Source organism: Listeria grandensis (genome assembly GCF_014322885.1).
Lineage (GTDB): Bacteria > Bacillota > Bacilli > Lactobacillales > Listeriaceae > Listeria_A > Listeria_A grandensis.
The window spans coordinates 288,357-346,027 of the sequence record NZ_JAASUG010000002.1; the positions used below are offsets into that span (position 1 = coordinate 288,357).

The following is a 57,671-nucleotide window of genomic DNA, read 5'->3' on the forward strand; positions in this document are numbered from 1 at the left end:
TAAATGCTTGATTGCAATCGAAACAGCTGATTCCCCATCATGCGGAACCTTGCCGACCAACAACTCATAGAGTACGATACCCAATGAATAAATGTCGGATTTTTGCGTTGCCATGCCACCTCGGGCTTGTTCTGGTGATAAATAATGCACAGAACCAAGCAATGAATTCGTTTGTGTAATCGATGTTTCAGAAAGTGCCATCGCGATACCGAAATCGGTAATTTTCACCACGCCGTCATGGTCGATCAAAATATTTTGCGGCTTGAGGTCACGATGAACGATATGTGCACTGTGGGCTACTGCCACTGCTGAGACGATTTGAAGCATAATATCCACAGCTTTTTCGAATGGAATTGGATGGTGTTCGTTGATGTATTGCTTTAAATCCATTCCTTCTACGTATTCCATGACGATGTAGTGGAGATCGTTCTCCTCACCAACGTCATAAATGCTAACAATGTTTGGGTGCACCAAGCTTGTTGCCGATTGTGCCTCACGCTGAAAACGACGAATCAAGTTGCTCTCGTCCGCTAAATCAATGCGCAGCACTTTCACGGCAACGTTGCGATCAAGAATCATGTCGTGTGCAAGAAAAACATTGGCCATTCCGCCGCCACCGATTGCGCTGACAACTTTGTAACGGTCATTAATTCGCTTGCCGATCATCATGATACATCCCTACCTTTCTCCCCTAGATTCCGTTCCAAAAGCAACACCGTGATGTTATCTTCTCCACCGTTCGCGTTTGCTTTCGTTATAAATATATCTGCTTTTTCAGCCAGTGTGCGTTTGCTCGTCAAAATGGCTTCGATTTCTTGTTCTGTCAGCATGTTGGATAAACCATCCGAGCAAAGTAACAATTGATCCTTCGGCTGAAACGGCAAAATGAAGACATCCGTTTCCACATTTCCTTCAATGCCTAGCGCTCGCAATAAAATATTTTTACGCGGATGATTTTCGGCATCTTCTTTTGAAATTTCGCCTTTTCGCAAAAGTTCGTTGACAAGGGAATGATCCTCGGTGAGTTGCTCAAGCATCCCATTTTTCATGAGATACCCGCGACTATCACCGACGTTTGCGACAATAATTTGGCTATTAGAGAAAATAGCGGCAACAAGCGTCGTTCCCATGCCTTGGAGCGTTGGATCTTCTTTGGCATGCGCTACGATTTTCTGATTGACGGCTTGAATTGCTTCTCGAAACCACAGATCGATCTCCACAGCGGACTTCATATCAGCAACATTTTGCCACATCTCACTGAGCAAGCGAACAGCCATTTCACTAGCAACGTCGCCAGCACGGTGACCTCCCATACCATCTGCAACGATGACGAGTGGGTTGCCAAGCTGATTTTCAAAAATACCGCCGTTATCTTCATTATGATTTCTGATTCTACCTCTATCTGTTCTGAATTCTGCATGCATATTGCACTACACCTCACTAAATTGAGTTTGGTTTCTTGTTCCAAGCATTCGTACGTGACTTATTTGTTCGTTACTTTGCGGAATGCAGCGATGAAAAAGCCGTCACTACCAATATCCGTTGGCACGAGTTCTAAATAATTATCTTGCACGTAAGGAAGCATTTTTTCGGGTACTTGCACTTGTTCTAATTGGAATTCTGGATAGCTTTTTAGGAAGTTTTCGACGACGCCACGGTTTTCCGCTTGGTCAATCGTACATGTACTGTATATTAATATACCATTTTCTTTGAGCAATGCGCCAACCTCAGCTAAAATTGCCTGTTGAATACGCGCTAGATTCGCTATGTCAGCCTCCGTTTTACTGTACTTGATATCGGGTTTACGGCGCAACACACCAAATCCTGAACAAGGGGCATCTACTAAAACACGATCAAAGCTTTCCGGAGCAAAAAGTTCACTCGCTTTTCTTGCGTCAGTTACTTCTGTCGTAATATTGGTTAAATCGAGACGTTTCGCAGCTTTATCCACGAGTTTTGTCTTGTGCGGATGAATATCAAGCGCCACAATTTCGCCGGTGTTGTGCATTTTTTCAGCAATATGGGTTGTTTTCCCACCCGGCGCCGAGCAGGCATCTAGCACGCGCAACCCGTCCTCTAACTGCAAAGCGTGGGCGACTAACATAGAGCTCTCATCTTGAATCGTGCAACGCCCGTTATGATAAGCTTGCGTATCAGCGATCGATCCGCGTTCCATCATCAATGCCTCTGGAATATAGGCGTTCTGCTCTGTTTCGATACCTTGCGCCGACAGTTCTGCCTGCAGTTCAGCAACCGTTACCTTATTTTCATTGACGCGAATGCTTTGCGATGGCGCTTCTAAGAAAGAGCGACCGATTTCGCGTGTCCTTTCAGAGCCGAATTGAGCGACCCAGCGTTTGACTAACCATGTCGGTAAGCTGGCTTCGACTGCGATTTGCGTCGTTTCATCGCGGATATCCTCGATTTTCGGAACACCTTTACGGATCACATTTCGCAAGACGCCATTGACAAATTTCGTGACACCATCATGCCCACGTTCCCTCGCAATTTCACCGGCTTCATGTAAAATCGCGTGCTCCGGCACCTTATCCAAAAATTCTAACTGGTAAACCGAGAGGCGCAGCAAGTTCAACACCCAATTTTCGGGCGTTTGGCGTAAAAATGGTTCTAAGTAAAAATCTAATGTAATCCGTCGTTGCGTCGTACCGTATACAAGTTCTGTTAGAAGCGCGCGATCCATTGGGTTTAAGTCGCTATGTTTTAGTGCATCATTGATTAGTAAATGACTAAATGACTGGTTATTTTCGATTTTCTCAATTAAGTCTAACGCGATTTCGCGGACTGTTTCTGGTTTTCTCATATTTCACCGAACCTTGTCTCTGAATTTAGATGTTGCCCAGCTCCCGCCATATAATCAGCAACAGCCATTTTTTGCTTGCCTGCAGGTTGGACGATTTCTGGTATGATTGCCGTCTTATCCCCCGTCGCAATGGCAAAATCATGTTTTGTAGTCCGCACAACGCGTCCTGCTTCCGTCGCCTCATCCGTTTCCTCAATCCGAGCCTGCCAAATTTTAAAAGGGTTTCCCGCAAGCGTCGTATAAGCGACTGGCCATGGTGAGAGTCCGCGGATCTGGTTAAAAATTGCACGCCCATCGCGCGTCCAGTCGATCTTTTCTTGTTCCCGTTTAATGTTTGGTGCAAAGGTAACTTGCGTCACGTCTTGTGGCTCCGGCGTTATTTTCCCAGCCAATAAGTCAGGCAGTGTATCCATCAACAGCGATGCACCAACCTCGCTCAGCTTCTCAAACATCGTTCCGACATTATCCTCATCCGTAATCGGAATACTGCGTCTGGCCAACATATCGCCCGCATCCAGTTTTTCCACCATGTACATAATCGTCACACCCGTTTCCTTTTTGCCATCCAAAATTGCGTAATGCACCGGTGCACCACCACGATACGCGGGCAAAAGCGACGCATGCACATTAATACAGCCATGTTTCGGCGCATCCAAGAGTTCGTTCGGCAAAATTTGACCATATGCCGCCGTCACAATCAAATCCGCGTCTAATCCGATCAATTCCGCAAGCTCCGTCGAACTGCGCAACTTCTCTGGCTGATAGACCGGAATGCCAAGCGTGACTGCCGCTTCTTTCACAGGAGGCGGCGTCAACACTCGCTTGCGTCCCACCGCACGATCCGGTTGCGTCACAACCGCAATCACCTCGTAAGCTTGTGCTACTTCTTTTAAAACAGGCACCGAAAAGGCCGGCGTTCCCATAAAAATTATTTTCACCATTCTCATTTCTCCTTTACATCATCACAAACGGCTGTACATCCATCGTGATCGTCAATCCTTTGACTTGTTCTTTTTGATAATGTAGCAAAATGTTTTTCAATTCGGCCTTTAGTTCAGGCTCCACCTTATATTTAATAATACATTGATAGCGATATTTATTTTTAATCCGCGCAATCGAACTCGGAACCGGCCCTAGAATAATCGCATCTGGCCCCAACTTCCCTTGCAAAAATTGCGTGATTTCCTGAATTGTCCGCACGGCTTTCATCTCATTCTCATCGCTGACATTGATGAGCGTCAAATAATAAAACGGCGGATACGATCCCATTTTGCGAACCCGCATTTCGTGGTTGTAAAAACCGATATAATCATGCGTTTTGGCATATTGAATGCTGTAATGTTCCGGATTATACGTCTGCACGATAACCTCCCCTGTCAACTCATGCCGTCCCGCCCGACCGCTCACTTGCGTCAACAATTGGAACGTTTTCTCAGACGCCCTAAAATCGGGCAAATGTAGCATCGTATCCGCATTGAGCACACCAACAAGCGTAATATCTGGAAAATCGAGCCCTTTCGCAATCATCTGCGTTCCAAGCAAAACATCGGCTTCCTTATCACGGAACTGGTTTAGCAATTTCTCATGCGAGCCCTTTTTCGTCGTCGTATCCACATCCATCCGAATCACACGCGCCTCCGGAATCAGTTTCGCCAAACTTTCCTGCACCTTCTGCGTCCCCGTTCCAAAATAACGAATCTGCTCACTTTCACAACTCGGACAATGATGTAGCACCCCTTCCTGAAACCCACAATAATGACATTTCATCTGATTGTGCGCCTGATGAAAGGTGAGCGAAATACTACAATTCGGGCATTCCACGACGTAGCCACAATCGCGACACATCACAAACGACGAATACCCGCGCCGGTTGAGTAGCAGCACTACCTGCTCCTTTTTCGCCAGCCGATCCTTGATTTTTTCCAACAACACCTGCGAAAACTCCGTCCGGTTCTCGTTGCGCAATTCCTCGCTCATATCGACAACCTCGACCTCAGGAAGCGCCGTATCATTCACACGCATCGGCAATTCGAGTAGCGTATAGCGATTTTTCCCAGCGCGCGCAAATGATTCCAAAGAAGGCGTCGCACTACCAAGCACAACCGGACAACCATACCGTTTCGCCCGCTCAATCGCCACGTCCCGCGCATGGTACCGCGGATTATCCTCCTGCTTATAACTCGTTTCATGTTCCTCATCAATAATAATAATTCCAAGTTTCAAAAACGGTGCAAAAACAGCAGAACGCGCACCAACCACGACTTTTGCCTTCCCTTGCTCGATTCTGCGCCACTCATCATATTTTTCACCAGCCGAAAGCGCACTGTGAAGTACTGCCACTTGGCCTCCAAAACGGCTCTTAAATCGCTCCACCATTTGCGGCGTGAGCGCGATTTCCGGAACGAGTACAATAGCCTCTTTCCCCTCTGCAAGCACCGCCTCAATCGACTGCAAATAAATCTCGGTTTTCCCGCTTCCTGTCACACCATGCAGTAAGAACGTTTCCTGTTTTCCTGCTTTTGCCGACGCCACTATCGCATCTCGTGCCGCTTGTTGATCTGGCAACAACGGTAACGGTATACTTGCCTTGAAATCGTGATTTTCATAAGGATCTCGCGACACATGCTTATCTTCAATAGCAATGAACCCCAATGCCGCAACCTTTTGAACCGTCGCATCCGTCGTCTGTAAACGCGTCCGTAAATCCTTCATCGTTATATATTCGCCATCAAACACCTGGAAAAACTGCAAAACCTTGATTTGCGCTTTTGCCCCTTTCGGCATTCCCGCAATCGCATCCTCCAATTGTTGTACACCGACAAGCGATCTGGCCACACGAACCGTCTTCTTCGTAATCTTCGTCTTCACTTGATAAACAAGCTCCACGAGACCGTTCTTCATCCACTTTTGCAATGTAGGCAAGGCTCCAAGCTGTTCCGCTTTTTTCCAATCCATCGTTTCATAACCTTCAAAAAGCCGCTCCGCCTCGTCATTTTCCGTATCGAGCAAAACGAAATACTTCTCATATTTCGCACGCAAAGCCGCTGGGAGCATCGCCTGGTACGCTGTAATCCGGTAAGCGAGCGTCTCTGTCGCAATCCAATCACCAAGTTCCAACAACTCCGCATTCAAAACCGGCGCCAAATCCATCATTTCCCGAATCTCTTTTAGCTTAGCGAAATCACTCGTTTCCGATATCCCTACAACAAAACCTTGCAACGCCCGATTTCCAAACGGTACCGAAACCCGCATACCAGGGCAAACAACGTCACGCCAAGCTTCAGGGATCAAATAATCAAAAGGGCGATCGACTTGCATCGCTGGTACATCCACAATCACTTGGGCAACTCTACTCATGTTACTTTTCCTCCAAAAAACGCACCGCTTGCTCGATAATTTCGCGCGCTACCTCTTGTTTTGATAACATTGGGAAAACCCGTTCGCTATCTTCCTGTCCATAAAACGTGACCTGATTCGTGTCCACACCAAAACCAGCACCAATTTGGGCTACGTTATTCGCGACGATCATGTCCGCATTTTTGGCATGTAATTTTTTAAGCGCATTTTCCTTCACATTCTGCGTTTCAGCTGCAAAACCAATTACGACCTGCTCCGCGCGTTTGTGCTGTCCAATCTCCGCCAAAATATCCTTCGTACGTACCATCTCAACCGCAAAATCTCCCGGCTGCTTCTTGATTTTATGCTCATGAATCACTTTTGGCGTATAGTCCGCAACCGCGGCACTCATCACAAAAATGTCCGCCGAATCTTGCTGTTTCATAACCTCATGATACATTTCCTGTGCCGTTTCAATGTATACCGCTTGCACACCATGTGGCACTGGAAGTTTGGTCGATGAGGTCACAAGTACCACTTCTGCGCCATACCTCGCCGCTGTTTCCGCAATCGCAAAGCCCATCTTGCCCGTCGAATGATTCGTAAAATAGCGTACCGGATCTAATTTTTCGATCGTTGCCCCTGCTGTTACCACGACTTTCCGCCCAGCAAGCGTCGTATTCTTCTCCGCAAAAAAGCTCGTCAAATGCCCCACAATCCGCTCCGGTTCCTCCAAACGGCCACGCCCAACGTACCCGCATGCCAAATAACCCTCGCTCGGCTCAATAAAACGAACACCGTCCGCGTAAAGCTGATTAATGTTTCTAACCACAGCCGGATGCGCAATCATGTGCACATTCATCGCTGGCGCTACCCAAATCGGCGCTTCCGTCGCAAGCAGCGTCGTCGTCACCATATCATCCGCAATCCCGTTCGCCATCTTGCCAATCACGTTCGCCGTCGCCGGCGCCACAATCACAAGATCCGCCCAGTCCGCGAGGTTAATATGCGCGACCACGCCTGAATCCTTCTCGTCAAACGTATCCGTATACACATCATTGCGCGACAGCACCTGAAACGAAAGCGTCGGCACAAACTCCTGCGCACTTTTCGTCATCATCACCTTCACATTCGCGCCGGCCTGCGTCAATTTACTCGTAAGCGCCACAGCTTTATAAACAGCGATTCCACCAGAAACCGCGAGTAAGATATTTTTTCCATCCAACATCTAGGTCACCTCTTTCACCTTCCCATCAATTATACCGTTTTAGCGGCGGAAAAAACAGTGCTTGGGGCTATAAACGTAAGAAAAATTAGAAAGACGATTCCCTTTTTCACAAATGTCCTCCTCACTTCTCGTCATTCGAACTCGTTACGCCTATTCATAAAAAATAGTAGCCTACCGAAAATGCGTGAACGCCATGTAAAACGTCCGAGTTACGCTCCTATATCTAAGACCCCCTGAGAAAGCGCTCTCTAAATGGCATTTATTTTAAAAAATTACCATTTTATCCACATACAACGACTGTATAAATATGTATACTATGGTATGAGGGATGTAATACCAATTTAAGAAGGGACGGTTTTATTTATGAAAACAAAGAACAAAGCAATCTCGTTATTGGTCATATCAGGAATGGCGATTTCTATAGTCGGAGGGCCACCTGAACTATTTTCAAAAACACCGTTAGCAAACATTGAAGCAACGGCAGCCGTACAGGAAGCACCCAAAATCACGTCTTCTGTAATAGAAGGCATGACATCCGTATCAGGAACCTCAAGCCCTGGGGACCTTGTCATGGTAACTTTATCAAGACCCATCTTGCCATATCTCACAATAAAGGTTATCGCTAATTCTTCCGGCAAGTGGGTATGTGATGTTCCCCCATTAGTTGCTGGCCAAAGTGTACAAGTACATGTACAAACAGCACACGGAAATTTTATAGGCGAAGGGAAAAACATTAATCTGGTCACACCGACAAATCTCAGTAGGGTCACCACAAAATCGACAAAAATTACAGGAAGAGCAACACCTGGCAACGTAGTTAGAACGATGGGAGATGTAGGTTTCAACCGTACTGCAACCGTAGCCGCGGACGGGACATTTGAAATAGAAATTCCACCATTAGACTTTAATACTTGGATAGGCGTGATGCAAGAAAAAGAAGTGGCTCCAAACCGCTTTTTATTCAGTGAAGCAGCAGGAGCAGTTGTGGATCAAGAAGACCCAGAAATAACCTCTTCGATCATGGCTGGTGATACCAAAGTTTCTGGTACCGCTTCCCCAGGAGCAAAAATTACACTTCATTTAGCGGGACATGAGATTGCAAAGGTTTATGCGCATTGGATGACAGGTAGATGGAGCGCCGATATCCCACTTTCAGGAGGGTTAGCAGTAGGCGATATATTACGAGTAAATGCAGAGCTTGATTCCAATCTAAAATCCAATTCTTACACCACAAAAATGCCAAAACCAAGCGCCAGCATGGTAACGATTAACACGACAAAAGTGCTCGGAAAAGGCCTTCCAGGATCCATTGTCGACATAAAGGTGAATGGCCATATTATCGGAAATGGGCAAGTAAAAACGGATGGCTACTTTGAAATCAGCATTCCCAAGCAAGCAGCAGGTTCGAGTCTATCCATTACCCAGTCAAAAACAGGGCAAACAAGTGAAGCGATCGTGGTAACTGTCGCCAAAAACCTAGACAAGGTAAGCAACTTAAACGGATTAACCACTATCGATACAAAAGTCACTGGAAAAGGTGTCCCTGGGGCCATGGTTCATGTGAAAGTAAACGGCAAAGAAATCGGTAATAGTCTCGTGACAATTGACGATAATTTTGAAGTCACCATTCCCAAACAAGCAGAAGGTTCCCAGCTATCCATTTATCAAACAAAAGATGGTGACGAAAGTCCTGCAACAGTAGTCACAGTACAAAAAGGATTTGCTAAACCAGTCATCAACGACTTTTACTATACCCATTCCGACAAAGTCCGTGGAACCGTTCCTGCTGGCACCAAAACACTCCACCTCCTGATAAACGGTAAATTTGTCCGAGAATTTACATTTGATCATTTTTCAACAGACGGATCCGATCAACCATTTGAATTCGATGTCAAAGGAATAGCAGATTTCCAAGTTGTTGGTACCTATTTCTCTGTTTTTGCAAGCGATAAAGATGGGCAACTTGGCTCCGTGTCTGGTAGTTTCGTCAAAGAATTACTCCCCCCTTCTGTCGCAACTTACCGGGCCGGGCAAACGTATGTATCCGGATTTGTCGGGGATAACGTTGCTCGTGTGGCCGTGTTTACGAAAGCTGGCGCATTAGTACGCTATGGCCAAATTGACGATGACAGCATGTTTCGAATTTACGTGAACGGTCAGTTCCCACTTGTAGGCGACTCCTTCCATGTCAGAGCCTATGACGAAAGCGGTACGATATATAGTGATAAGTTAGTAACTGTTAAATAAAAAAAAATTCCAATCTGGAGGTGAGGGCTAAGCAATCCGTTAGCTCACGCCTCCTTTTAGCTTGCAGATAAAGAAAACAAAAAGGGGTCTGTCCCCTGCTTAACAACAAGTAACAGACCCCTTTAACTACTTCCAAAAAACCGTCTCATCCGTACTCAACCGATACGAGCCATACCCCGCATCCGTCGCTTTCCCAATCGACACAATCATCACCGGTACATAACGCTCAATATCCATATCAAACGCTTCCGCAACTTCATGCCGTTCAAACCCACCAATCGGATTCGTATCATAACCATACGCTCGAGCCACCAGCATCAACTGCATCGCAACCAAGCTCCCGTCAATCAACGCCACCCGTTCCAATTCCTCGCGAGGTGAATTCGCGTAATAAAGCGTCAACGCAGCCATTTGCTTCTCTTTCACATCCGCCGGCATCAATCCTTGCTCCACCGCACTACTAAAAATTTTCTCCCCGTTATCAAAACTATTCATATCACCAAAAATCACAATCATGGCAGACGACGTATCATTTTGTTGCGTGTTAAATCGCACAAGTGGACGCAATTTCGCTTTCCCTTCTGGACTTTCCACCACAACAAAACGCCACGGCTGCATGTTCACCGATGATGGCGCACGCATCGCATCCGTCAATATTTGCTCCATCTCTTCTCTACTAATTTTCACCGAGTCATCATATGTACGAATCGAACGGCGGTTTTTGATAATATCTTCAAAATCATTATTTTTATACATGGTATTACTTCCCTTCTAGTGTACTGAGTACTTGAATGGTCGGCGGCGCACTCAACATGCTGCCAACACCGGCTTGGAACGCTTGAAAATGCTTGCTTTTATTATGCGCATCAATCGCAGCCAAATCTTCCCACTGCTCGATCATATAAAACTCGGTTGTATTCTCAACGGCACACGTCAATTTGTAGCTAATATTGCCCGACTCCTCGCGTGACGCCACAATCAACGGCTCCACTTCTTTCAAAAAAGCAGCAATCTGATCTTCTTGGACTTCCAATTTCGCTTGAATAACTAGCATTTGTTCGCCCTTCTTCCTCTGAATATATTGTTCGATTTTTTTCGAACTACAACACTTTACCACAACATTTTTTGATGGGCAACTAATATGTAATGTGCTATGATACTTTTATGAAAAATAATAATCAACATACAGAACAGTTATTAGTTTTATTCCAAGCCCTAGGTGATCCGATTCGTCTAGATATCTTTCGCTGTCTGCTCCAAAAAGGGGAACAGCGTGTGACAAACGGTACGTACTCCGTTTCGAAATCTACAATGTCCCATCATATCAAACTGTTAAAGGAGGCCGGCCTAATCCATGTTCGCAAAGAAGGCACAACGCATATTTATTCACCAAACCAAGATTTACTAAGGCAATATCCGGCCTTCTTCTCGATTTTCAGCAACCTACACGTAGAAAAATAGGCACAAGAATCAAAAATACGATTCTTGTGCCTATTTTTCTACACACTTATTTATCTTTCCCCATAACCAAGTTTCCTGCATAAATCTCTTCTAACGCTTTTCCTACCGCTTTATGCGATTTGAAATCATCCATTGTACCTGGATCGTGATCTTTTTGCATTTGACGGGCACGACGCGCAGCTACCGTTACTAGCGAGTATTTCGAGTCAATAACTAACAACAAATTATCAATTGATGGATATAACATCTATTCCAACTCCTCTAACATTTTTTCGTATTTATGAATGACGCGCTCTGTTTTTAAGTGTTCGGTCTGAACAATTCCCTTAATTTTTTGAACAGCATTATCTACTATATCATTAACGACGGCATAATCATAGGAGTTCATCATCTCAATTTCGCGGCGCGCTTCTTTCATCCGCTCTTCAACGACATCCATAGACTCCGTACCCCGCCCTATAATGCGGTTTTTGAGCTCACTTAAATCAGGCGGCGTCAAGAAAATAAATATTCCTTCTGGCATCGCTTTACGCACTTGTAAAGCTCCTTGCACCTCGATTTCAAGAAAAACATCTTTTCCAGCTACCAAAATTTCTTCTACATAATCAAGCGGCGTTCCGTAATAGTTGCCGACATATTGCGCGTATTCTAGCATTTTCCCATCCGCAATCGCCTGCTCAAATTGTTCTTTCGTGCGAAAATAATAATCCACACCGTCCACTTCGCCTTCTCGTGCTTGGCGGGTTGTCATCGAAATGGAATATTCAAATGAAGTTGTCGGGTCATCAAAAACTGCTTTTCTAACCGTCCCTTTCCCAACTCCAGAAGGACCAGATAAAACGATGAGAAGTCCTCGATCTGTCATGTTTGCGTTCCTCTTTTCTACATATCATACTGCTTGAAAAATTATTCCACGTTCTGGATTTGCTCACGCATTTTTTCAAGTGTTGTCTTTAATTCTACCACACGATTCGTAATTTCTAAATGGCTAGCTTTCGATCCAATCGTATTTATTTCACGATTCATCTCCTGAATAAGAAAATCGAGCTTCCGACCAACTGGTTCTGCGAGCATTAGGATGTGCGAAAACTGCTTCACATGACTTCCCATCCGTTCGAGCTCTTCGTTAATATCTGATTTCTCAAGCATCACAGCAATTTCAGAAAGAACGAGCGCTTTATCAAAATCTTCACCAACATAGCTAAGTAATCGATTTTCTAGTCGCGCGCGATAGGTCGCTTCCATCTCTGGCACAAAAGCCTTTATTTCCGTTAACAGCTGAACGGTCGTATCCAAGTGATGCTTGAAGTGTAGCGCTAATTCATTGCCCTCAGCTGCCCGCATTTCATCCAGTCGCTTCGCCGCTGCAGTCGTTGCACCAATTAGCAATTCCTCAAGCTCTGAATCTGGCTCATTGCCCTCCACGATTTCTAAAAAACGCGGATCTAGCAGTAATTCTTGAATGTTCAGCGCGTCCTCCATTTGATAGCGCTGCGTGGCTTGACGCATAAACCGAATGTATTCATCTGCCAAATCCCAATTGATGACCAATTTCTCTTTCGTCGCTTTGTTGCCTTCGATCGTGACCGCACATTCGATCCGTCCACGCTTCACCTGTTCCGCGATGCTTTTCTTTAATTTCGCCTCTAAATAGGCAAACACTCGCGGCATCCGGAAAACCGTCTCCAAATAGCGATGATTGACTGCCTTTAATTCTACCGTTACTTTGAAATTCTCTGATTGCTTCCCTGCTCGCCCGAACCCAGTCATACTTTTTACCATTTCGATCAGCCTCTCGCATTCTAATTTCACCTCCTCATTATACCAAAACTTCATGAAGAATACATCTTAAACGGCAATCCCGCGCAAGTTTTATTGTTCTTATGGTACAATGGAAGAAAAAAGAGGAGAGGTTCGCAACATGAAAAAAAATATTTTGATTTCCAGTATTACTTTAGCCGTTATTATCGTACTAGCTTTTGTGTTACGATTTGCGGTTTCCACACCCCAAGAGGACTTTATCATCACTGGTGAAAATTATAGTGGGAATACATCATCAGCCATTACGATTAGCAATGGAGACAAAGTAATCACCACAATTCCAGCACTAAAAAATGAAACAGTCAAAGAAATAAAGATAGAGCCTTTTGACGTGGAGTCTGGCGGCTTTGTTATCAGCTATATTGATAAGTCCGGCAAAAAACATGATGATATTCGCATCGATGCAGAACAAGGAACATCGACCATGAACAGCCAAATTTATCTGACTATAAACGAAGTAAAAGATGATGGTACAATGAGCATTGACTATCGAACGAAATAATATTTTTTAAGGGAATGAACTGACTATGGCATTTGATACAATGTTTCTAAAAGCAATGACCGAAGAACTAACCGAGCAGTGCGAAACTGGCCGGATTATGAAAATACATCAACCGTTTGCGCATGAATTAATACTACACGTGCGCAAAAATCGGGAAAATCAACGCATTCTAATCTCAGCACATCCGAGTTATGCGCGGATTCAACTCACGAAAGAAACGATGGAAAACCCTGCGCAACCGCCAATGTTTTGCATGTTGCTCCGAAAATATATGGAAGGCGCGATTATCGAGTCAATTCGTCAAATTGCGAATGATCGGATTTTGATTTTTGGAATTCGCGGGAAAGACGAGATTGGCGAAACGCGTTTTTGCGATTTGTATGTCGAGATCATGGGACGCCATAGTAATATCGTGTTGGTTGACCGCGAGAAAGAGACGATTGTCGACTGTATTAAGCATGTTTCACCAGCTTTTAATAGCTATCGGACGCTTTTACCTGGAGCAGCGTATATTTTACCCCCTTCTTCTGATAAATTAGACCCGTGGAACGTGAACGAAGATGCGCTGCTAGCAAAACTTGATTTTAACGCTGGCAAAATGTCGAAACAAATCGTAGCAAATGTCGCTGGGTTCAGTCCATTACTCGCGAATGAAGTAGTCGCTCGGGCTGGTTTAGTGAATCGTGAAACGTTACCGCAAGCATTTTTTAGTGTGATGGAAGACTGTGCGAAACCGGCAGAGCCTAACCTTTTTACGAAGCATGAGAAAGAGGATTTTTATTTCATGCGCTTAGCCGACACGGAAATAACAGCGGAATCAGCTTCTCTCGGTGCTTTACTGGATCGTTTTTATGGCGGGAAGGCGACGCGAGACCGTGTGCATCAAATCGCACATGACTTGGAGCGTCTGCTTGCTAATGAGATTGATCGCGATCGTCTCAAAATGAAGAAATTGGCGCAAACGCTTGTTGATACGGAACGCGCGGACGAGTTTCGGGTTTTTGGCGAATTATTGACGGCAAACTTGCATCTCGTATCGCGTGGCATGACGGAAATTGAGGTACAGAATTTTTACGATGAGAATATGGGAACGGTTACGATTCCGCTTGATATTCGTAAATCGCCGCCTCAAAACGCCCAGTTTTTGTTTAATAAATACCAAAAATTGAAGAAAGCCGTTAAATTTGTCGATGAGCAAATACGGCTGACCGAACAGGAAATTGCCTATTTAGAAACGGTGCAACAACAACTCGAAGATGCCTCACCAGAAGACGTTCAAGAAATCCGGATGGAGCTCGCAGAACAAGGCTACATCAAGTATAAACAGAAAAAAGGAAGCCGGAAACCGAACCAGAATCCGACACTCGAAAAATATACGTCAAGCACTGGTTTATCGATTTTAGTCGGTAAGAACAATAAGCAAAATGATTATTTGACGAACAAAGTGGCTAGAAATTCCGATTTATGGTTTCACGTAAAAGATTTGCCTGGCTCGCACGTGGTGATTCAAGACGCGAATCCTGATGATACATCCATCACGGAGGCCGCGATGATTGCCGCATTTTATTCCAAAGCGCGGCTCTCAGGATCAGTTCCAGTCGATGCAACGCTGATCAAGCATGTGAAAAAGCCAAGCGGTGCCAAGCCTGGGTACGTTACGTATGATAACCAAACGACTTATTTTGTAACACCTGACGAAGAGACTGTGAAAGCATTGCGTAATTAATAAACGGTTGATAAGAATTCGCTATGTCAATGAATTCTTATCAGCCGTTTTTAACATGTTGATATAACGCTCTTAGCTCTTCTTTACGCTTTGCACTAATATTCTTTTTGGGGATATTCTGAATTGCCCCTTCTAATGCATACAAAAAATGTAAACATGCATCATCATCTATTAAATCTTTGACGAGTAAGTACGCCTTTTCCGTCCCAAGCACTTGAAGTTCTTCCGCTGATTTCACACCAACAGAATTAAGTTTTTCTTCGTTCACACTACCAAGATTTTTCATATCTGATATTTTCATCTTTATTCCTCCAAAAAAGCATTTATCCATTCTGAATAGCTTAAGTATACCGCAATGATACATAAAATGTACCTCCTTCATCCTGATTTTTAGAAATAGAAAAAAAGTTATGTAACGAAGCCTTCATTCGGCTCTTGTTACATAACTTTCTTTCCTCACTTATTTGACGCCATGAATGAATTGTGTTATTTCTTGACCAGAACTATCATATCCCTTCACACACACACTATCCGTTTTCTTTAAAATAATGGTATCCGCTTTATCCACTTCATACGTGAGTTTTGCTGTATCTAGTGTCACGTCCTGTACAAATTTTCCATTAACGAATAGTTTTATCGCTTTAATATCGCTGCCATAGGTCCCGATCAAAGCCTTATTACCAAGCGAATAGTTAGCACCTATGATGAGTCGATTTATGTCTGTTGCAACTTTCACTTGAATTCGATTTATTTCTTTGTACTGCTTATCCACAGCCACAACTTCCACAGCATCACCATCATAAATGAATGAGCTAATATTTTTAAACTTGTAGCTACCATTCTCTGTACTTGCTTGTGCCACTACTGCTCCGTTGACCCATAAACGAACCTTATAAATATCGCTTTCATATGTTCCAGATAGGTAAGATCCTTGTATAAAATAATCTTCTGCTGTCAGTTTATTTTTAGGGTCCCAATTCCCGTCAAGCGTCACTTCAATTCGGGTAATTTCGTTGTACTGCGAGTCAACAGCAACCACTTCTACTTTATCTGTTTTCTTCGAGATAAAGCTAGATGCATTTGGGAATTCATACGTGCCATCTGCTTTTGTTGTCGCTTGCGTTACTACTTTGTCATTCACCCATAGACGAACTTTAAAGATATCTTTACCGTATGTCCCTGACAGCTGTGTCATGGTGTCATTAAAGGTGCTCGCTGTTAAGTGGGCATCGTAATCTGCGGCTTTCTCAACTGGAACCTGAATACGATTTTTTTCAACGTATGCTTTGTCTACGCCCACAACCTCCACTTTATCAGTGGCTAACTTCACAAAGCTGGATGCGTTCGCAAATTGATAGCTTCCGTCTGCATTTGTTGTTGCTTGTGCGACTACTTTATCATTAATCCACAATCTCACTTTCCAAATATTCGATCCAAATGTACCCGTTATATCGCTTTCTCCAACACGGTAGGGCTTCACTGTCAAAGCATCATTTGATACCTCTACGACGACTGGTATTATGGTTTGTAGTGTTTCATCCATGTTAGAAGTAATGATGATATTGGCGTTCCCAGCACCGACTGTCTCCCATTCGCCTGCACTATTTATTTTTAAAACAGAGGGATCACTCGACACGAATGTAACCTTTTGAGACGCCTCTTTTGGAAGTATATTAACCGCTATTTTTCCTGCCTTTTGTGTGACTGTGTTCAACGTCGTGATGTCTGTCACCATTTTTTCAGGAAGACTTGCATTGGCTATGTCTGCATATTTTGATAATAAGGTACTCCGTTCTGGTTCTGCCAACGCCAAAATAGCCAATCCTAGATCATTTTTTCTCTCCACATTTGATTGCGCCATCATAAGCGGGTTAGATTGAATCTCCAAAGCCGCTTTCTCGATTTTAGAAATTAATGTATCTTTGGTAGTGCCATCCTCATTTACGAGGCCTGTTTTTGTCACATTAAAAATGCTTGTTGTTTGCTTCATCGATACACCATCTACTAGCAAACGATTCGGTTCGATGTGATAAATACGCAGTTTGTAGCCAGGCTCAATATGTGTTGTTACGCTACCAAGACTTGTATTCGCACCTGTCATAATTTTAGTATAGGTTACATTTCCATTTTCATCTAAAACTTCTATTTTAGAATAGATATCCGATCCAAAATAAGAATGCGGATCCTTTGCAGACGTACTGATTTCTATTTCATTTCGGCTAATGTCAACAGATGCCAATGCATAATTATTATCACCTAAACCAAGGAAATGAATATCTTGATTAGCCAGTGGGCTTGCTTGCTTTTCGGTGTACTTAATAGTGACATTATTTACTGATTCTTTAATTCGTAAATAATGCTCCGATACAGCGTATTTCATCGATTTACCTAAGGGTAAATACATCGTATAGATGCCATTTGGTAAGTTATCGATAACCATATCAGGTGATGTAACTTTTACTTTCCGCACTACCTTTGATCCATTCATAATGGTGATATCTTCACCTTCTATTTGTGAAAAATCATTGATATCAAGCTTGAGTCGTGCTTCTCCTGATAAACTTGATACCTTTGCTAATTGATCCGTATCTACCAACGAAAATGGAAAAACAAGGCCTAATTGTTTCTGTAAACCAGCGACATCTTTACTTGGAACTACCTCATTTAGGGAAGCCACAGGTGTATAATTATGATATCGATTATCCTCTGCTTGCTTGTCTGATATGCTACCTTGTACTGATTTGATTGCTGGTGTAATATCAAATTTACTAGTTTCACCATAATATTTTGAAATTAAATCTAGTAACTTCTGTTTATCTTTCATTTCCAATCCATCGTAGACCATTTTGCGGTATTCTTGATTAAAATGTATGAACGCTTGGTCTCCTGTCTTCTCTTGAACCGTAGCTAAAAAGATGGTTTTATAATAGATTAGCCAACTATTGATCGGTTGGGGATTAACATGCCAATTATTTTCAACATTCCGCTCAATCAGTTCCTTTCCACCAAAGCTAAGCAACCAACCATCTGACTCTAGACCATTACCTACCGCATTTTTAAGAAATCCAATACAATAAAGTTCGTTCCATGCCTCATTCACATTCAAAGATGCTTCTTTAAAATTCCCTTCATATCCGTGCGCAATCTCATGTAAAGCAATAAAGTCTGCATCCATGTAAGTCTTGGCTGAACTTCCCTTCGCACCTGAATAATAAGGGCCATAGTAAGCTGTAGGAGTTGACGCAGCATCTGCCTTCATAAAGTACTTATTTGGAATGTTTTTATCTGTCGCTCTCGCTGGATGAAAGGATAACCCTGCTAACTCATTATACTTTTCAAATACACTATCGTAATACTTCACCAATCCATCTATAGAAGAAAATTTGTCCATTTTTTTCAAATAGGCTTTATCTTCTTTTGGTATCAGAATTTGGACGTAATCTGTTGTAATCAGCCCGAAAGCCGCGTCAGATGCATCCCATTTTTGAAAGTACGTATCCTCATTGGTATCTTTTGAATAGGTCGGCAGTTCTGTCATCGTGTCCGTTACTTTATACTCAATCACCGGTGCTTCACTTGTGAAAGTCGTTCTCACAAAAGGGACAGCCGTGTACTCACTACTAACTGATTTCCATTCTGAATTGAATGATGCTTCGCTTTCTTTTTTTGCATCCGTATTTAGTAATTCTAATACTAAATCTCCTTTAAAATTTGGGTTTGTTTGACGAATTTCTAATTTTGTATTAGCTGGTAAAACAATGCCTAAATCTTGCTTATCTTGTGTAACACCTTTACTCATTCCGGCATTAAATAACCAAGTCGGATTTTCTAACACATACATTTCTTTAGTCTTTACTTCATCTGCATGTGCGTGGTATGTAATTCCCCCAACTAACATACTAAATAATACAATAAAAAACACAATTCCTTTATAGATTCTCACTAACTTTCCCTCTTTCCTTAATTAATACTTCTTTTAAATCGTAACACACATTTTTTCGAGAAAAATAATATATTTCCGCTTTGCATTGCGAAAGTATGAACATTTCGTGTCTAAACAGCTGAACCCGCCATACGAAAAAGCACCCACGCGAGAACGGTTGTGGATGCTCTTTTTTCATTCAGGTTAAAACGATTTTTTCAAGTGCTTGTAATGCGCTTATCGCCTGTTCTTTTGTTTTTCCTGTACTGCTAAAATAAAATTTGCATGTCGGCTCTGTTCCTGACGGTCGCACGCAGAACCATGACCCATCTTCTAAGTAGAATTTCAACACATTCGAGGTTGGTAAGCGCATCTTTTCTTCTTTACCTGTCGTCAAGCTGGTGGCTAAGCCGAACAAATAGTCTTCTTTAGACGCAAGCGCTAAGTTTGGCATCGCGTCGGTGCGCAAGTTTTCCATAATCGCTTGTATTCGCGCTACACCCTGCTCTCCTTTTGCTGTGATGGTATGAAGCGATTCTGCGTAATAGCCAAATTCTTGATAAATGGCTTCCATCGCTTCGTATAGTGTTTTTCCTTGTAACTTGTAAAATAAGGCTACTTCTGCTGTTAAAAGTGCGGCCTGAACAGCGTCTTTATCCCGTACAAATGGCGCGACTAGATAGCCGTAGCTTTCTTCATACCCGAACAGAAATTTGGCCTCACCTGACATTTCCCATTCTGCGATTTTTTCACCGATAAATTTGAAGCCTGTCAATGTATTGTATGTTTTCACACCGTACTTGCTGGCTATTTTCTCGCCAAGGTCGCTTGTTACAATCGTTTTAATGAAAGCACTGTTTGCAGGAAGATGTGGCTGTTTTACTAAATAATGCAACAACAGCGCGCCAAGTTGATTCCCTGTTAAAACTTGATACATGCCTGCTTCGTTTTTAACAGCGACGCCAATCCGGTCTGCGTCTGGGTCCGTGGCCATCAGAATGTCCGCATCATTACTCGCTTCTATCGCCATGGCAAATGCGGCATGGTCTTCTGGATTCGGAGAGCTTATCGTCGGGAAGGTACCATCCGGAATGGCTTGTTCCGCCACAACACTCACATCGCTGAATCCCGCTTGCGCCAAACTCTTCGTAACGAGCACCTCTCCTGTCCCGTGAAGGGGCGTATAGACAATTTTTAATTTCGAACCTTGCGTCTTTACTAGTTCAGGATTTTGGGTAACAGCACGTACCTGCTTCAAATAAGCCTCATCGGCATTGACACCCAGCCTAACCAGCAGCCCCGCATCAACGAGCGCCGACTCCTTCGCAACGGGAATCGCAAATAAATCTTCTGTAGCTGCTAAATAAGCTGTTATTTTGGCGGCATCATCCAATGTGATTTGGCAACCATCAGACCCGTAGACTTTAAAACCGTTGTATTCTGCTGGATTATGGCTTGCTGTAATCACGATACCTGCCGCCGCCCCCCATTCCCGTACCATAAAGGACAGTTCTGGCGTGGGGCGAAGTGTGTCCGATAAATAAACTTTAATACCTGCTGCACCTAAAACAAGTGCGGCTTCCAAAGCAAATGCTGCTGAAAAATGGCGGGAATCATAAGCAATCGCGACGCCTTCTGCTTGCCGTTTTTGTTGAACAATATTCGCCGCAACGCCACTTGTCACCCAGCGAATCATGTATGTATTGATCCGATTCGTACCGCAGCCAAGTTCACCACGCATTCCACCCGTTCCAAATTCCAAATAACGATAAAAATGGTCACGCCTTGATTCGTCGTCTGATAATTCCGTCATCTGTTTTTGAAGCGCCGCATCGTTTTCCGACGCCACGCTCCACTTCTGCCAATTTTCCTGCCAAGTCATTGATTCTCATCCTTTAATTGTTGCAAAATTTCTTTCAAGCTCATCTCACAGCAAGCCATCGATGTATCTGCTACGCCATAATACATTTTGACAATATCGCCTTCTACGATTGTACCGCAGCCAAAAACGACATCGCCGAAAAAGCCATTTTTCTCGTAATCTGCTTCTGGTTCTAAAATCGGCGTTTCTGTTCGTGCCAGTACTTTCGTTGGGTCATTCAGGTCGAGCAAGACGGCACCCATGCAATAGCGGTGATCTTTTGTCGCGCCGTGATAGAGCTCGAGCCACCCTTCTTCCGTCCTAATCGGAACAGCACCGCCGCCAATTCGACCGCTATCCCAATATCCGTCGCGAATGCCAAACAAATGTCGGTGATCGCCCCAACTATGCAAATCCGGGGATGACGCAATCCAAATATCCAGATTCCCGATACTCTTCAAACTTGGACGATGTAACGCGTAATATTTGCCATTCACTTTTTCCGGGAAAATTAAAACATCTTTATTTTCTGGTGCAAAAATATTTCCCTCGTACTCGTAGCTCACAAAGTCTTTCGTGGAAACCATAGCATCCGCCACGCCCATTTCAGAAACGGCACTAAAATTCACATAGTACACATCATCAATTTGCGTCACACGTGCATCTTCAATTCCAAACGTCTGATATTCATTACATGGATACAAAAACGGTTTTTCATCGACTGTAAAATGATGCCCATCTTTACTGCGCGCAATGCGGATGTAAGAAAGCGACGTCAAATACGCAAAGCCTTCCAATTTATCTTTCGTACGAATCATGCGCGGATCTTCAAAGTCATACATTGGGTCATCCAAACGAAATTCGAGAATATCCAATTTCTGCGTCTCTACATTAAAAACAGGCGCCTTCACAATATTCGGATCTGCACTGATCGGTTTTTCTGCCACACGTAAAAGCAACAATGTTTCCTCTTGATACTTGGCCACGCCCGCATTAAATGCGCCTAACACCTCAAAATCTGGGCGATGCGGTGCCACATCAGCCGGTGTAATTAATGGGTTTTCCTCATAACGATATATATTCATAATTCCTAATCTCCCTATCCTTCAAATTTCACAAATGGATCGCGAATCGTGCGTTTCTGCGCGTCCGCATCACTAATTCCTACGTATAAATCCGCCGTACCATCCGGTTTACGAATCAATCCACCACTGAACACAACGTCGACTAAATCCGGACGCTTACTCGGCCCTGCTAAAAAGTCTCCGCGTTCTGAAATAATCTCCATCGGCGCTACAATCGTCCCATCTTGCGGATCAATGACACAAATCGCCGCGTAGTAATGCCGATTTCCCGCCAGATCAAAATTCGCAATATGTGCGAGTATGCCTAGTTTGCCGTTTTTCAATACGTGGATTTCGTTTGCCCCGCCCCACTCATTTTCTGCAAAATGGGGAGCTAGAAGTGGCGCTGCCTCGATCAATTCGATGGTGACATCTGCCAAATTTTTCACAAGACAGAAACCAATTTTTCCTCGTCCACCTTTTTCACCTTGTGGTCTAGTAAATACTGCGATATCACCATTTGTCAGTTGCTTCAAACGCAAATCTTTCATGCCTACTGGGCCTTGGAAGAACAGCATTAAATCCGCGAGTTGCGCCCCGCGATATAAGCAAGTTCGCCACGCCAATTTCGCCGGATCAGCTTCACTTGGAAACACTTCCACGCCGCCAATGATCCATTCCCCATCGATTCGCGTCACGAATGGATCTTGAAGCGCCAATTTGGGCATTCCATCAAGCCATACCCACGACGCGTCCCTCTTTTCAAAAAAGCCGATTTCCGCCATCTCGCTGTCTCGCGACTCCACTCGTCCAGCAATCACCGCAACCCCATCCGATACAACGAACGGCGCCGTAACATTATACACATCCTTGTCCGCGACACCAACAAAAGCTAGACGCTCCACTGCTGACGGTGCATTTTTCGCCCGATATTCCGCTAATAAAACTGCAATCTCTGTCATCATAAACTCCTTCATATCTTAAAAATTACCGCCGCATTTGCTGGTAACACTATCGTTTCCAAATCAAAAACAAGCGCCATATTGGCCAAAACCTCCGTCACATTTCCCCATGCATTCGAAATGGTTCGTGCTTCGCCAAAATTCAAGCACACTAAATAATCACCGCGAATGTACATTAAAAACTCGCCATCCGCTTCAAAATATCGATATCCCGGCTCGCAAAAATCCGCCGTTTTTCGAAGTGTAATCAGGGCTTGATAAAAACGATACATCCTCTTGGCTCGTTCAAAGTCTGGCGTCACCTGAGATATCCAGCTAACCGCACCATCTGAAAATCCTTCCGGCCAAGTCATCGGCGCCCTCGCCTTATCGCGCGTCTTATCCTGCGCCAACATTAACGCCTCAACTTCCGATTTTCCAGCCATAAGCGCCTGCTCGTATGCATAAACACCTTGCACGTCCCGCATTTCATCCAGCGACTCCGGAATAAAATCCGCCATGCCCAACTCCTCACCAAAATAAATAAAAGGAACTCCGTGCGCCGTCAACATCAACATCGCAAGTAACTGCGCCACATCCTCGCGCCCGTCCGCTAAACGATTCCACGACCGACTCATATCATGACTCCCAAAAAACAACGTCGGCATCCGCCCATCCACATAAACCTGCTGCATCCGCACCAGTTCCGCGACAATTTCATCCCGACTAGGCACACTGCCAAAATTAAAATTAAACGTCACATCCAGCCCATCCATGCCCGCGTATTTTTCGATTTCTTCCAATTTGTCCGAACTGATCTCACCGACCGTAAAATAATCGCCACGCGCACGAATCCGCGCACCAATTTCCGCCATCATCTCCGGCATTCCCGGCTGATCCTTATCAAAAACATGCACCTGTTCACCGCTTGCATCCACCGGATTATCCGGAAAATTCCGAGTCAACGTCAAATTATTAATCACATCCAACCGGAACCCATCCAGCCCCTTAGCCAACCAAAAATCAAACACCTTCCAAATCTCACTACGCACTTCCTCGTTGCGCCAATTCAGATCGACCTGCTCTTTCGCAAAACTGTGATAATAATATTGCTGCGTCCCCGCGTCCCATTCCCACGCCGAGCCACCGAAAAAAGATTCCCAATTATTCGGCGTGTCCTGCCAAACGAACCAATCTCGTTTCGCATTCGCCTTCGAACTTCGCGATTCCGTAAACCACACGTGCTCCGTCGAAACATGATTTACCACCATATCCGCGATCACCCGAATCCCGTACGCATGCGCCTCAGCGACAAATGCCTCCAAGTCCGCCATCGTGCCATAATCCGGATCAACCGCACAATAATCACTCACATCATACCCGTTATCCACTTTCGGCGATGGATAAAACGGCGTCAACCAAATCCCACCAATACCCAGTTCCGCCAAGTACGGCATTTTCTCACGTAATCCTTTAAAATCACCAATGCCATCCCCATTACCATCTTTAAATGACGGCATATAAATCTCATAAAAAACCGTTTCCTGCCACCATTTCAGCATCTTTCAAACTCCTTATTTCAATGTAAACTGCATACCCTCTTGGAATTTTTTCGAGAAGAAGAGGAATAAAATAATGAGCGGTAAAGTCAGAACAACCGACGCCGCATACATTGGACCAGGGTACGTTGCATACGGCCCAAACATTTGCGAAATCAACACGTTCAACGTCACCGTACTATCACTTTTCGTCACGATTAAATCCCACAATAGATTCGTCCAACGATCCGTGAATAAGAACAAGAAGATCACCGTACTAATCGATTTTGACATCGGCAAAACAACACGGAACAAAATTTTCAAATCGCTCGCTCCGTCCAATTTCGCAGCCTCAATCAACGTATCTGGAATCGCCTTGAAAAAGTTCGTATACATAAATATCGCCCACATACTCATCATTGTCGGAATAATCATCCCCGCATACGTATCAAGTAAACCAACATTCGTAATCATCAAAAATTGCGGAATCAGCAAAATAATCGCTGGGAAAAACATTTGGAATAAAATCACATTATTGACGAAGATTTTCCCTTTAAATTTCACTTTCGCAAGCGCGTAACCGACCATAATCGCGAAAAACAACATGAGTCCCGTCGCAATGGTCGCCACAATAATCGTGTTAATAAACGCTTGAATCCAAGGCGCAGGCGCGGAGACCGTTGCATTACCAAACAACCAACTCCAAGAACGCGTCGTGAACTCCGTCGGAATCAATTTCCGATCGACCTGATCCCACGCCGCAAACGAGTTGAGCACGAGATAAATAAACGGATAAATCATGACTAATAGAATCAATGTGGTTAACGTATAGCGAACCGTCATACCCCACTTACTTTTACGACCAACCATTTCTCTCGCCCCATTTCTCTAGTCCTTTTTTTATAACACCAATCGATGCAAACGTCACAACAGCTGCCACAAGCGAGATCGCAGACGCATAGCCTGATTTCAAGTTGACAAAGGCTTGGTTATAAATTTCCATTTGCCATGTGTTTGTCGCAAAGTTCGGCCCACCGCCAGTTAGCTGGTAAACCTCTGTGAATATCCCGAAGCTCACGCCCACCGCCAACACAATCACCGTGAAAAGCGCTGGATACATCATCGGTATCGTGATTTTCCAGAACGTGCGGAACCTGCCCGAACCGTCCATCGCCGCCGCTTCATAAATCTCTTCGTTAATACTAGATAATCCTGATATCAAAATCAGTGCGTAATAACCCGACATTTTCCAAGCGATCATCAGCGAAATAACGAATAGCGATGTCATCGGCGTTCCTAACCAATCAATATTCAAGCCAAAATTGTCACGCAAAAAGATGTTCAGCGGACTGTTATAAGATAGCAAACCTTTCACAATCAAAGACGTAACAACGCCTGACGAAAGATACGGTAGGAAAAAAGCAACTAAGTATAAACCTTTGAATTTCGGTAGCCCATTCACAAGTACCGCAACGACCATCGACATAATAATCGCGAGTGGTACGAATACAATCAAGAACTTATATGTCACCCAAAACGATGCTTTCACCGCTGGGCTTGCAAATGCTTTCATGAAATTATCAAAGCCCACAAAATTGATTTCTGGACTCATCATATTCCAATCCGTCACAGAAAGCCAAATCGCCCAAACGAGCGGTATTAAAAAGAAGATAATCGTGAAGATAACATACGGGCTGGTAAAAGACCAGCCCAATTTATTGTTTAGCTTCTTCATTTCTGAAGCACCTCATCCTCAGCTTTCTTCATGTCGTTCCAAGCTTTCGCAGGTTTCTTCTCGCCACGAACAACTGGATTCCAAGCTTGTTCACCGATGATTTGTTGAATGTCATTATAATCTGCGTTATCCATTGCCGGAATCGCAAATGGCACATTTTCAGCATAGACTTTCAGCGCTGGGTTTTCCTTGAAGAATGCTGTAAATGTTGCGTTCTCTGTCGCATCATCACGTGCTGGAATTAAATTTGTTGTTTCTAGGAATTTCAAATCATTTTTATCGTTGCTGTAAACGAAATCTAGGAATTTAACCGCGGCTTTTTTCTCTGTATCTTTCGCCTGCGCGTAGAACACGATTCCTTTTGCATCCGAATACGTATTCACGTTTTCCGCGTCTTTTAAGTCATCTGGAACTGGCGGTGTGCTAACCGTATATGTTTCGCCATTTTTTAGCTCTGGGAATTTCTCTGCCCAGTTCGGGAACGACCACGGGCCAAGATCTGCCATGATACTCGTCCCTGTTTCGAATGGATCTGTTGCTTGTCCTGCTAATAACAGGTCATTTTTTTGTAGCTCAGACATGAACGTCAACATTTCTTTTCCAGCTTTGTCATCCGCTACAAACTTGCCATCTTGTACAAACGGATTACCTTTAGAAGCCGCATTATACAGTGGGAAGAAGTCAAACCAACGCATCCAAGATGTCGGATCCGCCAAATCGGCTTTTGCCCAAATCACTTTATCTGGATATTTCGCTTTTAGTTTTTTACCAGCAGCGAGCACATCACTATATGTTTTTGGTGTTTCCGTCACACCAATTTCTTTCAAAATATCAGTACGCCATGCAAAAAGAATCGGATTAGAATAAACTGGGAACACATATTGGTTACCGTCCGAGAATTTCCAAGAATCCAAACTATCAACCATTTTACGTTTTTCGGCTACTTCTTTCATGCCATCGATTTCGTTAATTGGCACGATTGCTTTACTATTCGCCAATTGTGCGGCGAAGCTACGATTTATATTTTCCGAAATAGTTGGCACTGTTTTCGACGCAATGGCCGCCTGCACCGTTGCTTCGGAGGATGGACTTTCTTTCATTTGTGATACTTCTACTTTAATATCTGGATTTTCTTTCTCAAAAGCTGTTGCCATTTCTCCCCAAAACTTCATCTGCGTTGGGTTTGGTGAGGCCCAAAATGTGACCTTCGTTTTGCCATCAGCTGACGCGTCCTTATCGCTTCCCGAGCCACAACCCGCTAGTAAACTCCCTACTACTGCTACGGATAAAACAGAAAACACCACTTTTTTTAATTTCATCTTTCATGTCCTCCTAGTTAAATCATAATTGTAATTTTGTAAGCGCTTGAATTACAATTACATTATTGCATTACTATTTTGTAATGTCAATAATTACTTTTCGTGTACATTGAAATTAAACACTAATATAGGCATATATGCAGTATTTAGAATTACATTACAAATTACATTACTTTTCAATTGCAATCTATGACGAATACTCTTATAATGAAATGAGAGAAAGTCCCATCTAGGAGGAAGAAGAATGAAAAAAGTCACGATGCAAGATATCGCAGACGCTTTGCAGATTTCAAAAAACTCAGTATCACAAGCTCTTGGGAATAAGAATGGCGTTGGCGAGCAGACAAAGCGACTAGTACTACAAAAAGCAGATGAAATGGGATACCAATACAAAAAAGACGTGGTTTACACGCCTACCGATAATCAATTTGCACTTGTTGCCACTGAATTTGCCTTATCACAAAAAAGTTTTTTTGGTGAGATTTGCTTGAGTTTGGAACAGGAAATGACGGCGCGGGGATTTTATTTAACGACGCTTGCGGTAACGCCTAATGCGATCGCTGAAAATCAGCTACCACGTGAACTAGAGGAGAAAAATTGGCGGGGAATTTTTGTTTTGTCGCATATTAGTGATGTGTTTGTGAAGCAAATTTTGGAGCTCGGCACGCCTACTGTCATGATTGACCACCACGATCCACACTTGCGGACAGATACGATATTGTCGCAGAATAAGGATGGTGCTTTTGTGGCTGTGGAGCATTTGATAGAGCTTGGTCATACGCGGATTGGCTTTGTTGGCGACATCGATTTTTCACCGAGTTACGAAGAGCGTTTTGAAGGCTATTGTAAGGCGATGCGGCATTATCAGTTGCCGGTGAACGCGCATTACACGATTACGAGTATTAAAGAGGAGCAGGCCGCGTTGTTTCAGGCGCTGGAAGGCTTGGAAGAGTGGCCGAGCGCGTGGTTTTGCGTAAACTCAGGGCTTGGATTTATTTTGAATTCGTATTTTCAGTCGAAAGGATTTGCGATTCCGGAACAGGTGTCGATTGTTTGTTTTGATAATACGGAATTTGCGATTTTGGCGCAGCCGCCACTGACGACGATGTGTACCGATTTGCGGTTTATGGGGAGAAAATCCGCGGAAACAATGGAATGGCGATTGCGAAATCCGAGTGCGCCGATTGTAAATGTGGCGATTGGGACAGAATTGATTTTGCGGGAGTCAACAGGAGCCTCGCGCTAGTATAGGTACTCATAAGAAAACGACGCTATCAAGAACCTACACTCTTTTTATAGCGCCGCTTTTTATTCCTTAATTAGTACACTCTGTTCCACTAGCCATATTGGAGCATATTGTTCTACATTTATCCGCTCATTATTTGAATGGCATACTGGCTTATTTAGGTAGTTCAGACAGATTTTTAGCTAGTTTTAGATAAAAAGCATTTACCACAAAAGCTGGTTTGTCTGCAAACGTAGTAAAATCATAATGATCCCATCCTTGCATTGCTGGATAGTAGCTCCACTGACCTTTCACAGGGTTTTTATCCGCCACTTTTGCTGCGTCACCGAAAGGATAGTAGCTTGATTTGACACTGACTAAACCGTCATTTGCCGCCCATGAATCGTCTACTTTCATACCATTTGAAGCTGTTTTCTTAAAATTAATCATATACTTTGAAACCGGTATTACTACGGGGAACATCGTTATCATTGGTGTTTCTTTTTTTGTCAAAAGACTCTTCGTAGTCGCTTGGCCTGTGTATGAAAAATAGTATACGTCGGCTTTTGTTTTTAAATTCGCTTTATTTGCGATGACTCCGTCCACCGATAAATCGTAGCTAGCAATATCTTTTGATTTCCAAATAGGGTTACTAAAAACACGATTATTATAAGTGAGGAGCGACTCATTCGGTAAGCGTTTTAAACCAAACTGATCTAATTTAAAGTCATATATTGTTGGACTCAAAAGTTTGCCGCTGAGAGCACTCATTCCAATCAGTGTATTTTTAACAACGGGGACAACCGAGTTGCTCTCTTCTACAAAAGTCGTGCCGTTATTTGGTGCGGCAATCGTAGTCACACTCTGCACTGAATGTTTCCCTCCAACAAATAAAGACGAGATACCTTGTTCTGGGTGTTCTTTAAAATAAGCTTGTTCTTCGGCACTCCCGTCTTCCAGTAGGTTCGTCAATTCACGAATTGTCAGTCCTCCCATGCTGTGCCCGACGAGATGAATCTTATTGGTATCACTCCATTGAGGATAAACCCCTGGATAGGTTCTCCCATATCTTGCATGTTTTTCTTTGATAGCATGGGCAGCTCCATAATCTACAGTACCTCCCATGATATAGGCATACAACTCTGCACTGCGGTCCCAATCACTTGCATAGGGACCTACCGCAGCCGTGTAAGTGTTATGCCCATTTTTCTTTAACACCTCTTGAATATCGTTTAATCCACCCCAATATTTAAACCCAAACACTTCATTTCGATCCCATCCAGCCAAGCCATGTACAAGGATAATTGGATAGTCATTTTTACTTGTTGCTGCTTTTACTGTTTGGCTCATTCCTTGTGATGATACAGTGACGAAGAATAAAACACTAGCGAAAAAAATAATCCATTTACTTTTTGACATACGTATACTCCTTTTTTAAATTAATAAGCTGCTTCATTAGATCTAGTTCTGCCATTCCTCCTTTTATCTGTAACTTAGAATTTATACTCCTTCATCTAATTAGCAGTTAATACGTAGTTTATTTTAAGCTATCCGTCCATATAACACCACGAATGTAAGCGTTCTATATAAGAAGAAACATAAAATTCACTGTTTATTCATAGATAAAGAGGTTTTTTGTCTTATATCAGCCTTTTTTGCTTGAAGTCTATCACCTAGTTATTACATCATTGTGAGCGTAAGCAAGAGAAATTTGATTGATGCACAAATAAGCAAAATGTCACCAAACCTATTTAACAGGCGAGGCGTACATTTTGCTTACTAGGAATACGAGGTTTACGCGCGAACATGTAGACAATACATAACATGCTGCGTCGGCATTCAACTCATTATTCTCCCCATTTCTCGGGGTCTTTATTCCATTCTTTGAGCGTTGTCATGTCTGCTTCCGATACGTAACCTTCATCCAACGCAACTTCGAGTAGTGTTTCATAATTTGTCAGAGCCGCAACTTCTACATTCGCAGCGCCAAGTAGTTTTTTTCCTTTTTCTAATCCGTATGTAAATAAGGCGGCGATTCCGAGGACTTCGCATCCTGCTTCTCGCAAGGCTTCTACGGCTGTGATCGAGCTACCGCCTGTTGAAATCAAGTCTTCAATCACGACTACTTTTTGGCCTTTCGTGATGGGACCTTCGATTTGGTTCCCTTTGCCGTGTTCTTTTGCTTTAGAGCGGACGTAAACCATTGGTAGGTCTAGGATATCACTTGCCCATGCAGCGTGTGGAATGCCTGCCGTTGCGGTTCCTGCCAGTACTTCGACCTCTGGAAACGCGGTTTTTATTTTTTCCGCAAGTGCGGCGGCGATGAATTGGCGGGTTTTCGGGAAGCCCATTGTGAGGCGGTTATCGCAGTAGATTGGGGATTTGATACCAGATGCCCACGTGAATGGATCGTTTGGCTGTAAGAAAACGGCTTTGATTTTTAATAGTTGCTCGGCTACTTGTTTTTCGGTTGTCATTTGTTCCACTCCTTCAAAATAGTTTCGTACGCTTGATATGGGTCAGTTGCTTTGGTGATCGATCTGCCGACGACGATAGCGGTTGCGCCGATTTCGCGGGCTTGATGTGGGGTTACGACGCGTTTTTGGTCGTCTTTTGTGTCGGTTTCTAAACGGATTCCTGGTGTGACGCGTAAAAATTCGGGACGGGTGATTTCTTTGATTTTGCCTGCTTCTAGCGCGGAACAGACGACACCATCGAGCCCTGCTTCGTTCGCCAAGGTGCTGTAGTGAAGAACGGAATCCATCAGGCTTGCTTGGATCAGTTGATCGGACTGCATTTCGGCTTCACTTGTGCTCGTTAACTGGGTAACGGCGATGAGGCGCGGGCGGCGGGAAGAGCTAGAACCGATTTCGAGTCCTTCCAGTGCTGCTTCCATCATCGCGCGACCTCCTGCGGCGTGCACGTTGACCATATCGACGCCCATGCGAGCGAGACCGATCATCGCGCTTTTGACGGTGTTCGGGATGTCATGCAATTTTAAATCGAGAAAAATTTCATGACCGTCGTGTTTTAAGCGCTCCACCAAATGTGGGCCTTCAAGATAGAAAAGTTCCATGCCGACCTTGACGGACAGCGTGTCCCCTTTTGGAAATCGTTTTAAAAATGCTTCGACTTGGGCGTATGAGGCGAAATCGAGCGCGATAATTGGTTTTGTCATGCGTTTGTTCTCTCCTTTTTTAAGTCGGCTAATGTCGTGATTCCTAGTTCATCCATGCGGGCTGGCAGGGCGTCGATCAGATTCGGGCAAATGTAAGGCTCGGTAAAATTGAGCGTGCCTACTGCGACGGCATCTGCACCAGCGATGAGAAATTCGAGGACGTCATCCACGGTTTGGACGCCTCCCATGCCGATGATTGGAATGTTGGACACGGCGCGGACTTGGTGGATGAGGCGAATCGCGACGGGTTTGATGGATGGGCCTGATAAGCCGCCAGTACCGTTTGCGAGGATCGGTTGGCGCGTTTTGAGATCGATGCGCATCCCGAGCAAAGTATTGATCATCGTGAGTCCGTCGGCGCCTGCTTCTTCGATCGCCTTGGCAATTGGGACAATATCCGTTACGTTTGGCGAGAGCTTCACGTAGATTGGGACGCTTGCCACGGCTTTCACGGCTTTCGTGAGTTGGTACGCTACTTCTGGATCGGTTCCAAACGCGATACCGCCGTGTTTGACGTTCGGGCACGAGATGTTGAGCTCAATCGCCTTCACGTTTGGTGCATCGCCAATTCGTGCGCAAACTTTGACATAGTCTTCTTCGGATGCTCCGGCGACGTTCGCGATAATTGGTGTATCAAAACGCTCTAGCCATGGCATTTCGTGCGCCATTACATGATCGAGTCCAGGATTTTGTAGGCCAATTGCATTTAACATTCCGGACGGTGTTTCCGCCACACGCGGCGTCGCATTGCCGTAACGCGGTTCTGGCGTCACTGCTTTTGCCATAATGGCGCCAAGTTGGTTCAAATCGTAAAATTTGCTATATTCCTTGCCGAATCCAAAACACCCAGATGCGGGCATGATGGGATTTTTCAGTGATAAGCCTGGTATGTCAACGGCTAAACGGTTCATATGACTACCTCCCCAGCCCGGAAAACCGGACCTTCATCGCATGCTTTATAACTTTTCGTCGGATCATCCGTACGCTGACAAACGCAGGCATAACAAGCCCCAACACCGCACGCCATCCGCTCTTCTAGTGATAAAAAGGTTCGCTGGTTGGCAAATCGTTCGGATACAACGCGTAACATCGCGGTTGGCCCACAGCTGTATACCGTATCTGGCGTGAAGTCGAGCGCATCGGTAACCGTCGTTACAAAGCCTTGCGTTCCTCGCGTTCCGTCCACTGTTGCAACAAAACAATCGCCGAGTTCTCCCATTTCCTTTTCATAAAAAACATCTTTGGCGGAGCTAAAACCTAAGACAAATGTGACCGTCGAGCCTTGTGCGACTAGTTCTTTGCCGAGCTGATAAAGCGGCGGAACCCCGATACCGCCACCGATCAACAGTGCATGTTCCCCAGGCTTCGTTTCTTGCGGCGCGAAACCATTGCCAAGTGGCGCAATCACGTCGATCGCATCTCCTGCAATCAGGTCTGCAAAATCCGCCGTTCCGTCACCATCTACGCGGTACAACAACGTACATTGTTCCCGCGCCTTATCTATCGCACAAATACTAATCGGTCGGCGCAAAAGAAGGTCCGCTCGTCGCGGTTTGAGTTGCATAAATTGTCCAGGATACATGGCAAGCACAATATCCCCTTTTAATACCAACTCAAACACCCGATCCGCGATCAACTTTTGGCTGACAACTTCCATCTTTGTTTGTCTCACGTTTCTCCACCCCGTTCTTTATACTGTTTCGCTTACCCGCGCTGGTTGCATTGCTTCCATCTCGAATGACCGTGATTCTAACACCCGCAAAATTGCTTCTGCCGTGTCGAGTGATGTACAAACCGGCACACCATTTTCCACCGATTCCCGGCGAATTTGGAAACCGTCACGCTCTGGTTGTTTGCCCGTCGTTAATGTGTTCACTACAAGCGTTACTTGCCCATTTCGAATGTAATCGATCAGCGTTCCTTGGTTCTCACCGATTTTCTTCACTTTCGAAACCGGAATGCCTTGCTCTTCTAACACGAGCGCCGTTCCAGATGTCGCCATAATTGTGAAGCCGATATTTTTAAACCGTTTCGCAAGCGCCGTAGCTTCTGCTTTATCTCGATCTGCCACTGTCAAAAGCACCGTTCCATAATCGAGCATCTTCACGCCACTCGCTACAAAACCTTTGTACAGCGCCTTTTCAAGCGTACGATCTTTCCCCATGACTTCCCCTGTTGACTTCATTTCAGGGCCCAGCGACGTATCCACACTACGCAATTTCGCAAACGAGAACACCGGCACTTTCACAAAAATCTCTTGTTTTTCTGGTGCCAAACCTTCTTTGTAACCCAACTCTAGCAATGTTTTACCTAAAATGACTTTCGTCGCCACATTCGCCATTGGAATGTCCGTAATTTTGCTTAGGAAAGGGGCGGTACGGCTTGATCTCGGGTTTACTTCGATAACAAAAACTTCCTCATCCGCGACAACATATTGAATGTTTAGCATCCCGATGATTTTCAGACCTTTCGCGAGACGCGTCGTGTAATCTACAATCAGATCCTTGACGTGTTGCGACAAGCTTTGTGCCGGATAAACGGCAATCGAGTCGCCAGAATGGACCCCTGCTCGTTCGATATGTTCCATAATGCCTGGTATCACAACGTTCTCGCCATCACTAATCGCGTCCACTTCTACCTCTTGACCCTGCACGTAGCGATCGACAAGCACTGGATGTTTCGGATTCACTTTGACCGCGTTATTCATGTAATAGCGCAGCGCTTCTTCTGATTCCACGATTTCCATCGCACGACCGCCGAGCACGTAAGAAGGCCGAACCAAGACCGGATAGCCAATCGTCGTTGCCACCGCGATGGCTCCATCGATAGACGTCGCTGTTTTCCCAGCAGGTTGCGGGATTCCAAGTTCCACGAGCGCCTTCTCAAACTTATCACGATTTTCTGCGCGATCGATGTCTTCGAGTGACGTTCCAAGAATTTTCACGCCGCGTTCTGCCAAACCGTCCGCCAGATTGATCGCCGTTTGACCACCGAATTGTACTACCACGCCAAGCGGCTTCTCCAGTTCAATGACATGCATCACGTCTTCCAGCGTTAATGGTTCAAAGTAAAGCTTGTCGGAAATACTGAAATCCGTCGAGACCGTTTCCGGGTTATTATTGATGATAATCGCTTCATATCCCGCTTGCTGAATTGCCCAAACCGAGTGCACCGTTGCATAGTCAAACTCGACACCTTGCCCAATCCGAATCGGTCCAGAACCAAGCACAATCACGCTTTCCTTCTCTGAGCGAATCGATTCATTTTCATCCTCATAACTACTGTAAAAGTATGGCGTTGTCGACTCGAATTCCGCCGCGCACGTATCGACCATTTTGTAAACTGGGATAATACCCGCTTCTTTGCGAATATCGTACACCTCAAATGCCGTCATATTCCAAAGTTTAGCGATGGCACCGTCACTGAATCCGTTCCGTTTCGCGGCACGCAGTACTTCCAAATCCCCAACATTCGTCGCAATTTCCGACTCCTGTTTGATAATTTTCTCCAATTTATATAAGAAGAACAAATCAATCTTTGTTTTCGCGTGCAGGTCTTCAATCGTCCAACCTTTACGAAGCGCCGCCGCTAGGAAAAATAATCTGTCATCTTCCGGAAAACAAATTTTGCGTTCGAGTTCTTCCAAACTCGCGTTCTCCGCTTGATCCAAATACAGATGGGTCGTCCCAATTTCAAGCGACCGAACCGCCTTCAAAAGTGACTCCTCCAAATTTCGCCCAATCGCCATCACTTCTCCCGTCGCCTTCATTTGCGTACCTAAACGACGATCCGCTTTTTCAAACTTATCAAAAGCAAAGCGTGGAATCTTCGACACGACGTAATCAAGCGCCGGCTCAAAATGCGCATACGTTGTTCCTGTTACTGGATTTTTCATTTCATCTAGCGTCAAACCAACCGCAATTTTGGCAGCGAGCTTCGCAATCGGATAACCCGTTGCCTTCGAAGCTAGCGCCGACGAACGACTCACGCGCGGATTCACCTCGATCACGTAATACTCGTAGCTATCCGGATCAATCGCCAACTGCACATTACAGCCACCCTCGATTTCAAGCGCGCGGATAATTTTCAACGACACATCACGAAGCATTTGGTATTCACGGTCCGACAGCGTCTGGCTCGGCGCCACCACAATCGAATCCCCTGTATGAATCCCGACTGGATCAATATTTTCCATGTTACACACGACCATCGCATTGTCAAACGCATCACGCATCACTTCATACTCAACCTCTTTAAAACCAGCAATACTGCGCTCCAGCAAACATTGCGTTACCGGGCTGAGTTTCAAGCCACTCGCCACAATCTCCGCCAAATCCGCGTCATTCAGGCAAATCCCGCCACCAGAACCACCAAGCGTATAAGCCGGGCGAACAATCACCGGATAACCAATTTTTGCAACAAAGTTCTGCGCTTCTTCCAAACTATGAATGATGTCACTCTCAGGAACCGGTTCGCCGAGCTCATGCATCAAATCACGAAACGCCTCGCGATCCTCCGCCTTCTTAATCGCCACCAAATCCGTTCCTAAAACTTCCACACCACACTCATCCAAAATTCCGGCTTCCGCAAGTTCCATCGCCATGTTCAGTCCCGTTTGACCACCAAGCGTTGGCAAAATTGCATCTGGGCGTTCTTTGCGAATAATCCGCGATACAAAATCAAGCGTAATCGGCTCAATATAAACCTTGTCCGCCATCTCCACATCCGTCATAATCGTCGCCGGATTCGAGTTCACAAGCACCACTCGGTATCCTTCCTCTTTCAAACTCAAACACGCTTGCGTCCCCGCGTAATCAAATTCCGCGGCTTGTCCAATGACAATAGGGCCAGAACCAATTACTAAAATAGTTTGAATATCCTCACGTTTAGGCATTTTGTTCCGCTCCCTCCTTCTCCATCATCGCTATAAACTGGTCAAATAAATAATTGACATCACTCGGTCCAGGGTTCGCTTCCGGATGATACTGCACCGTATACGCCGCAAACTCTTTGTGCGCCAAGCCTTCCACCGTTCCATCATTCAATTCAATATGCGTGACAACAATGTCTTTATCTACCAGCGAATCCGCATCCACCGCATAGCCGTGGTTTTGCGCTGTAAAATCAACGCGACCTGTTGCCAGCTCCTTCACAGGATGATTCGCCCCACGATGCCCGAATTTCAGCTTAAACGTATCGGCCCCATTAGCTAAAGCGAAAAGCTGATGTCCTAAGCAGATACCGAACAACGGCACTTTTCCTTGCAAGCCGCGAATCATTTCGATCGCTTCCGGCACATCTTTCGGATCCCCAGGTCCATTCGAAAGCATCACGCCATCCGGATGCATCGCGAGAATTTCCTCTGCTGTCGTATTATAAGGTACGACCGTGATATCGCAATCACGTCTGTTCAACTCGCGCATGATGCTACTTTTCACGCCATAATCCACGAGCACAACACGCTTGCCTTCCCCAGGATTCGTAAATGCCTTCGAACAAGAAACTTCGCGCACTTGATCCACCGGCAACCGCACCGAACGCAGATGATGCAACAAATCTTCCCGATTCGCCTTTTCCAGAGCCAAAATTCCTTTTAACGTCCCTTCCTTACGAATAATCTTCGTCAATTTCCGCGTATCAATCCCCGCAATCCCTGGAATATCCTTTTCCTTCAAAAACTGATCCAGCGTCAATTGGTTGCGCCAGTTCGAAGCAAATTCCGCCGCCTCACGCACCACCACACCTTTTACAGCCGGGTGAATCGATTCAAAGTCGTCACGATTCACGCCATAGTTCCCAACGAGCGGATATGTAAACGTGATGATTTGCCCGTAATAACTCGGATCCGTAATCGTCTCCTGATACCCTGTCATTCCCGTATTAAAAACAACTTCCCCGATCGTTTCGCGGTCACTGCCAATCGCCTCACCGATAAAATAATTACCGTCTTCCAGCATCAAAATCCGTTTTGTCATCCGTTATTCCACCCCTTCTTCAAAAACAAGCGTACCTTCCGCAAATGTTGCAACTGGCCAACCGACACAATTCCAACCAGTAAACGGCGTATTTCTACCCTTCGATGCAAAACTTTCTGGATCAATCGTGGCTGCTTTTTCTAAATCAATGACCGTCACATCCGCAATCCCGCCAATTTCAAGCACACCGTACGGAAGGTTAAAGCATTTTGCTGGTTTCACCGTCATCCAATCGATCAATTGCTTCAGCGTCCACTCCCCCGTTTTTACAAAATGCGTATAAAGTAGCGGGAATGCCGTTTCAAGTCCTACGATTCCAAACATCGCTTTTTCCATTGGCACGTTCTTTTCCTCTGCCGCATGTGGCGCATGATCCGTCGCAATAAAATCAATCGTCCCATCCAGCAAGCCTTCGAGCAATGCCGCATGATCCTCCTTCGCACGCAATGGCGGATTCATTTTCCAATTCCCGTCATTTCCCGGTATGTCCGTCTCATTCAAAATCAAGTGATGCGGTGAAACCTCTGCCGTTACGCGAATCCCAGCACGTTTTGCATCACGCACCGCACGAACCGACTCCTTCGTCGAAATGTGGCAAACATGATAGTGACAGTTCGCCGCTTCCGCAAGCAACACATCGCGTGCAATTTGAACCGATTCTGCAATGTTCGGAATCCCCGCCAAACCTTGCTCCTGCGCAAAAATACCGTCATGCACAACCCCACCATAAACCAGCGAGTTATCCTCACAATGCGCCACAATCGCCATATCCAGCGCCCCAGCTTCCTTCATCGCCTCATACATCATGCCCGCCGTCTGCACACCTACACCATCATCCGTGAAAGCGAACGCGCCAGCAGCTTTCAACGCCGCAAAGTCCACCAACTCGTCACCCTTCAAACTCGATGTAATCGACGCGTATGGCAACACACGAACCGCCGCTGTTTCCTTAATCCGATCCACAACCTGCGTCATCACTTCCGCCGTATCCGGTACCGGTTTCGTATTCGGCATCGCACAAACCGTCGTGTACCCACCACGAGCAGCCGCAGCAGTTCCCGTCGCAATCGTCTCTTTATGCTCCCCGCCTGGTTCCCGCAAATGCACGTGCACATCCACAAGCCCTGGTGCCACCAATTTCCCAGCCACATCAATGACTTTGGCACCATCTAGCGTCACATCTTCGCCAATCGCCGTAATCCGACCATCCGCAATCGCCACGTCCTTAACAACCAAATCCCCAGTTTCCGTCAACACTTTTCCATTTTTCAATACGTACATGTCGTCACCCTCGTTTCTTTATCTTGGCAAACTGCCTCTAAAATAGCCATCCGAATATATACACCGTTCGTCATCTGTTCCACAATGCGCGATTTCTCGCATTCCACTAAACTATCCGCGATCTCCACATCCCGATTCACAGGACTCGGATGCATGATAATCGCACGTTCCTTCATCTTCGCCGCCCGCGCTTCCGTCAAACCGTATTTGGCGTGATAATCCGACTTCGTAAAACTAAGCAACCCGTCATGCCGCTCCTCCTGCACACGCAAGAGCATAATCACGTCCATCTGCTCCACCAAATCATCCATCGCCATATACGTCCCAAGCGCAGCACAACTCTCACGCATCCACTCCGGCGGCCCTGCAAAAAACACTTCCGCGCCCAGTCGTTTAAGCGCCTGCATGTTCGAATTCGCCACTCGACTATGCACAATATCCCCAACAATCGCGACCTTCAGCCCTTTAAATCCACCAAACTCTTCCTTAATGGTAAACAAGTCAAGCAACGACTGACTCGGATGTTGCCCACAACCATCACCACCGTTCACAACCGCAATCCCTAATTTGCGAAGTGGCTCATAATAATTCTCATCTGAATGCCGGATTACCGCTACATCCACACCAATCGCCTGCATCGTCAGCGCCGTATCATATAACGTTTCTCCTTTTGTCACGCTTGATTTCGAAGGATCAAATGACAGGACGTCAATGCCAAGCTTCTTCTCAGCCATCTCAAAACTGTTGTGCGTTCGCGTGCTTGCCTCAAAAAACATGTTCACGGCATACCTTTGTTTTTTCGGAGTCCAAATCTCTCCTTGTTTGAAACGCGCTGCCCGATCAAGCAATTCTTCAATTTCCACTACAGAAAGCTCTTCCATCGACACTAGATCCTTCATTCAAAACGCCACCTTTTCCTTATTATTTATACGAAAACCTCCAAAATTGCGTTTTAGAGGTCTCGTCGTTGTTTTTATTTATGTGTTTTTGCTTCAGGTAAGACCAAGTTTAAGATAATCCCAAGCAATGCCGCCATCGCCATACCTTCTAGTTTGAAAGAACCGATTTCAACTAGCAAGCCGCCGATTCCGACAACAAGGACAACCGATGCAATGATCATGTTGCGGTTCACGCTAAGGTCTACGCGACTTTCAATCATCATCCGCAAACCACTTGTTGCGATAACTCCGAACAAGAGTAAGGAAATGCCGCCAAGCACCGCTGTTGGTACCGATGTGATGACGGCGTTAATGTAGCCGATGAAGCCAAACGCGATCGCAAACACCGCAGCACCCCCGATTACGAAGACACTGTATACTTTCGTAATCGCCAGCACCCCAATGTTCTCACCGTACGTCGTTACAGGAGGCCCGCCGATAAGGGAAGCAATAATCGACGCCGTACCATCTGCTGCAAGCGAACGATGCAACCCTGGATCTTTAAAAAAGTTACGATTCGTAATTCTGTTCAAAAGCAATTGATGCCCCATATGTTCCGCCATCGTCACAAAAGCAAGCGGCGCCATCGAAAGCACAACCGTCAGCGTAACAACCGGATCCATATTCACAAACGGAATCGTGAAGTCAGGCACTTGGAAAAGACTCGCATTTTGAATGAGTGTATAATCGACCAACCCAAATGCCATACTCACCAAGTAGCCTATAACAAACCCGCAAAGTATCGGGATAAGTCCGAAGAACCCTTTGAAAAACATCATCGCGATAATCGTAACGACTAGCGTGATCAAAGCGACTAATAAAATTTTATAATCATATGCGCCACCGTTGTTCGTTCCCATCGCCATCGCCGCAGCACTTGGCGCAAGCGACAAACCGATAACCATGATAACCGGCCCCACCACGATTGGCGGCAGTACGCGTTGAATCCATTCGATTCCCACGTAATAAACAATCATCGCCACAATCGCGTACACAATCCCAACCGAGAACGTCCCGACCATAACGGCCCCAGGTCCTCCGCCAGATTTCGCCGTAAGCAACATCGTTATTGGTGCGATAAACGCAAATGATGAACCTAAGTAAGCTGGAATTTTGCCGCGTGTAATAATCAAGTAAGCTAGCGTCCCAAGACCACTTGATATCAGGGCCACGCTTGGATTTAAGCCGGTCACAGTTGGCACAAAGATCGTCGAGCCAAACATCGTGAACAGATGCTGGATGCTAAGAATAATCCATTTATTCCAAACCGGTTTCTCGTGAATATCTAATACTGGCTTTACGTAATTTTCTGGTGTCGTTTCTTCTGTCATCTTACTCCCTCTTTCCGACTCTAAGTCATAAAAAATACCCCTTGCCAAATTGCGACAAAGAGCAGTTATGTACTGGATTTAGGATAGACCTATTCCCCGTTCATCACCCTTTATCAGCCTCTCTGGACTGTTTTAAAAAAGCGTTCTTCCAGCGTTGTCTACGAAAACTAATTCTCAACATGCTGGATTATCCTATTTAATTATTGTCACAGCATCCGCCGCATGATCGACGTCCGCCAAATGTACCTCTACTCGTTCTTCACTCGAAGTCGGAATATTTTTACCAACAAAATCCGCTCGAATCGGTAGTTCCCGGTGTCCCCGATCTGCCAAAACCGCTAGCTGAATCCCAGCTGGGCGTCCTACATCCATTAGCGCGTCCATTGCGGCACGCACCGTCCGGCCTGTATATAGCACATCGTCGACTAACACAACCTGCTTCCCACCAATATCAAAAGGAACATTCGTACCATTTAGCGACGGCTCCGATGATTCGTTTTTAAAAGATAAGTCGTCTCTATAAAGCGTAATATCAATATCACCAACCGGAATCAGAACATCCTCGATTTCCTTTATTCGAGCCTGCAAACGATTTGCCAGGAAAATACCTCGTGTTTTGATACCGACAAGCGCCAAATCTTTCGTTCCCTTATTACGCTCGATGATTTCGTAACTCACCCTCGTAAGCGCCCGTTTAATCGCAGCCTCATCCATCACAACAACCTCTTCTGGCATCCTTTTCCCCTCCAATATCATTTAGACAAAATAAAAACCCTCTGCCAAGAGCGCGGCAAAGGGTGTACGTACAGAATCCAATTGGGCATAGAAATTCCCAAATCACGTTACCTTCTTAGCCTCTCTGGACTATGTTAAAGGACTGTTATTTAACTAGGTTCAGTTTATCCTACTATAGGGGGTTTGTCAACTAGTTTTATCGAGCAGCGTATAAAGTTCATATCAGGGGTTAAAAACGCGTAAAATCAATCTAAATACGACTTTAGAAATAAGCACTCTTTTATACCAAATCCTGTGCTATAATAGGCGCACGGAAGTCTTTAGGGCGGATAAGCGTTTCCTCTAGAAAGGAGGCGTTGTCATATGACAGTAACGGACATCATTGCGCTTTTCGCGATGCTTTTCACAGGTGGTATCTTTCTACTTGCACTGTTGACATTTTTCTTGCATTTAACGCAAAAAAATAATCCCCCTAGGCCTACAAACTTAGTGGATTATTTCTCATCATGAAACGTTGTCCGCCTTAAAGCGGATTCCGTACCGCTAGTCGAAATCTAGACTAGCGGTTATTTTTATTTCTTCTATCATACCACATAACTCAAAAAATGAATACCCTCAACAACTTCATTCTCTCAAAATTTCCAAAGCTTCTTGAAAAATCGCAGGTAACGGTGCTTCAAAATTCATCCGCTCGCCTGTTGTTGGATGCGTAAATCCGAGCTCAGAGGCATGTAAAAATTGCCCTTCGCCTTTAATCGTGTTTTTCAGTCCATATTTCGGATCACCAGCAAGTGGATGTCCAATATATTTCAAATGCACGCGAATCTGATGTGTTCTACCAGTCTCTAAACGGCATTTTATCAAGGTATAACCTGTAAAACGTTCCAACACTTCAAAATGCGTCCGTGACTCTTTCCCATCATTCACGATCCCCATTTTTTGACGATCTTCTTTTGAACGCCCGATTGGTGCATCGATGGTTCCTTTTTGATGCTTGATAACGCCGTGCACAAGCGCGATATATTCACGATCACTGGTTTTATCGTAGAGTTGCTCAGCCAGGGATTCATGCGCTTTATCGTTTTTAGCAACCATCAACAGACCTGATGTATCTTTGTCAATACGATGCACGATGCCTGGGCGAATTTTGCCATTGATGCCTGAAAGATCTTGACAATGGAAAAGTAAAGCGTTCACGAGTGTCCCTGATGTGTGACCAGCAGATGGGTGGACTACCATGCCCTGTGGCTTATTCACAACGAGCACATCTGCGTCTTCGTAGTAAATATCAAGCGGAATATCTTCGGCAATGATATCTAATTCCTCCGGCTCGCGTTCCATATAGGTGATTTCATCGCCCGTTTTGCATTTATAGTTCGGTTTTGTTTGCTCACCATTGACAAGGATAGCATCGTCTTTTAGCAATGTTTGTACGGCGGATCGTGTGATTTCTAGCAGTTCGGCAAGCCCTTTATCCAAGCGCGTACCATTTAATTTTTCCGGAATAATTACGGTATTTTGTGTCATTTTTTTGTTCCTTTCGATTTGCGATCATCCAAGAACACGTAGACAATGAGTAAAATCACGCCTATCGTCAGACTTGCATCCGCGACATTAAAAATTGGGAAGTAATAATTTCCCCAAATTGTTTGTACAAAGTCGACCACTTCTTGATGGAGTATGCGATCGATAAAATTCCCAATCGCGCCACCTAAAACAAGTGCTAAACTTACACCTAAAAGCTTACTGTTCTTCGCGTAGCGTTGCATGAAGTAAATAAGAACGCCGATAACCACGAGCGTAATCAGATAGAAAAACCACATTCTTCCCTCTAAAACACCCCAAGCCGCACCAGAATTTCGATGCGATGTGATATTTAAGAAACCAGGAATGATTTCCACCACTTCTCTTAGGTCTAAATTTTGCACGATAAGCCATTTGGTAAACTGGTCAATGACAACAACAACAAGTGCGATAAGATAATAATAGATCACGTTGATTCCTCTTTTCCTTTATATATGTAATGAGATGAGTCTAGCAAAACCAGACTCACCTCACACGTTTCATCATTGCAGAATAAATTGTAACAAAAATAATGCCGCAATGATATACATAAGTATCGGCGTTCGCGTGCGATTTTTTGTAAATAATTTCAAAATCGGGTACGCGATGAATCCGACTGCAATTCCGTCGGCGATACTATACGAGAATGGGATGATAACAACGATGAGGAGTGCTGAGAACGTATCTGCGGCATTGCTAAAATCCATTTCCTTGATTTCCTGTAACATCGACATCCCAATCACAATCAGGATGGGCGCAATGGCGCTGTTTGGGATGAAAGAAATATACGGCATCAGCACGAGCGACGCCAAGAAGAAAATACCAACCGTCACCGATGCTAAACCAGTTCGTGCGCCACTTCCTGTCATCGAACCGCTCTCTAACGCGGAAATCGTCGGACTTGTCCCGAACAATCCGGATAGGAATGCCGTGAAGCTACTCGCTTGCAGTACGCGTGGCAATTTTTCCGTTTGGCCTAGTTGTTTCGTCTGACCGAACGTCAATCCGACCGTTTCGAATACGAGAACCATGGTTAGTGAAAATACACTCGTCCAAAAAGCTACTTGCCCAACACCGGAAAAATCGGCCTGAAACAGCACATCTTTCCATGGCGCCAAACTCATCGCGTCTTTAGAAACCTCACCATGTACGCCGAAGAGAACACTAACAAGCGTTCCGATCAAGATACTCCACAGAAAAGCGCCTGGCACTTTGCGCACCAGCAAAATCATCGTTAGCACGAGCGTAATCAGCGTTGCCAACACAAATGGATCGTGCATATTGCCAAACGCCAAAATCGAATGTTCGCCGCGTGTGACAATTTCTCCTTTTTCAAGACCTAGCAGTACTAAAAATAGCCCTAAACCGACCGTGATCCCTTGTTTCAAAATAAGTGGAATCGTGTCGTTCAACTTTCTAGCTAATGGTGTAAATGCTAAAATCATGAATAAGAAGCCGCTGATAACAACGACGGCCAGCGCTTGCTGCCACGACAAACCAAGTGTCTGCACAAAATTATACGCAAATAACGCATTAATTCCCATACCTGGCATCAAAATCAGCGGTGCATTCGCCCAAAACCCCATCACAAAACAACCTACAACCGATATAAAAATCGTTGCAAGAATGGCACCTTGATACGGTACACCAGCCTCTGCCAAAATCGAACTATTGACAACAATAATGTAGACAACGGTGAAAAAACCTATCATTCCAGCTAAGAGCTCCGTTCGAACCGATGTCCGATGCGCTTTCAACTGAAAGATCTTGTCCAATAATCTTTGCATCATAATTCCTCTTTATTCAATTATCCCTCTCCCAACCCGTAGAGTCTCGCCCCTACCACGAACCCTTATTATAACAGACGCGAGAAGATTCGCATAGAGCTTTTGCTTGTATCTTGTGAAAAATCATTCGTGACGGAACGTTATTTCTTATGCTATAATCGGGTGTTGATGGTTTATATAGAAAGGGGAGCACCATTTTGGAACAAACATTTACGCGCAGTGAAAAATGGCGCCAATTTTTAGTTATTTTTACGCCTGTCGTTATTTCACAGTTGCTGCTTTTTTCGATGGCACTGATTGATACGATGATGTCAGGGCATTATTCCAACGAAGCCTTGGCTGGAACTGCGATTGGTAACTCCTTATGGGGTCCTTTTAATGCTAGTTTGTCCGGTCTATTAATGGCTGTCACACCTATTATTTCGCAATTATTAGGTCGCGGAGAAAGCCATGATATTAAAAGAACAGTGAGCAACGGGCTTTATATCGCGATCGGACTTGCAATTTTACTACTCGCACTCAACTTTTTATTCGTGCCATCGATCTTGCGTGCCATGGGCCTTGATCCTGCCGTTGCCGAAATTGCGAAACATTTTTTAAATGGGATTTGTTTTGGTATCCCGGCTTTTTTCTTTTATTCTGTATTACGTGCTTTTATTGATTCACTCGGCCTTACTCGGGTCACGATGGCCATCACTTTGATTACGGTGCCTGTGAATATTTTCTTGAACTACCTACTTATTTTTGGTAATTGGGGTTTTCCTGAAATGGGTGGTGCGGGAAGTGGCTTAGCAACAGGGATTACCTATTGGATGGTACTGATTGTCACGATTATTTTGATTCAAAGTCAGAAGCGTTTACGTGATTATCATATTTTTTCTGGCTTTGCAAAAATAGATTGGAGAAAAATAAAGGAGATTATCAAACTTGGTGTGCCTAACGGTTTGACGATTCTTTTTGAAGTGAGTATTTTCTCAGCGGTTACTGTTTTTATGGGACGTTTTGGTACGGATACCATTGCGGCGCATCAATCCGCTATTAGCGTACCAACATTGCTATACGCCTTCCCGCTTAGTATTGCGGCGGCGTTAACCATATTAGTTGGGTTTGAAACTGGCGCAAAGCGAGTGGCAGATGCGAAAAAATATCGGCATATCGGAATGATTTCGGCGATTTCTATCGGCGTGCTAAACGGCATACTACTACTCTTATTCCGCGATCAGATCGCATCACTTTACACTTCTGATCCAAAACTAGCAAATTTGATTACGCACTTCTTGATTTACGCTGTATTATTCCAATTCGCGGATGCTCTTTTATCACCAGTACTCGGAGCGCTTCGTGGCTATAAAGATGTTTTCGTTACGTCGATCGTTGCCTTTATTTCCTATTGGGTGATCGGCCTGCCGCTTGGATTAGCCCTTTCGTATACTAATCTTGGTCCGTTTGGATTTTGGATTGGGCTTAGCGCCGGACTGTTCATCGCAGCTTTCATCCTTTCGGTCCGGATACGGTTTACGGAGAAAAAGTTACTGGGTAGCTTGTGAATCGTATGTAGCTGAATTAGCGCGTCAATAGGCATGAAAACGCGGTGAACATGTCATCCATGTACCGCGTCATGCCTTGCGCCTTCAGATCTAGCTTCAGCTTTTCAGTCCTAATGCTATTTTTTCCAAGTTCCATTCCATCATCTCTAAATACGAATCTCCCGGTTTTCCTGGTTTTGCCGTGGAATCTGTGAAGAGTTCTGCGAAGATTGGTGTATTAGTTTCGCTAGATACACTTTCCATACTTCTCGGATCTACACTAGTTTCCACAAATAAAACCGGGACTTTTTTCGTTCTAATCGTCTCGATTATTTGTTTCATCTGATCTGGCGTCCCTTGATTTTCCGTATTTATCTCCCAAATATAGGCCGCCTCTAGTCCGTACGCTGCCGCAAAATATTTAAATGCACCTTCGCTCGTCACCAGCGTCTTATTCTTTAAATCTGCGAATTTCGTCTTCGCTTCTCGGTCCAACGCCTCCAATTTTGCAATGTATTTTCCTGCATTTTGCTTGTAGTAATCCGCATTATCTGGGTCTTTCTTGACCAATGTATCCCGAGCATTTTCCGCGTACTTAATTCCATTTTGAAGATCTAGCCACGCATGTGGATCCGTCTCACTCTCTTTTCCTTTCGCTGTCAGAAACTTTGGAGAAACGCCTTTACTCAGCGCCACCGCTTCTTTTTGACCAGAAGATGCCATTAATCGATCAAACCACCCATTACCAGTTTCCAAGTTCAAACCATTATTAAAAACCAAATCCGCATCCGCCATTTTTTGCACATCTTTTGGCAATGGATCGTATTCATGTGGATCTGTTCCCACTGGCACAATGCTGTATAGATCAATTTTGTCGCCACCGACCTGCTTCACAATGTCATATAAAATCGAATAAGTCGTCACAACCTGCAGCTTATCTGGATCAGTTGCCTTCTCATTTTTACCACAAGCCACTAACGATAATAGCATCAATCCCAACATACCTGCTAAAATTACTTTCTTCATCGTTTCACACTCCTTCTCCCAAAAATAATTCCTTGTTTCGGCGAAAATAAAAATACGAGTATAAATAACGCGGTCGCAGCGAGGACGATCGAAGCACCTGATGCCAGATTGTACATATAACTAAAATACAGGCCGACTATCGCGCTCACCGCCCCAAATCCTGCCGCCAAAAATAGCATTGCGGAAAGTCGATTTGTCAGTAAATAAGCGGTCGCAGCAGGCGTAATCAGCATAGCCACAACAAGAATAATTCCAACAGTTTGCAAGGAAGCCACCGTCACAAGCGTCAACAACGTCATCAAAAAATAATGTAGCATCCGCACTTTCAAGCCATAACTTTCTGCCATTGTCGGATCAAACGAACTAACGAGCAATTCCTTGTAGAATAACCCCACTAGCAGAATAACCAACATTCCGATTCCTAGTGTCATCCACATATCACTACTACGAACAGCAAGCACATTTCCGAATAAAATATGATATAAATCCGTAGAACTTTGTGCTAGCGAAATCATAATAATCCCTAAAGCAAAAAAGGAGCTGAACACGATACCAATCGCAGTGTCATTTTTAATCCTACTATTTTGATTGACAAAGCCAATACCGAGTGCCGCAACAATGCCAAATGCCGCCGCGCCAACAAAGAAATTAATACCCACCATATAAGAGATCGCAACCCCAGGCAAAACAGCATGAGAGATCGCATCCCCCATAAGTGACATCCCCCGTAAAATGATAAAACTACCGATTACACCCGAAACAACACCCACAATAATCGATGTCAGCAACGCCTTTTGCAAAAATTCGTATTGCATCAAACCTTCTAGAAATAGCATCACTGAGCACCTCCCCATCCGAACCCCTGTCCGTAGGTTTTCAAAATATTCTCCTCTGTGAATGTGCTACCTGTTTCGCCATAAGCTATTAACTGCTTGTTCAACAAAATAATTTCATCAAAGTAACGTGCTACTTTATGAAAATCATGATGCACCACGATTATCGTTTTCCCATCATCGCGCAGTTTTTGTAGCACTTCGATAATAAGTGCTTCACTTGTCATATCAATCCCCACAAACGGTTCGTCTAGCAAAAAAATATCGGCCTGTTGCGCTAAAGCTCGCGCGATAAACACACGCTGCAGTTGTCCGCCAGATAATTCGCCAATCTGGCGTTTTGCAAAGTCCAGCATCTCTACTTGCGCTAATGCCTCGCGCGCTATTTGGCGTTCTTTTTTTCGTGGTAATTTGATTAATCCTAACTTTGGATACGTTCCTATTAGCACAGTATCTAGTACCGTAATCGGGAACGTCAAGTCTACACTATTCCGCTGTGGTACGTAGGCAATTTTGTGCCGCACCTCTTTTATTGTTCGTGATTCCCATGTTACCGTACCTGATTCACACGGGATCAGCCCGATTAAACCTTTTAAAAATGTAGATTTCCCAGCTCCATTTGGACCAATTATTCCTGTCATCTTGCCTTGCTTTATTTGTAGGGAGATATTCTCCACGACGAGTTCTTGACTATACGCAATGGATAAATTTCCGACTATCATGACATCACCTTTTCCTTTAGGACTATTTTTTACTCAAAACTAACAATTTTTCCTTAATGCAACATTATGGTTAGTATAGCCTATGTTGATTTATTTGTAAAGAGAATCATTTTTGAAAGTCCTTTGAAAAGTTGCTATAAAAAAACGAATGGAGACTTATCCTCGGTTAGGAAAATAAGTCTCCATTCGTTTCTTATACTGCGTCATGTCCCACGCCTTCGGATCCAGCTTCGAAAGCCAGCCCCTCGAAACTTTCACGCCCTCCGCAAAAACCAAGATCGGGTTTTCACTGCGGCCGCTCCAAGTTTTTGTTGTGGCTCTTACGAAGCGTACTCTGCTGAGTTAGAGCCACAATATGAGTGCGAACGCAGGGAGCATTCGTTCCATGTGCTGCATCATGTCCAACGCCTTCGGATCCAGCTTCGGAAGCCAGCTTCAACGGCCAACTCCTCGAAAACTTCACGCCCTCCATAAAAAGCAAGAACGACTTTTTATAGAGGGCGCTCCAGTTTTTTTCGGAGCTGAACGAGCCATTTCAGCTTTTCTAGTTATCCGCTAACTTTTTTAGCAATTCTTGGAAGACGTCGCGTTCTTCATCTGTGAAAACGGAGAAACGGCGGACGATCATCGCCTTTTTCTTTTTCTCGATGGAGATCACGAAGTCTTTTGCCTCTTCGGTCAGTTCTAGCACGACGATTCGACGATCAACTTCAGAGCGACGGCGTGTGATGAATTTATTCGCAACAAGGGAATCCGTGATCGCTGTGATATGACTTGCCGATACATCCAGTTTCTTAGATAAATCGGTGGTGCGATTCACGCCACTTGAAATCAGGCTCAGAACGCGAAATTCACCGCCTGTTAATTTTCGGTCTAAAATCGTATCGACTTCATGACGAAAGCTATTAAAAACCCGCTTCACTGATGTTTCAATTTCTAGAAAATCATCCACGTAAAGCCCTCCTTACTTTAATTGTTGTTTCACTAATTCAACTGCTTTTTTCTCTTGTGGATCGTTTGCTTGTAGTTCCTTTTTAATCGCTGTAATGAGCGCTTCTGTTGTGGCACCTGTCATGATACCATCGACTTTTAGTTTGCTGGCTGTTTGGAATGCTTTTACTGCAGCTGTTGTATTGGCATCGAACAAGCCGTCCACTTTGCCAACATTATATTTAAGCGCGGAAAGCATCGTTTCAATGGTTTTCACATCATCGCCAAAATTCCCTTCTTTATATACCTTAGAGGAATTTGGAACCGCCATCGTTGCATAGGCTGGTAGTGCCACGGCCACATCTGGTTTAATACCTTTTTCGTGAATCCATTCGCCGTCTGGAGTCAACCACTTCGCCACGGTTAACTTGAGTAAGGAACCATCGCTAAGTGGTGCGGCTGTTTGTACTGTACCTTTACCGAATGATTTTGCCCCAACTAATTTAATGCCGCCAGATTCACGAGCCGCAGCCGCCAAAATTTCAGAGGCACTTGCGCTTCCTTCATCAATTAGCATCGTCACGGGAACCTTCACTTTATAACCATCATGCGCGCTACTATCTGCTTTAATCGTTTGTTTTGCGCCATCTCTTGTTTGTTCTTGCACGATTACCTTGCCATCTGGTAAGAACAGGCTCGCAATATCAACTGCTTGATCGAGTAAACCACCTGGATTCCCACGCAGATCAATGACTAAACCTTTCATGCCCTTCGCATCTAGATCTTTCAGTGCTTTCTCAAGCTCGCTATACGTTTTTTCAGAGAAGGTGGTGATTTGAACGGTCGCAATTTTATCTGCGCCCATCTCCGAGTATACCGTTTCAATCGGAATTTCATCGCGCACGATTTTCACATCAAAAGGCTTGTCCGTTCCAGGTCGTGAAATCGTTAAGGTCACGCTCGTTCCTTTCTTTCCGCGGATTTTTGTTGTCGCCTCTGTAGAGGAAATACCTTTGATTGATTTACCGTCTACTTCCACGATTTTATCATTAGGACGTAAGCCCGCTGCTTCTGCCGGAGAATTCTTGATAGGCGACACAACGGTTATATAGCTATCTTTCTCCTGAATTTCCACGCCAATACCAGAAAAGCTCGAGGAAATCGTACTATCGAAGTCCTCCGCCTCTTTTTTCGTCATGAAAGAAGAGTACGGATCGCCAAGTGACCCTACCATACCCGTAATCGCGCCTTCCATCATCTTATCTGTATCTACTTTCTTAAAATATTTCTTTTGAATTTCGTCGTATACATCGTAAAGTTTCGTAAATTCCTTCCGTTCAGGAATCGCTACTTTTACTTGCTTATCCCCGCCCACAGACATGACGAGCGCTGTCACTAACGCGGTCGCAAAAATGCACCCAAATAACAGCATGACAAAGGGAAATGTTTTCATTTTTACAAAGCCTTTGCGCGCGTTTTTTTCATCTTTGTTTTCATTCTTAGGCTCATTCGGATTCATCGGTCCTTCTTCCATTCCTATGTTCACCACTTTCTCACTAAACACCCTAGTAAATTTATATTTAACTTCCCTTTATTCTATCAGCTTTTGCATAGAAAAGGTAGCTTTTGTTGCTTTTTCTCCACAAAAAACAAGTAGCACAGTCTTTCCCTGCACTACTCGTCAAATTCCCCTAGTTATGCGACTACTTCATATCCGGCTTCGTCCACCGCTTCTTCAATCATATCTTGGACATTTTTGCCGTCGTCATAGGTGACTTCTGCCGTGCCAGCTTCCAAAGATATCACCGCTTTTTCGACACCTTCCACCGCTTCGATAGCTTCGCGCACACGCTTTTCGCAATGTTCGCAACTCATGCCTTCAATTGCTACTACAAGTTTTGCCATTTTCTGTCACTCCTTTGTTATCTCATCTACTTCATTATACCCCGCCCAGGTAATTATTGCACATCTGCCAATTTACCCTTCCGATGTTCTGATTCATGCCATTCTAACAAACCATACACCGCATTAAAAAGATAAATGGCATATTGCGTGGCGATAATCGGATTTTTGGTATAGATATTTAGTGAGATCACTAGGATATTCATAATAATCCATAAATACCAGTTAAAACTAAAACGCGCAATCATTAAAAATTGAGCCGTCACACCCAGCGCGAAAATAAAATTATTCAACATCAACTGATACGGATCATTCGCAACGCCAAGAATCCCCGTCAAATACATATTGACAAACGAAGCTACAATAATAAAAATAACCGCGACACCAAAATGGCGTTCCGTCAACTTCCGTGGCTCAAGCGTCGCCTCCCTATCCAGATGCTTCCTCCATGTCACCAGCCCGAAGATATGCGTTACAAAATAATAAAGACTCGGCAAAGCCGCCCCCACATTACGCCCTAAAAAATTCCCGCTCATCTCACCAAATGCCGCTAACATGCCGAAAATATTTCCACTATTTTTCCCTTTCGCAAGTAAGATAACACAAATCAGGCCACAAATCGCGCCAATATACGATAATAAATAGCGCCATTCAAAATGGACGAGTGGATTCGTCGCTAAAAAAGCAATAGTAACGAGCAAAACACAGATATAAGGATATAGTTTATTCCGACCGATTTTCATAATGACTGATTTCATTTGAATTCTCCTTTTTGTCGTTCAGTAATTGTTCTACAAGTTGGATACTTTCCAAATAACGCTCTTCGTAATTGCCTGATGTAATAGCTACATATGGAATCTTATTTTCCGTTAGTAAACGCTCCAATAAGTCTTGAAAATCCTTGCGCTTGGCTTTACTACCAAGATGGCGCAACCCATCGTTGACCCATGGCGTATTATTTTCCAATAGAATAACAAGATCAAAGCGCTGCGTTTCAATCATCGCCTGCACAAACGGATGCTCCTGACCCTCGTACGTTATGCAGAATGCTTGCGTTGTCACATAGTCTGTATCAATAAACGCCACCTTGTTCGCATATTTCACCGCAAAATCAATATACTGCGCCTGCCCAAGTGAAATTTTATCATAATCGGAAAATTGAAGCGCCTTCTCATTCCCGCCTAGGTGAGAAAAAACATAATCGCGTCCATATTCCCAAGCGCTCGTTGTGTTAAATGTATTTGCTAGTTTATTCACAAGTGTTGATTTACCGCTTGATTCCCCACCTAAAATCGCAACTTTTCGAACAAAAAACGGTTTCACTTCGGTCGGAATATAATCCCAATAATGAAAAGGTTCCTGCCTGATTTGCGTCGCACTAATATTCATAAACGAACGCTCAGCATCAATGACAACCGTGTTCACATCAAGCAACTCCTGATACCGAATCGCATCCTTTGGTTCACTTGAATAAATTGCATTCGCCTGAATATAATTATCATCAAGCAACTTCTTCGCTCGAATCGCCCACTCATCCCAACCATCTGGATAAGGCGGAATTCCATCCTCCGACAAACCATGAATTTTAATGTTATCTTGGTATTTAAAAGTCTGCAACAACCAACGCCAGCGATCTTCAACAGTTGGTTGCTTCGTCATGGAACTTTTTTGAAAAAGCTCGAAATCACGCACATCATCATGACAAAGGATAACGTGAAGCTCATCGACTTGACTCGCGGCTCGCTGAATTAAGTAAATGTGCCCCGTATGTAACGGATAAAATTTCCCAAAGACAACACCGATATTTTTTTCGCGAGGGGGGTATTCTAGATGTAGAACTTCATGCAAAGCTTGTAGTTTTTGAGCGCTTGGTTCCTTGATTTTGTTGTTGATCAGCTGACTGAGATAACCCTTCGTAACGCCAATCCGATCTGCCGCTTGCTGCAAAGTCAACCCATTTTCCTTCAAAGCTAGTTTTAAATATGTATAACGTTGCATGATTATCGCTCCTAACTTTCATTTTGTTTATTATATTAAACAAAAACAACTGAAATGTCAAGCTGAATAAAAGTTATATTTTTTACAATAAGAAAGAAATCTACTTGTAGAAACATGTAACAAAATAGTCACAATGTCGCTTCTTAAAGGGGAAAAAATGTATTTTTTTAGCTTGGAAAACTGGTAAAGTAAAAGAAGTGGTACCGAGTGAGGCGACCATACTCTCCAAAACCAGCGCGGTGCGTCGAACGAACATACCTAGAAACTTCAGTCAAGACTAGCAGGTGTGCAAGGTTGGAAATAAGGAACGCCATGTACCCACAATAAAAAAATGGAGGAATTGCATCAATGAATAAAAAGATGAAAAAAGTAGCCATCGCATTACTTGCGACGAATGTGATGGCAAGTACAGTATTAACAGCCTTACCACCAGTAGAAACACACGCGGCGGAGAATAAATTAACGTCGACAGTAAGCGCGAGTCAGAATAATCTTATCAATACGGTGAGAGACGGAGATACTAAGATTACTGGTAAAGTTCCTGGTGGCGCTCAAGAAATAGAAGTTAGCTTGTGGGAATACGCGGATGCTTTCTCAGAACAAATAACCTCTTATAAACGATACACTTGCAAAGTTCAATCCGATGCTAATGGAAACTATAGTGTAAATCCAGAAAATTTTGGTACAGACTATGGTAGCATTTTTACATTCACCCGTAGAGATTATCCATATTCCGTTAAGATTAAGACTGCAAGTGGTTTAACAGCAGAGACGATCATCCAAATGTCGAAAAACACAGCGAATACAGGTTATATTAACCCAGTAAAAGTAGGCGACACAGAAATAACTGGACACCTTGATAATCGCCCTTTACAAGCAATCACATTTAGAGAAGTTGCCGCTTATGTCATAGGTCGTACTGGTACTCTACCCGACAGACTATCGTATACTACGACAGATGCAAATGGCGATTTTAAATTTACACTAACATATGGTATTACACGCGTACGCCTTTCTGTTGAAAATGATTCAGGAATTTTGTTCAACACAGCTCCAGATGTTAACGAAACATCCGTTTACGTACCGACATCTCTAAATGTAGATACAAGCGCGATCAATGCTGCTCGTGGAACTACTGGGAAAATAACAGCTACCATGAGTCCGGCCGCGACAAATCAAGCACTAACGTATGCATCGAGCAACGCCAACATTATCACTGTAAATGCAACTGGTGATTGGGAAGCGAAAGCAACAGGAACCGCTACGATTACAGTTACGTCAACTGCGAATGCTAGTTTGACTAAAACAATTCCAGTCACTGTAACAGCAAATGCAACAGATATAGCACAAACTACGGTCAATGAACTATTCATCAGTGACAACCCAGCGAATCACATCAAAGATACCACGACACAAGCAAAAATAGACACGGCGCAAACCAAAGTCGATGCTGTGACGGATGCCACGAAGAAAGCCGAACTCCAAACGTACGTGGATAAAGCGCAAGCAGAGCTTGCAAACAACGCGAAAAATGCGGCAAAAGCAAGCGTAGACGCGCTCTTTTCCAACCCACCAACGAATACCGCATTAAAACCTAGCACCACGCAAGCGATAATCAACGAGGCAAGTACGAAAGTCGGCGCACTACCAGCCAGTGCTGATAAAACAACGATGCAAGCCGATATCACGAAAGCGAACACCCTATTCCAAGCGATCACCCCAACGACGCTGGGCGCCCTGACGACAGAGAGCACCACTGTGTCTGGTGTTGGCGAACCAAACAGCGACATCGTTATCACAAAGGGCGCGACGATCCTTGCTTCCGGTAGGGTGGACGGGAGTGGTAAATACCAATTAGCGATCGCGAAACAACCAGCCAATACGACGATAACTGCAACGGTGACCAAAGCAAGTAATGGTAAAACGTCGAGTGCAAGCAGGACAGTCACAGCGGTCGCTCTCGATTATAAATTGACAGGGCCAGCAGAATATGAACTTGGTAATAAATCGAATATCACAGGAAACTACGGCGCTGATGTAGCGTATGTTCGTTTACGTGTGACGCCACAAGGACAAACACCAACATCTGCCAATGTGGTACGTCAAGTCACGGCGCTAAAAGGCGTGACAGGTTCGTATAACCTCGGCGACATCTCAACATTCGTTAAAAACACCACAGACAAAGTCGAAATTTTAGCCGTGGATTCGAAATACAACATCGTAAAAACTCTCAACGTGACGCCAAAAGGCACGAACCCCGGCAACGCATTGACAGGGCCAGCAAAATATGACCTGAATAACAAAGCGAATATCACCGGTACCTACGGTTCCAACGTGGCGTATGTCCGCCTACGCGTGACAGGAGCAAGCGGTGATGTGACGATCAAGAAACAAGTGAGCACAACGACCACAAGCAGCGCCTACAACCTTGGCGATATCTCGACATTTGTCGACGCAACGACACAAAAGCTTGAAATCATTGCCGTCGATGCGAAATACAACGTGGTGAAGACAGTCGTTGTCGAAATCAATAAAAACACCCTCGATAACAAGTTAACAGGTCCAACAACCTACACAATTGGTGATAAAACAGCGATCACTGGCGAATACGGTACGAATGTAGCGTATGTCCGTCTCCGCGTCACAGCTGCAGGTCAAACAGCAGGAACGATTGTCCGTCAAGCAACTGGTTTAGCCGGTACTTACAGCCTCGGTGATATTTCCACACTCGTAACAGATGCAACAAGCACCGTCGAAATTTTAGGCGTAGACGCGAAGTATAATATCGTGAACACCGTCAAAGTCACGGTGGAAGCACCAACCGTCGACAATAAACTAACCGGTCCTGCCTCGTACACCGTTGGCGATAAGACAGCGGTCACTGGTACTACGGGTACAGGCGTAGCCTTTGTTCGTCTGCGTACAGGAAGCGATGTGAACAACATGGCGGTCGTGCGCCAAACAACGCCAAGTGCTAGCACCTATAGCCTCGGTGATATCTCCAGTTTAGTCAAAGATACATCCGGCGTCGTGCAAATCGTAGCGATCGACAAAGGCTATAATATCATCAACACGATTACGGTAACCGTGAAAGCAGCCGCAGCATTGGATAACAAGTTAACTGGGCCTGCCTCGTACACGTTTGGCGATACCACCGCGATTACAGGTACAGTCGGTACGAACGTTTCCCATGTGCGTC

Annotated in this window: 50 protein-coding genes (2 of these 50 cut by a window edge); 8 read left to right on the plus strand and 42 right to left on the minus strand. The window is 44.5% G+C overall.

The window, feature by feature from the left end:
• The 6 genes in view from pknB to coaBC are tightly spaced (at most 59 nt apart) and all read right to left on the minus strand, a layout consistent with a single transcriptional unit that may run on beyond the window.
• Window positions 1–669 carry the 5' end (the start) of a Stk1 family PASTA domain-containing Ser/Thr kinase gene (gene pknB, locus HCJ54_RS03995; RefSeq protein WP_187136717.1) on the minus strand. It extends 1,290 nt beyond the left edge of the window, so the window shows 669 of its 1,959 coding nt (coding positions 1–669); it begins with the start codon at window positions 667–669; its stop codon lies off the left edge, out of view.
• Window positions 666–1,424 (minus strand): Stp1/IreP family PP2C-type Ser/Thr phosphatase, encoded by a 759-nt coding sequence (locus tag HCJ54_RS04000; RefSeq protein ID WP_187136718.1) that lies wholly within the window; start codon window positions 1,422–1,424, stop codon window positions 666–668. The genes pknB and HCJ54_RS04000 overlap by 4 nt, the downstream gene beginning before the upstream one ends.
• Window positions 1,425–1,483: 59 nt before the next feature.
• Window positions 1,484–2,821 (minus strand): 16S rRNA (cytosine(967)-C(5))-methyltransferase RsmB, encoded by a 1,338-nt coding sequence (gene rsmB / locus HCJ54_RS04005; protein WP_185525460.1) that lies wholly within the window; start codon window positions 2,819–2,821, stop codon window positions 1,484–1,486.
• Window positions 2,818–3,762 carry a methionyl-tRNA formyltransferase gene (gene fmt / locus HCJ54_RS04010; protein WP_187136719.1) on the minus strand — a complete coding sequence of 315 codons (945 nt, stop codon included), beginning with the start codon at window positions 3,760–3,762 and terminating at the stop codon, window positions 2,818–2,820. The genes rsmB and fmt overlap by 4 nt, the downstream gene beginning before the upstream one ends.
• A gap of 13 nt (window positions 3,763–3,775) precedes the next feature.
• Window positions 3,776–6,178 (minus strand): primosomal protein N', encoded by a 2,403-nt coding sequence (gene priA / locus HCJ54_RS04015; RefSeq protein ID WP_187136720.1) that lies wholly within the window; start codon window positions 6,176–6,178, stop codon window positions 3,776–3,778.
• Window position 6,179: 1 nt separating this feature from the next.
• Window positions 6,180–7,382: a bifunctional phosphopantothenoylcysteine decarboxylase/phosphopantothenate--cysteine ligase CoaBC gene (coaBC, locus tag HCJ54_RS04020; RefSeq protein WP_187136843.1), complete on the minus strand. Its 1,203-nt coding sequence runs from the start codon at window positions 7,380–7,382 to the stop codon at window positions 6,180–6,182.
• A 366-nt stretch (window positions 7,383–7,748) separates the two neighbouring features.
• Here coaBC and HCJ54_RS04025 point away from each other — a divergent pair, with 366 nt between their 5' ends.
• Entirely contained in the window at window positions 7,749–9,632 is a 1,884-nt protein-coding gene (locus HCJ54_RS04025) for an Ig-like domain-containing protein (RefSeq protein WP_187136721.1), read from the plus strand.
• Between the two features lie 126 nt (window positions 9,633–9,758).
• On the opposite strand, the gene HCJ54_RS04030 is transcribed toward HCJ54_RS04025, so the two are convergent.
• Entirely contained in the window at window positions 9,759–10,388 is a 630-nt protein-coding gene (locus tag HCJ54_RS04030) for a nitroreductase family protein (protein WP_187136722.1), read from the minus strand.
• Window positions 10,389–10,392: 4 nt separating this feature from the next.
• Window positions 10,393–10,686: a putative quinol monooxygenase gene (locus HCJ54_RS04035; RefSeq protein ID WP_036064570.1), complete on the minus strand. Its 294-nt coding sequence runs from the start codon at window positions 10,684–10,686 to the stop codon at window positions 10,393–10,395.
• 110 nt (window positions 10,687–10,796) lie between these two features.
• Here HCJ54_RS04035 and HCJ54_RS04040 point away from each other — a divergent pair, with 110 nt between their 5' ends.
• The gene (locus tag HCJ54_RS04040) at window positions 10,797–11,093 is read left to right on the plus strand and encodes an ArsR/SmtB family transcription factor (RefSeq protein ID WP_187136723.1); all 297 of its coding nucleotides are present in this window, start codon (window positions 10,797–10,799) and stop codon (window positions 11,091–11,093) included.
• 46 nt (window positions 11,094–11,139) lie between these two features.
• Here the strand turns inward: HCJ54_RS04040 and rpoZ are convergent, their stop codons facing one another.
• Genes rpoZ through HCJ54_RS04055 form a run of 3 tightly spaced genes read right to left on the minus strand, consistent with a single transcriptional unit; the run spans window position 11,140 to window position 12,875 of the window.
• Window positions 11,140–11,340 carry a DNA-directed RNA polymerase subunit omega gene (gene rpoZ, locus HCJ54_RS04045; protein ID WP_036064566.1) on the minus strand — a complete coding sequence of 67 codons (201 nt, stop codon included), beginning with the start codon at window positions 11,338–11,340 and terminating at the stop codon, window positions 11,140–11,142.
• Window positions 11,341–11,958: a guanylate kinase gene (gene gmk / locus HCJ54_RS04050; protein ID WP_187136724.1), complete on the minus strand. Its 618-nt coding sequence runs from the start codon at window positions 11,956–11,958 to the stop codon at window positions 11,341–11,343.
• Window positions 11,959–11,999: 41 nt separating this feature from the next.
• The gene (locus tag HCJ54_RS04055; RefSeq protein ID WP_187136844.1) at window positions 12,000–12,875 is read right to left on the minus strand and encodes a YicC/YloC family endoribonuclease; all 876 of its coding nucleotides are present in this window, start codon (window positions 12,873–12,875) and stop codon (window positions 12,000–12,002) included.
• Between the two features lie 139 nt (window positions 12,876–13,014).
• Here HCJ54_RS04055 and HCJ54_RS04060 point away from each other — a divergent pair, with 139 nt between their 5' ends.
• Together HCJ54_RS04060 and HCJ54_RS04065 are read left to right on the plus strand one after the other, a co-directional pair.
• Complete coding sequence (locus HCJ54_RS04060) at window positions 13,015–13,416, plus strand: hypothetical protein (protein WP_187136725.1); 402 nt, start codon at window positions 13,015–13,017, stop codon at window positions 13,414–13,416.
• A gap of 25 nt (window positions 13,417–13,441) precedes the next feature.
• Window positions 13,442–15,142: an Rqc2 family fibronectin-binding protein gene (locus HCJ54_RS04065; RefSeq protein WP_187136726.1), complete on the plus strand. Its 1,701-nt coding sequence runs from the start codon at window positions 13,442–13,444 to the stop codon at window positions 15,140–15,142.
• 40 nt (window positions 15,143–15,182) lie between these two features.
• On the opposite strand, the gene HCJ54_RS04070 is transcribed toward HCJ54_RS04065, so the two are convergent.
• From HCJ54_RS04070 to HCJ54_RS04110, 9 genes are all read right to left on the minus strand, one after another.
• Window positions 15,183–15,443: a TfoX/Sxy family DNA transformation protein gene (locus HCJ54_RS04070; RefSeq protein ID WP_185408877.1), complete on the minus strand. Its 261-nt coding sequence runs from the start codon at window positions 15,441–15,443 to the stop codon at window positions 15,183–15,185.
• 159 nt (window positions 15,444–15,602) lie between these two features.
• Entirely contained in the window at window positions 15,603–19,085 is a 3,483-nt protein-coding gene (locus HCJ54_RS15610; protein ID WP_187136727.1) for an immunoglobulin-like domain-containing protein, read from the minus strand.
• A gap of 178 nt (window positions 19,086–19,263) precedes the next feature.
• Window positions 19,264–20,946: a phospho-sugar mutase gene (locus HCJ54_RS04080; protein WP_187136728.1), complete on the minus strand. Its 1,683-nt coding sequence runs from the start codon at window positions 20,944–20,946 to the stop codon at window positions 19,264–19,266.
• Complete coding sequence (locus HCJ54_RS04085) at window positions 20,943–22,010, minus strand: BtaManbiosPhlase (protein ID WP_185525478.1); 1,068 nt, start codon at window positions 22,008–22,010, stop codon at window positions 20,943–20,945. Before HCJ54_RS04085 ends, HCJ54_RS04080 begins: the two co-directional genes overlap by 4 nt.
• Before the next feature lie 14 nt (window positions 22,011–22,024).
• Window positions 22,025–22,951, minus strand: a complete 927-nt coding sequence (locus tag HCJ54_RS04090) for a DUF1861 family protein (RefSeq protein ID WP_244966898.1) — start codon at window positions 22,949–22,951, stop codon at window positions 22,025–22,027.
• Between the two features lie 11 nt (window positions 22,952–22,962).
• Complete coding sequence (locus HCJ54_RS04095) at window positions 22,963–24,489, minus strand: alpha-amylase family glycosyl hydrolase (RefSeq protein WP_425324790.1); 1,527 nt, start codon at window positions 24,487–24,489, stop codon at window positions 22,963–22,965.
• Window positions 24,490–24,504: 15 nt separating this feature from the next.
• Window positions 24,505–25,338, minus strand: coding sequence for a carbohydrate ABC transporter permease (locus tag HCJ54_RS04100; protein ID WP_185408883.1), 834 nt, complete (start codon window positions 25,336–25,338; stop codon window positions 24,505–24,507).
• A complete protein-coding gene (locus HCJ54_RS04105; protein ID WP_036064552.1) occupies window positions 25,325–26,203 on the minus strand; it encodes a carbohydrate ABC transporter permease in 879 nt (292 codons plus the stop codon). The genes HCJ54_RS04100 and HCJ54_RS04105 overlap by 14 nt, the downstream gene beginning before the upstream one ends.
• Complete coding sequence (locus HCJ54_RS04110) at window positions 26,200–27,522, minus strand: ABC transporter substrate-binding protein (protein WP_187136731.1); 1,323 nt, start codon at window positions 27,520–27,522, stop codon at window positions 26,200–26,202. Before HCJ54_RS04110 ends, HCJ54_RS04105 begins: the two co-directional genes overlap by 4 nt.
• Window positions 27,523–27,766: 244 nt before the next feature.
• Between HCJ54_RS04110 and HCJ54_RS04115 the strand changes: the two genes are divergently transcribed.
• Window positions 27,767–28,768, plus strand: coding sequence for a LacI family DNA-binding transcriptional regulator (locus HCJ54_RS04115; protein WP_187136732.1), 1,002 nt, complete (start codon window positions 27,767–27,769; stop codon window positions 28,766–28,768).
• A gap of 153 nt (window positions 28,769–28,921) precedes the next feature.
• Here the strand turns inward: HCJ54_RS04115 and HCJ54_RS04120 are convergent, their stop codons facing one another.
• The 11 genes from HCJ54_RS04120 to pyrR all read right to left on the minus strand — a co-directional run bounded on the left by HCJ54_RS04120 (window position 28,922) and on the right by pyrR (window position 42,185).
• On the minus strand, window positions 28,922–30,166 hold the full coding sequence (locus HCJ54_RS04120) for an esterase/lipase family protein (RefSeq protein WP_187136733.1): 1,245 nt from the start codon (window positions 30,164–30,166) through the stop codon (window positions 28,922–28,924).
• Between the two features lie 428 nt (window positions 30,167–30,594).
• Complete coding sequence (gene pyrE / locus HCJ54_RS04125; protein WP_185525483.1) at window positions 30,595–31,224, minus strand: orotate phosphoribosyltransferase; 630 nt, start codon at window positions 31,222–31,224, stop codon at window positions 30,595–30,597.
• Window positions 31,221–31,925: an orotidine-5'-phosphate decarboxylase gene (gene pyrF, locus HCJ54_RS04130; protein ID WP_187136734.1), complete on the minus strand. Its 705-nt coding sequence runs from the start codon at window positions 31,923–31,925 to the stop codon at window positions 31,221–31,223. Before pyrF ends, pyrE begins: the two co-directional genes overlap by 4 nt.
• Window positions 31,922–32,836: a dihydroorotate dehydrogenase gene (locus HCJ54_RS04135; RefSeq protein ID WP_036064540.1), complete on the minus strand. Its 915-nt coding sequence runs from the start codon at window positions 32,834–32,836 to the stop codon at window positions 31,922–31,924. The genes pyrF and HCJ54_RS04135 overlap by 4 nt, the downstream gene beginning before the upstream one ends.
• Entirely contained in the window at window positions 32,833–33,597 is a 765-nt protein-coding gene (locus HCJ54_RS04140) for a dihydroorotate dehydrogenase electron transfer subunit (RefSeq protein ID WP_342354443.1), read from the minus strand. The genes HCJ54_RS04135 and HCJ54_RS04140 overlap by 4 nt, the downstream gene beginning before the upstream one ends.
• 18 nt (window positions 33,598–33,615) lie before the next feature.
• A complete protein-coding gene (carB, locus tag HCJ54_RS04145; protein WP_187136735.1) occupies window positions 33,616–36,819 on the minus strand; it encodes a carbamoyl-phosphate synthase large subunit in 3,204 nt (1,067 codons plus the stop codon).
• Window positions 36,812–37,900, minus strand: a complete 1,089-nt coding sequence (locus HCJ54_RS04150; protein ID WP_187136736.1) for a carbamoyl phosphate synthase small subunit — start codon at window positions 37,898–37,900, stop codon at window positions 36,812–36,814. Before HCJ54_RS04150 ends, carB begins: the two co-directional genes overlap by 8 nt.
• 3 nt (window positions 37,901–37,903) lie before the next feature.
• A complete protein-coding gene (locus HCJ54_RS04155) occupies window positions 37,904–39,181 on the minus strand; it encodes a dihydroorotase (protein ID WP_187136737.1) in 1,278 nt (425 codons plus the stop codon).
• Complete coding sequence (locus HCJ54_RS04160) at window positions 39,169–40,080, minus strand: aspartate carbamoyltransferase catalytic subunit (RefSeq protein WP_187136738.1); 912 nt, start codon at window positions 40,078–40,080, stop codon at window positions 39,169–39,171. Before HCJ54_RS04160 ends, HCJ54_RS04155 begins: the two co-directional genes overlap by 13 nt.
• A 74-nt stretch (window positions 40,081–40,154) precedes the next feature.
• Window positions 40,155–41,450 carry a solute carrier family 23 protein gene (locus tag HCJ54_RS04165; RefSeq protein ID WP_185525487.1) on the minus strand — a complete coding sequence of 432 codons (1,296 nt, stop codon included), beginning with the start codon at window positions 41,448–41,450 and terminating at the stop codon, window positions 40,155–40,157.
• 192 nt (window positions 41,451–41,642) lie between these two features.
• Window positions 41,643–42,185: a bifunctional pyr operon transcriptional regulator/uracil phosphoribosyltransferase PyrR gene (gene pyrR, locus HCJ54_RS04170; protein ID WP_036064525.1), complete on the minus strand. Its 543-nt coding sequence runs from the start codon at window positions 42,183–42,185 to the stop codon at window positions 41,643–41,645.
• Between the two features lie 363 nt (window positions 42,186–42,548).
• Here pyrR and HCJ54_RS04175 point away from each other — a divergent pair, with 363 nt between their 5' ends.
• Window positions 42,549–42,695, plus strand: a complete 147-nt coding sequence (locus HCJ54_RS04175) for a hypothetical protein (protein ID WP_187136739.1) — start codon at window positions 42,549–42,551, stop codon at window positions 42,693–42,695.
• A gap of 114 nt (window positions 42,696–42,809) precedes the next feature.
• Here the strand turns inward: HCJ54_RS04175 and HCJ54_RS04180 are convergent, their stop codons facing one another.
• The 3 genes from HCJ54_RS04180 to HCJ54_RS04190 form a co-directional block, all read right to left on the minus strand.
• Window positions 42,810–43,712, minus strand: a complete 903-nt coding sequence (locus tag HCJ54_RS04180; RefSeq protein WP_187136740.1) for an RluA family pseudouridine synthase — start codon at window positions 43,710–43,712, stop codon at window positions 42,810–42,812.
• A complete protein-coding gene (gene lspA, locus HCJ54_RS04185) occupies window positions 43,709–44,176 on the minus strand; it encodes a signal peptidase II (RefSeq protein ID WP_185409086.1) in 468 nt (155 codons plus the stop codon). Before lspA ends, HCJ54_RS04180 begins: the two co-directional genes overlap by 4 nt.
• Window positions 44,177–44,251: 75 nt before the next feature.
• Window positions 44,252–45,535 carry an NCS2 family permease gene (locus HCJ54_RS04190; protein WP_185408895.1) on the minus strand — a complete coding sequence of 428 codons (1,284 nt, stop codon included), beginning with the start codon at window positions 45,533–45,535 and terminating at the stop codon, window positions 44,252–44,254.
• 197 nt (window positions 45,536–45,732) lie between these two features.
• Between HCJ54_RS04190 and HCJ54_RS04195 the strand changes: the two genes are divergently transcribed.
• A complete protein-coding gene (locus tag HCJ54_RS04195) occupies window positions 45,733–47,082 on the plus strand; it encodes an MATE family efflux transporter (RefSeq protein WP_187136741.1) in 1,350 nt (449 codons plus the stop codon).
• Between the two features lie 96 nt (window positions 47,083–47,178).
• Here the strand turns inward: HCJ54_RS04195 and HCJ54_RS04200 are convergent, their stop codons facing one another.
• The 8 genes from HCJ54_RS04200 to nadR all read right to left on the minus strand — a co-directional run bounded on the left by HCJ54_RS04200 (window position 47,179) and on the right by nadR (window position 54,472).
• The gene (locus HCJ54_RS04200) at window positions 47,179–48,087 is read right to left on the minus strand and encodes a metal ABC transporter substrate-binding protein (RefSeq protein WP_187136742.1); all 909 of its coding nucleotides are present in this window, start codon (window positions 48,085–48,087) and stop codon (window positions 47,179–47,181) included.
• Window positions 48,084–48,923 carry a metal ABC transporter permease gene (locus tag HCJ54_RS04205; protein ID WP_187136743.1) on the minus strand — a complete coding sequence of 280 codons (840 nt, stop codon included), beginning with the start codon at window positions 48,921–48,923 and terminating at the stop codon, window positions 48,084–48,086. Before HCJ54_RS04205 ends, HCJ54_RS04200 begins: the two co-directional genes overlap by 4 nt.
• Window positions 48,923–49,642, minus strand: coding sequence for a metal ABC transporter ATP-binding protein (locus HCJ54_RS04210; protein WP_185525489.1), 720 nt, complete (start codon window positions 49,640–49,642; stop codon window positions 48,923–48,925). Before HCJ54_RS04210 ends, HCJ54_RS04205 begins: the two co-directional genes overlap by 1 nt.
• A 544-nt stretch (window positions 49,643–50,186) precedes the next feature.
• A complete protein-coding gene (locus tag HCJ54_RS04215) occupies window positions 50,187–50,594 on the minus strand; it encodes a MarR family winged helix-turn-helix transcriptional regulator (protein WP_185525490.1) in 408 nt (135 codons plus the stop codon).
• A 12-nt stretch (window positions 50,595–50,606) separates the two neighbouring features.
• A complete protein-coding gene (locus HCJ54_RS04220; RefSeq protein WP_187136744.1) occupies window positions 50,607–52,106 on the minus strand; it encodes a lmo1851 family serine protease in 1,500 nt (499 codons plus the stop codon).
• Between the two features lie 161 nt (window positions 52,107–52,267).
• Complete coding sequence (locus tag HCJ54_RS04225; RefSeq protein WP_185408901.1) at window positions 52,268–52,477, minus strand: heavy-metal-associated domain-containing protein; 210 nt, start codon at window positions 52,475–52,477, stop codon at window positions 52,268–52,270.
• 53 nt (window positions 52,478–52,530) lie between these two features.
• Window positions 52,531–53,232 (minus strand): nicotinamide riboside transporter PnuC, encoded by a 702-nt coding sequence (pnuC, locus tag HCJ54_RS04230; protein WP_187136745.1) that lies wholly within the window; start codon window positions 53,230–53,232, stop codon window positions 52,531–52,533.
• Complete coding sequence (gene nadR, locus HCJ54_RS04235) at window positions 53,198–54,472, minus strand: multifunctional transcriptional regulator/nicotinamide-nucleotide adenylyltransferase/ribosylnicotinamide kinase NadR (RefSeq protein ID WP_187136746.1); 1,275 nt, start codon at window positions 54,470–54,472, stop codon at window positions 53,198–53,200. Before nadR ends, pnuC begins: the two co-directional genes overlap by 35 nt.
• Before the next feature lie 348 nt (window positions 54,473–54,820).
• Between nadR and HCJ54_RS04240 the strand changes: the two genes are divergently transcribed.
• On the plus strand, window positions 54,821–57,671 hold the 5' portion of the coding sequence (locus tag HCJ54_RS04240; RefSeq protein WP_187136747.1) for a toxin Cry1Ac domain D-VI-related protein. Its footprint extends 182 nt past the window's final position; the window shows 2,851 of its 3,033 coding nt (coding positions 1–2,851); it begins with the start codon at window positions 54,821–54,823; its stop codon lies off the right edge, out of view.

Excerpts from the sequence above, each read along its gene's own strand:
- HCJ54_RS04025 (WP_187136721.1), top strand. The coding sequence starts at position 7,749 with ATGAAAACAAAGAACAAAGCAATCTCGTTATTGGTCATATCAGGAATG.
- HCJ54_RS04220 (WP_187136744.1), bottom strand. The coding sequence starts at position 52,106 with ATGGAAGAAGGACCGATGAATCCGAATGAGCCTAAGAATGAAAACAAA.
- HCJ54_RS04060 (WP_187136725.1), top strand. The coding sequence starts at position 13,015 with ATGAAAAAAAATATTTTGATTTCCAGTATTACTTTAGCCGTTATTATC.
- pyrE (WP_185525483.1), bottom strand. The coding sequence starts at position 31,224 with ATGACAACCGAAAAACAAGTAGCCGAGCAACTATTAAAAATCAAAGCC.
- HCJ54_RS04155 (WP_187136737.1), bottom strand. The coding sequence starts at position 39,181 with ATGTACGTATTGAAAAATGGAAAAGTGTTGACGGAAACTGGGGATTTG.
- HCJ54_RS04065 (WP_187136726.1), top strand. The coding sequence starts at position 13,442 with ATGGCATTTGATACAATGTTTCTAAAAGCAATGACCGAAGAACTAACC.
- HCJ54_RS04035 (WP_036064570.1), bottom strand. The coding sequence starts at position 10,686 with ATGCTAGTTATTCAAGCGAAATTGGAAGTCCAAGAAGATCAGATTGCT.
- priA (WP_187136720.1), bottom strand. The coding sequence starts at position 6,178 with ATGAGTAGAGTTGCCCAAGTGATTGTGGATGTACCAGCGATGCAAGTC.
- rpoZ (WP_036064566.1), bottom strand. The coding sequence starts at position 11,340 with ATGTTATATCCATCAATTGATAATTTGTTGTTAGTTATTGACTCGAAA.
- carB (WP_187136735.1), bottom strand. The coding sequence starts at position 36,819 with ATGCCTAAACGTGAGGATATTCAAACTATTTTAGTAATTGGTTCTGGC.
- HCJ54_RS04175 (WP_187136739.1), top strand. The coding sequence starts at position 42,549 with ATGACAGTAACGGACATCATTGCGCTTTTCGCGATGCTTTTCACAGGT.
- HCJ54_RS04150 (WP_187136736.1), bottom strand. The coding sequence starts at position 37,900 with ATGACAAAACGGATTTTGATGCTGGAAGACGGTAATTATTTTATCGGT.
- pnuC (WP_187136745.1), bottom strand. The coding sequence starts at position 53,232 with ATGAAATCAGTCATTATGAAAATCGGTCGGAATAAACTATATCCTTAT.
- HCJ54_RS04205 (WP_187136743.1), bottom strand. The coding sequence starts at position 48,923 with ATGCTATTTCTAGAAGGTTTGATGCAATACGAATTTTTGCAAAAGGCG.
- HCJ54_RS04105 (WP_036064552.1), bottom strand. The coding sequence starts at position 26,203 with ATGAAGAAGCTAAACAATAAATTGGGCTGGTCTTTTACCAGCCCGTAT.
- pyrF (WP_187136734.1), bottom strand. The coding sequence starts at position 31,925 with ATGACAAAACCAATTATCGCGCTCGATTTCGCCTCATACGCCCAAGTC.
- HCJ54_RS04030 (WP_187136722.1), bottom strand. The coding sequence starts at position 10,388 with ATGTATAAAAATAATGATTTTGAAGATATTATCAAAAACCGCCGTTCG.
- HCJ54_RS04110 (WP_187136731.1), bottom strand. The coding sequence starts at position 27,522 with ATGAAATTAAAAAAAGTGGTGTTTTCTGTTTTATCCGTAGCAGTAGTA.
- fmt (WP_187136719.1), bottom strand. The coding sequence starts at position 3,762 with ATGGTGAAAATAATTTTTATGGGAACGCCGGCCTTTTCGGTGCCTGTT.
- HCJ54_RS04210 (WP_185525489.1), bottom strand. The coding sequence starts at position 49,642 with ATGATAGTCGGAAATTTATCCATTGCGTATAGTCAAGAACTCGTCGTG.
- HCJ54_RS04090 (WP_244966898.1), bottom strand. The coding sequence starts at position 22,951 with ATGACAGAGATTGCAGTTTTATTAGCGGAATATCGGGCGAAAAATGCA.
- HCJ54_RS04100 (WP_185408883.1), bottom strand. The coding sequence starts at position 25,338 with ATGGTTGGTCGTAAAAGTAAGTGGGGTATGACGGTTCGCTATACGTTA.
- pyrR (WP_036064525.1), bottom strand. The coding sequence starts at position 42,185 with ATGCCAGAAGAGGTTGTTGTGATGGATGAGGCTGCGATTAAACGGGCG.
- HCJ54_RS04055 (WP_187136844.1), bottom strand. The coding sequence starts at position 12,875 with ATGGTAAAAAGTATGACTGGGTTCGGGCGAGCAGGGAAGCAATCAGAG.
- HCJ54_RS04190 (WP_185408895.1), bottom strand. The coding sequence starts at position 45,535 with ATGCAAAGATTATTGGACAAGATCTTTCAGTTGAAAGCGCATCGGACA.
- HCJ54_RS04225 (WP_185408901.1), bottom strand. The coding sequence starts at position 52,477 with ATGGCAAAACTTGTAGTAGCAATTGAAGGCATGAGTTGCGAACATTGC.
- HCJ54_RS04115 (WP_187136732.1), top strand. The coding sequence starts at position 27,767 with ATGAAAAAAGTCACGATGCAAGATATCGCAGACGCTTTGCAGATTTCA.
- HCJ54_RS04160 (WP_187136738.1), bottom strand. The coding sequence starts at position 40,080 with ATGAAGGATCTAGTGTCGATGGAAGAGCTTTCTGTAGTGGAAATTGAA.
- HCJ54_RS04135 (WP_036064540.1), bottom strand. The coding sequence starts at position 32,836 with ATGAACCGTTTAGCCGTTGACATACCAGGCTTATCACTGAAAAATCCC.
- gmk (WP_187136724.1), bottom strand. The coding sequence starts at position 11,958 with ATGACAGATCGAGGACTTCTCATCGTTTTATCTGGTCCTTCTGGAGTT.
- HCJ54_RS04070 (WP_185408877.1), bottom strand. The coding sequence starts at position 15,443 with ATGAAAATATCAGATATGAAAAATCTTGGTAGTGTGAACGAAGAAAAA.
- HCJ54_RS04040 (WP_187136723.1), top strand. The coding sequence starts at position 10,797 with ATGAAAAATAATAATCAACATACAGAACAGTTATTAGTTTTATTCCAA.
- rsmB (WP_185525460.1), bottom strand. The coding sequence starts at position 2,821 with ATGAGAAAACCAGAAACAGTCCGCGAAATCGCGTTAGACTTAATTGAG.
- HCJ54_RS04080 (WP_187136728.1), bottom strand. The coding sequence starts at position 20,946 with ATGACTTGGCAGGAAAATTGGCAGAAGTGGAGCGTGGCGTCGGAAAAC.
- HCJ54_RS04165 (WP_185525487.1), bottom strand. The coding sequence starts at position 41,450 with ATGACAGAAGAAACGACACCAGAAAATTACGTAAAGCCAGTATTAGAT.
- nadR (WP_187136746.1), bottom strand. The coding sequence starts at position 54,472 with ATGCAACGTTATACATATTTAAAACTAGCTTTGAAGGAAAATGGGTTG.
- HCJ54_RS04000 (WP_187136718.1), bottom strand. The coding sequence starts at position 1,424 with ATGCATGCAGAATTCAGAACAGATAGAGGTAGAATCAGAAATCATAAT.
- HCJ54_RS04180 (WP_187136740.1), bottom strand. The coding sequence starts at position 43,712 with ATGACACAAAATACCGTAATTATTCCGGAAAAATTAAATGGTACGCGC.
- HCJ54_RS04120 (WP_187136733.1), bottom strand. The coding sequence starts at position 30,166 with ATGTCAAAAAGTAAATGGATTATTTTTTTCGCTAGTGTTTTATTCTTC.
- HCJ54_RS04085 (WP_185525478.1), bottom strand. The coding sequence starts at position 22,010 with ATGAATATATATCGTTATGAGGAAAACCCATTAATTACACCGGCTGAT.
- HCJ54_RS04200 (WP_187136742.1), bottom strand. The coding sequence starts at position 48,087 with ATGAAGAAAGTAATTTTAGCAGGTATGTTGGGATTGATGCTATTATCG.